The organism is uncultured Chloroflexus sp. (assembly GCF_937129525.1).
GTDB lineage: Bacteria > Chloroflexota > Chloroflexia > Chloroflexales > Chloroflexaceae > Chloroflexus.
The window spans coordinates 1-52,486 of sequence record NZ_CAKZNK010000023.1 but is presented as its reverse complement, the minus strand read 5'-3'; the positions used below and the strand labels follow the sequence as shown (position 1 = coordinate 52,486).

At 60.1% G+C, this 52,486-nt stretch carries 41 protein-coding genes, 1 pseudogene and 1 riboswitch; of the genes and pseudogenes, 24 read left to right on the top strand and 18 right to left on the bottom strand.

What is annotated here, in order from left to right:
- Window positions 1–49: 49 nt before the first annotated feature.
- The 16 genes from bchL to bchM form a co-directional block, all read right to left on the bottom strand.
- Complete coding sequence (gene bchL, locus Q0650_RS02255) at window positions 50–871, bottom strand: ferredoxin:protochlorophyllide reductase (ATP-dependent) iron-sulfur ATP-binding protein (RefSeq protein WP_298815478.1); 822 nt, start codon at window positions 869–871, stop codon at window positions 50–52.
- Window positions 872–944: 73 nt separating this feature from the next.
- The gene (locus Q0650_RS02250; RefSeq protein ID WP_298815476.1) at window positions 945–2,252 is read right to left on the bottom strand and encodes a Coenzyme F420 hydrogenase/dehydrogenase, beta subunit C-terminal domain; all 1,308 of its coding nucleotides are present in this window, start codon (window positions 2,250–2,252) and stop codon (window positions 945–947) included.
- Window positions 2,249–3,886: a ferredoxin:protochlorophyllide reductase (ATP-dependent) subunit B gene (locus Q0650_RS02245; RefSeq protein ID WP_298815474.1), complete on the bottom strand. Its 1,638-nt coding sequence runs from the start codon at window positions 3,884–3,886 to the stop codon at window positions 2,249–2,251. Before Q0650_RS02245 ends, Q0650_RS02250 begins: the two co-directional genes overlap by 4 nt.
- A gap of 144 nt (window positions 3,887–4,030) precedes the next feature.
- Entirely contained in the window at window positions 4,031–5,308 is a 1,278-nt protein-coding gene (gene bchN / locus Q0650_RS02240) for a ferredoxin:protochlorophyllide reductase (ATP-dependent) subunit N (protein WP_298815472.1), read from the bottom strand.
- A 202-nt stretch (window positions 5,309–5,510) separates the two neighbouring features.
- Window positions 5,511–6,419 carry an oxygen-dependent coproporphyrinogen oxidase gene (gene hemF / locus Q0650_RS02235; RefSeq protein WP_298815470.1) on the bottom strand — a complete coding sequence of 303 codons (909 nt, stop codon included), beginning with the start codon at window positions 6,417–6,419 and terminating at the stop codon, window positions 5,511–5,513.
- Window positions 6,420–6,448: 29 nt separating this feature from the next.
- On the bottom strand, window positions 6,449–7,765 hold the full coding sequence (hemL, locus tag Q0650_RS02230) for a glutamate-1-semialdehyde 2,1-aminomutase (RefSeq protein ID WP_298815468.1): 1,317 nt from the start codon (window positions 7,763–7,765) through the stop codon (window positions 6,449–6,451).
- Window positions 7,762–8,832 carry a uroporphyrinogen decarboxylase gene (gene hemE / locus Q0650_RS02225; protein ID WP_298815466.1) on the bottom strand — a complete coding sequence of 357 codons (1,071 nt, stop codon included), beginning with the start codon at window positions 8,830–8,832 and terminating at the stop codon, window positions 7,762–7,764. The genes hemL and hemE overlap by 4 nt, the downstream gene beginning before the upstream one ends.
- A 40-nt stretch (window positions 8,833–8,872) precedes the next feature.
- Window positions 8,873–9,931 carry a porphobilinogen synthase gene (hemB, locus tag Q0650_RS02220; protein ID WP_298815464.1) on the bottom strand — a complete coding sequence of 353 codons (1,059 nt, stop codon included), beginning with the start codon at window positions 9,929–9,931 and terminating at the stop codon, window positions 8,873–8,875.
- A 55-nt stretch (window positions 9,932–9,986) separates the two neighbouring features.
- Window positions 9,987–10,742 (bottom strand): uroporphyrinogen-III synthase, encoded by a 756-nt coding sequence (locus Q0650_RS02215; RefSeq protein ID WP_298815459.1) that lies wholly within the window; start codon window positions 10,740–10,742, stop codon window positions 9,987–9,989.
- On the bottom strand, window positions 10,739–11,713 hold the full coding sequence (gene hemC, locus Q0650_RS02210; protein ID WP_298815457.1) for a hydroxymethylbilane synthase: 975 nt from the start codon (window positions 11,711–11,713) through the stop codon (window positions 10,739–10,741). Before hemC ends, Q0650_RS02215 begins: the two co-directional genes overlap by 4 nt.
- A 188-nt stretch (window positions 11,714–11,901) precedes the next feature.
- A complete protein-coding gene (gene hemA / locus Q0650_RS02205) occupies window positions 11,902–13,254 on the bottom strand; it encodes a glutamyl-tRNA reductase (RefSeq protein ID WP_298815456.1) in 1,353 nt (450 codons plus the stop codon).
- 177 nt (window positions 13,255–13,431) lie between these two features.
- Entirely contained in the window at window positions 13,432–14,730 is a 1,299-nt protein-coding gene (locus Q0650_RS02200; RefSeq protein WP_298815454.1) for a BCD family MFS transporter, read from the bottom strand.
- Window positions 14,727–18,464, bottom strand: coding sequence for a magnesium chelatase subunit H (locus tag Q0650_RS02195; RefSeq protein WP_298815453.1), 3,738 nt, complete (start codon window positions 18,462–18,464; stop codon window positions 14,727–14,729). The genes Q0650_RS02200 and Q0650_RS02195 overlap by 4 nt, the downstream gene beginning before the upstream one ends.
- Window positions 18,465–18,683: 219 nt before the next feature.
- On the bottom strand, window positions 18,684–19,811 hold the full coding sequence (gene acsF / locus Q0650_RS02190; RefSeq protein ID WP_298815451.1) for a magnesium-protoporphyrin IX monomethyl ester (oxidative) cyclase: 1,128 nt from the start codon (window positions 19,809–19,811) through the stop codon (window positions 18,684–18,686).
- A 69-nt stretch (window positions 19,812–19,880) separates the two neighbouring features.
- The gene (locus Q0650_RS02185) at window positions 19,881–20,216 is read right to left on the bottom strand and encodes a hypothetical protein (RefSeq protein ID WP_298815449.1); all 336 of its coding nucleotides are present in this window, start codon (window positions 20,214–20,216) and stop codon (window positions 19,881–19,883) included.
- A 45-nt stretch (window positions 20,217–20,261) separates the two neighbouring features.
- The gene (gene bchM, locus Q0650_RS02180) at window positions 20,262–20,942 is read right to left on the bottom strand and encodes a magnesium protoporphyrin IX methyltransferase (RefSeq protein WP_298815447.1); all 681 of its coding nucleotides are present in this window, start codon (window positions 20,940–20,942) and stop codon (window positions 20,262–20,264) included.
- A 715-nt stretch (window positions 20,943–21,657) separates the two neighbouring features.
- Here bchM and ltaE point away from each other — a divergent pair.
- The 24 genes from ltaE (at window position 21,658) to Q0650_RS02060 (ending at window position 50,873) form a co-directional block, all read left to right on the top strand.
- Window positions 21,658–22,731 carry a low-specificity L-threonine aldolase gene (gene ltaE, locus Q0650_RS02175; RefSeq protein WP_298815445.1) on the top strand — a complete coding sequence of 358 codons (1,074 nt, stop codon included), beginning with the start codon at window positions 21,658–21,660 and terminating at the stop codon, window positions 22,729–22,731.
- Between the two features lie 32 nt (window positions 22,732–22,763).
- Window positions 22,764–24,536, top strand: coding sequence for a diguanylate cyclase (locus Q0650_RS02170; protein ID WP_298815443.1), 1,773 nt, complete (start codon window positions 22,764–22,766; stop codon window positions 24,534–24,536).
- Window positions 24,523–26,040, top strand: a complete 1,518-nt coding sequence (ilvA, locus tag Q0650_RS02165) for a threonine ammonia-lyase, biosynthetic (protein WP_298815441.1) — start codon at window positions 24,523–24,525, stop codon at window positions 26,038–26,040. Before Q0650_RS02170 ends, ilvA begins: the two co-directional genes overlap by 14 nt.
- 219 nt (window positions 26,041–26,259) lie before the next feature.
- A riboswitch (cobalamin riboswitch) is annotated at window positions 26,260–26,405 on the top strand.
- A gap of 130 nt (window positions 26,406–26,535) precedes the next feature.
- Window positions 26,536–27,144 (top strand): cob(I)yrinic acid a,c-diamide adenosyltransferase, encoded by a 609-nt coding sequence (gene cobO / locus Q0650_RS02160; RefSeq protein ID WP_298815439.1) that lies wholly within the window; start codon window positions 26,536–26,538, stop codon window positions 27,142–27,144.
- A gap of 34 nt (window positions 27,145–27,178) precedes the next feature.
- Window positions 27,179–31,417, top strand: coding sequence for a cobaltochelatase subunit CobN (cobN, locus tag Q0650_RS02155; protein WP_298815437.1), 4,239 nt, complete (start codon window positions 27,179–27,181; stop codon window positions 31,415–31,417).
- 49 nt (window positions 31,418–31,466) lie between these two features.
- On the top strand, window positions 31,467–32,528 hold the full coding sequence (gene cobT, locus Q0650_RS02150; RefSeq protein WP_298815435.1) for a nicotinate-nucleotide--dimethylbenzimidazole phosphoribosyltransferase: 1,062 nt from the start codon (window positions 31,467–31,469) through the stop codon (window positions 32,526–32,528).
- A 58-nt stretch (window positions 32,529–32,586) separates the two neighbouring features.
- Window positions 32,587–33,327, top strand: a complete 741-nt coding sequence (locus Q0650_RS02145; protein ID WP_298815432.1) for an energy-coupling factor ABC transporter permease — start codon at window positions 32,587–32,589, stop codon at window positions 33,325–33,327.
- A complete protein-coding gene (locus Q0650_RS02140) occupies window positions 33,324–33,623 on the top strand; it encodes an energy-coupling factor ABC transporter substrate-binding protein (RefSeq protein WP_298815430.1) in 300 nt (99 codons plus the stop codon). Before Q0650_RS02145 ends, Q0650_RS02140 begins: the two co-directional genes overlap by 4 nt.
- 3 nt (window positions 33,624–33,626) lie before the next feature.
- Window positions 33,627–34,400, top strand: coding sequence for a cobalt ECF transporter T component CbiQ (cbiQ, locus tag Q0650_RS02135; protein ID WP_298815428.1), 774 nt, complete (start codon window positions 33,627–33,629; stop codon window positions 34,398–34,400).
- Window positions 34,397–35,137 carry an energy-coupling factor ABC transporter ATP-binding protein gene (locus Q0650_RS02130; RefSeq protein WP_298815426.1) on the top strand — a complete coding sequence of 247 codons (741 nt, stop codon included), beginning with the start codon at window positions 34,397–34,399 and terminating at the stop codon, window positions 35,135–35,137. The genes cbiQ and Q0650_RS02130 overlap by 4 nt, the downstream gene beginning before the upstream one ends.
- A 45-nt stretch (window positions 35,138–35,182) precedes the next feature.
- Window positions 35,183–36,136 carry an adenosylcobinamide-phosphate synthase CbiB gene (gene cbiB, locus Q0650_RS02125; RefSeq protein ID WP_298815424.1) on the top strand — a complete coding sequence of 318 codons (954 nt, stop codon included), beginning with the start codon at window positions 35,183–35,185 and terminating at the stop codon, window positions 36,134–36,136.
- The gene (locus Q0650_RS02120) at window positions 36,133–37,530 is read left to right on the top strand and encodes a sirohydrochlorin chelatase (RefSeq protein ID WP_298815422.1); all 1,398 of its coding nucleotides are present in this window, start codon (window positions 36,133–36,135) and stop codon (window positions 37,528–37,530) included. Before cbiB ends, Q0650_RS02120 begins: the two co-directional genes overlap by 4 nt.
- The gene (locus tag Q0650_RS02115; protein ID WP_298815420.1) at window positions 37,527–38,051 is read left to right on the top strand and encodes an NAD(P)H-dependent oxidoreductase; all 525 of its coding nucleotides are present in this window, start codon (window positions 37,527–37,529) and stop codon (window positions 38,049–38,051) included. The genes Q0650_RS02120 and Q0650_RS02115 overlap by 4 nt, the downstream gene beginning before the upstream one ends.
- The gene (locus Q0650_RS02110) at window positions 38,048–38,713 is read left to right on the top strand and encodes a precorrin-8X methylmutase (protein ID WP_298815418.1); all 666 of its coding nucleotides are present in this window, start codon (window positions 38,048–38,050) and stop codon (window positions 38,711–38,713) included. Before Q0650_RS02115 ends, Q0650_RS02110 begins: the two co-directional genes overlap by 4 nt.
- A gap of 58 nt (window positions 38,714–38,771) precedes the next feature.
- Window positions 38,772–40,007 (top strand): cobalt-precorrin-5B (C(1))-methyltransferase, encoded by a 1,236-nt coding sequence (locus Q0650_RS02105; protein WP_298815416.1) that lies wholly within the window; start codon window positions 38,772–38,774, stop codon window positions 40,005–40,007.
- Complete coding sequence (gene cbiE / locus Q0650_RS02100; RefSeq protein ID WP_298815414.1) at window positions 40,004–41,233, top strand: precorrin-6y C5,15-methyltransferase (decarboxylating) subunit CbiE; 1,230 nt, start codon at window positions 40,004–40,006, stop codon at window positions 41,231–41,233. The genes Q0650_RS02105 and cbiE overlap by 4 nt, the downstream gene beginning before the upstream one ends.
- Before the next feature lie 30 nt (window positions 41,234–41,263).
- Window positions 41,264–41,986, top strand: coding sequence for a precorrin-2 C(20)-methyltransferase (cobI, locus tag Q0650_RS02095; protein WP_298815413.1), 723 nt, complete (start codon window positions 41,264–41,266; stop codon window positions 41,984–41,986).
- A complete protein-coding gene (cobM, locus tag Q0650_RS02090) occupies window positions 41,983–42,792 on the top strand; it encodes a precorrin-4 C(11)-methyltransferase (protein WP_298815411.1) in 810 nt (269 codons plus the stop codon). The genes cobI and cobM overlap by 4 nt, the downstream gene beginning before the upstream one ends.
- A 58-nt stretch (window positions 42,793–42,850) precedes the next feature.
- Complete coding sequence (gene cobJ, locus Q0650_RS02085) at window positions 42,851–45,265, top strand: precorrin-3B C(17)-methyltransferase (protein WP_298815409.1); 2,415 nt, start codon at window positions 42,851–42,853, stop codon at window positions 45,263–45,265.
- Window positions 45,266–45,412: 147 nt separating this feature from the next.
- Window positions 45,413–46,195: a uroporphyrinogen-III C-methyltransferase gene (cobA, locus tag Q0650_RS02080; RefSeq protein WP_298815407.1), complete on the top strand. Its 783-nt coding sequence runs from the start codon at window positions 45,413–45,415 to the stop codon at window positions 46,193–46,195.
- A gap of 76 nt (window positions 46,196–46,271) precedes the next feature.
- Complete coding sequence (locus tag Q0650_RS02075) at window positions 46,272–47,675, top strand: cobyrinate a,c-diamide synthase (protein ID WP_298815405.1); 1,404 nt, start codon at window positions 46,272–46,274, stop codon at window positions 47,673–47,675.
- Between the two features lie 38 nt (window positions 47,676–47,713).
- A complete protein-coding gene (gene cobU / locus Q0650_RS02070; protein ID WP_298815403.1) occupies window positions 47,714–48,268 on the top strand; it encodes a bifunctional adenosylcobinamide kinase/adenosylcobinamide-phosphate guanylyltransferase in 555 nt (184 codons plus the stop codon).
- Window positions 48,247–49,329, top strand: coding sequence for a histidinol-phosphate transaminase (locus Q0650_RS02065; protein ID WP_298815402.1), 1,083 nt, complete (start codon window positions 48,247–48,249; stop codon window positions 49,327–49,329). Before cobU ends, Q0650_RS02065 begins: the two co-directional genes overlap by 22 nt.
- A gap of 68 nt (window positions 49,330–49,397) precedes the next feature.
- Entirely contained in the window at window positions 49,398–50,873 is a 1,476-nt protein-coding gene (locus Q0650_RS02060) for a cobyric acid synthase (protein ID WP_298815400.1), read from the top strand.
- Window positions 50,874–50,919: 46 nt separating this feature from the next.
- On the opposite strand, the gene Q0650_RS02055 is transcribed toward Q0650_RS02060, so the two are convergent.
- Window positions 50,920–51,981: a M48 family metallopeptidase gene (locus tag Q0650_RS02055; RefSeq protein ID WP_298815398.1), complete on the bottom strand. Its 1,062-nt coding sequence runs from the start codon at window positions 51,979–51,981 to the stop codon at window positions 50,920–50,922.
- A 15-nt stretch (window positions 51,982–51,996) separates the two neighbouring features.
- Window positions 51,997–52,486, bottom strand: a pseudogene (locus Q0650_RS02050) (hypothetical protein); the annotation flags it as partial.

The window sequence follows — 52,486 nt, the reverse complement described above, 5'->3', positions numbered from 1 at the left end:
CTATTGCCTATTGCTTATCGCCTATCGGCTATCGGCTATCGCCTATCGCCTATCGCCAGCCACCAATCGCCTCGAAGATAGCCCGGTCGTGATAGGGATTCGGTACCGTCGCCTGCGGTTGGGCCAGCAGGTACTCGGCCATCTCCTCGAAGGGGCGGGTGCATTCCTCTTTGCCAGGCCCTTCCATCTCAAACAGCGTCTTGCCGGCGAGCCGTGATCGGCGGATGAGATCGTGGTACGGCACCCGACCAATAATCTTTGTGCCCACCTTCTCGGCAAACTGGTCAAGCAGGTTGGTGCCGCCACCATATTCGTAATCGACCCGATTGGCGATAATCCCGGCCAGCTTGACTTTGTGGCGCTGCGATTTCTGCGCAATCGCCAGACATAGCCGGTTGGCCGCGAAGATGCTGTCGAAATCGTTGCAGGCGATGATCAGACCGTAGTCGGCATAGTTGAGCGGCGCGGAAAAACCGCCACACACCACGTCACCGAGCACGTCGAACACTATCACATCGTATTTGTCATAAAGACCAAACTCTTTCAGCAGTTTAACCGTCTCGCCAACCACATAACCACCGCAGCCACTACCGGCTGGCGGGCCGCCTGACTCGAGCGTATCGACGCCGGCAAAGCCGGTGTGGATCACATCTTCTTTGCTCACATCTTCCAGATGGAAATTGACGCTATCCAGCACGTCAATGACGGTCGGCTGCAAATGACCGGTGAGCGGAAAGGTGCTGTCGTGCTTCGGATCGCAGCCGATCTGGAGCACTTTGGCGCCTTTGAGCGCCATTGCTGCTGAGAGGTTGGCTGAGGTGGTCGATTTGCCGATCCCACCCTTGCCATAGATCGCGAGGATGATGGACATGGACAACTCCTTCTCGTAGGCCGGCATTGCCAGCATCTGTTGACTGCGCAGTCTTGATCCGGGCAAATTCCGATCAGTCTGTTCCTTGAGCGACCTGTACCGCCGGTTCCAGCTCGCAGCCAAACTCGCGTCGGTAGACATCGGCGTAGCGCGCGAGTGCGCGATAGACGTACCCCGGTACGATGCGGCGTTCGAGCCTGCCATGCCGTTGGCGCACAAACGTCAGGTTACGCAGAAGTTTCATCTCGATCACCGAACGGGCAAATTCGAGACCCTTCGGCCCGCTGCGGCGTTGAATGAAGGCAACCAGTTGACGGATCAGCCACGGCGCGCGCCGCGGTGGTTTGCGCAGCATCTGAATGTAGGCCGGCATGCCACGGGTGCGGTCACCGCCACTGATCGGCTCGCGTTCCTCGACGTAGGGGCGTAGCAGATCATACAGCTCGGCTCCGCGCTCAGTGCGGATGAGCGTCCATTGCCAGCGTTCGGTTGGCGGCAGTGGCGCGCCCATGTAGCCGATCGTCAGATCTGACAACCCGTTCTGATAGTCGAAACAGCTCAGGCAGGCCGGCGGGAATACGCCTATCTCGCCACCCAGTTTCGATACGTCCAGATCGACGAAGTTGACCTTCTCGATAGTACCATCTTCATGCTTGAGCCAGATACGGAAATCTTGCATGAACTCGTGGTGAACAACCGTCTCTGGCGAGCGTGAGACCACTTGCAAGAAACGTTGCAGATCGGGGTACGTTGTATTATCGGTGCAGGGTATCCCGATCACATACAGTCGTTCGAGGCCGAGTTGATCTTCGATGGCGCGCAGCGCATGCACCTGGCAGCCCGTGCCGATGTAGGCGATGCGGCGGAGTCCGGTCTGCCGCACTTGCGTGAGCACATCGAGGGTTGGCGCAAGACACGGCTTGTTGCCGCGGGTAGCCCGTACCTCTTCGGGGGTGCGGGCCAGAATCGGCATCGGCGCGAAGCGGGTGCCGGGCACGGCGGCAGTCGTAATCACCCCTTCGACCAGTCCCCGTTCGAGCAATAGTGCGCCGAGACTGGTAACGGCGCCACTCCATTGGGCATCGGGAACCGGCGGCTTCATGCGAAAGACGCGCAGCTCGCGGTAGATGCCGAAGAGGAGTTCGTCACCGTCACGTCGGTTGCGACCGTGCAAACGTCGTTCAATCTCTTCGGCGCGATTATTAACAAAGACGCAGCTCTGCGCCATCAGCGGGCGCAACTCGCCAGTGCAAATACCGCAGTCACTACACAGCTTGGGCCGACCGGCCAACCGTTCTTCGCGCGCCAGCAACCCGATTTCAGTCAATGGGCGCGGCGGTTGGGAACGGCGCGGCATTTTGGGTGACATGGCTGTGTTCATGCGCCCAGCTCCTCTTTGGCCGCCAGCAGCACCTGAGCCGTGATCACTGCGTGACCGCGCTGGCGCGCATATTTCTCAACATTTCCCCGCACCCGACCGCGCACGAAGAAGGGCACTTTCTTGAGCATCGCTTCGGCATCAGCGGCCCATACCGGATCGACCGGAGTGGCCGGCGCAGCCGACGCTGCTGGCGCAGGAGCAGTGACTGACGGCGCTGCCACGGCAACGACCGGTTCATCGACCGGTTTGGGCGTCTCGATCGCTACAGCCGTCGGCGCCGGTTCTGGCAACGAAGTTGCATCTGCTTCTTTCGCCTGTTCGGGCAAGTCAAGACCGGCATCGCCGAACAGATCGATCAAGTGCTTCTCCATACCGAGGGTGCAGGTCGTATACACCTCGTCGGCAATCACGTCAGCTCCATCGAAACCGAGGAAAGGCCGATAGGCCAGCAGATGGTTCTCGATATGGGTTGGCGGCGAAATCACCATACAGTTCAGGTCGTAGCGTCGAGACGTATGGCGCTCCATCTGAGTGCCACAGACCAGTTCGGGGCGGAGTTCGGCAATGCGCGCAGCCACCTTCTGGAATTCATCGGTCACCAGCAGTTCATCGACATAATCGGCCAGTTGCTCGCGCACCCAATCGGCCTGATGCTTGACATAGGTGCCGGCGCCGGCGATTGGCATGCCCAGCTCGTCGCGCAAAAAGCGCGTGATACCAACCACGTGGGTGGCATCGCCGAAGACGAAGGCCGGTTTCCCTGAGAAGCTATCCATGTCGGCAGTGCGGGCCAGCCACGGCACAGCCGAAGGAGCTGACATGCCATCGAGCGAAAAGGCGGTCAACGGCGGCATCGGAATCTCGGCGCCAGCCTGGGCCAGCAGCTCGCGCAGACGTTCGATCCAGCGCAGAGTTGGTTGCACCCCAATCGGCGCATCGAGCAGCGCCGGCACGCCAAACTGCTCTTCGAGGTACAGAGCCGCGCGCAGTCCCAGTTCACGGTACGGCGCAATTGTCAGCCACGCCGCCGGCAGGCGTTTCAAATCGGCGATGGTCGCGCCCCACGGCGCAACCACGTTCACCTCAACGCCAAGGGTTTTCAGCATGCGGCGCAGGCTGATCAGATCGTGGCGGGCATGAAAGCCGAGCGAGGCCGGCCCTAAAATATTGACCGTTGGTCGTTCGGTGCGTGACTGCGGTTTGGCAAAACGCTTCACCAGATCGGTGAAAAGACTTTCGGCGGCGACAATCTCTTGCATGCGGTAGGGATTGGCGTCGTACACCATCACCTCGCACTGAAGACCGGCATGCTGAGCCGCGATCTCCAGATTCTCTTGCAGCAAGATCGTCGAGCACGAAGCGACGACGACGATCAGATCGGGATGGACACGCTCTTCTACCTGCCGCAACGTTTCCGGTAGCCGGATAGTGCCGCGGGCCAGATCGGTGCCGCTGACCACGCTGGTTGTCATCGCCGGAAAGTTGGGGGTGCGGTCGAGCATGGCGAAGATCGCATTGACATAATCGTCACCCTGCGGGGCATGAAAGACGGCGTGAACATTGCGCATGCTGTTGGCAATGCGACCAACGCCATGGTGAGCGGTACCCTCGTACATCCAGTAAGCCAGACGCATAGTATCGGCTCCTCTATCGAGTTCCTGCGGCCTGTTGCAGTGGTCGCCGGTAGACTATTCCAGGTTGTGGTGGTGCTGACAACATCGAGCCAGCCGCACAACAGCGTTTAACTCCTCTCCATGGCTTGCCTGCATCTTGCTGCCCTACGACTGTAACGAGATAACGCCACCGGGTGAACTGGGCATCATGCCGGTCAGCCAGATCGGGTCGGAACCGAGCGGGTCGAGTTTGGCATGCCGTTCGAGCGCGCGGGTAAACGATGTGACCAGCGCGTTGACTCCGGCCCAGCCGTGGATGGGCAAAAAGCAGTATTCGGTGCCCCATTTGGCGACCACACCCTGACCGACGAGCGGGTTGGTGGTGATGATGTTGGAGATAATCAGATCGGGTTTGGTTTCAGCGATTGTGCGCAACTGGCGGTGAAAATTGGCCTGCTCGACCAGTCGCACCCCTTCGAGCGCCGCCAGTTCAGCCGCGTGGAAGCGCCGGTTGATGTAGGGTGTCGAGCACTCAACCACCTCAGCGCCACAGGCCTTGAGGAAGCGCGCCAATGGCAGCTCCATCAGCGTATCGCTGGCAAAAAAGATCTTCTTGCCGCGCAGCAGGTCGGTATGGCGTTTGATCCGCTCCCAGGCTGCGGCTTCCCGCTCGCTCAGATCAATCTTCATGCCAAATTGCGCGGCCAGATCTTCCCAGAAACGGCGCGTACCGTCCGGCCCAAAGGGGAAGAGCGATGAGAGCACGGTGCAGTCGCGCTCATTGCGCAGTTGTGTCGCGGTCTTGTGCAGGTAGGGTTGCAGCGGCGCGACAACAGTGCCTGGCCCGATTGGCGGTAGCTCGCTAAAGTGGCTGGCAGGCAAGAAACCGGCCACCGGAATGCCGAGGCGAGCCGCTTCAAGCGAAAAATCGTCGGCAATCGCATCGTTCACCGAACCGAGGAAGACAACGCGCTTGTCTTCGGGTGGAGCCGGCGGGCAGAAGGGGATCAGGGCCTGCAAGACCGAGTCTTCGCTCTGCGAGAAGGTGTAATCGAGGCCAGAAGCAGGCACAAACAGTACCGGCACTTCGGGAGTGCTGACTGATGCGGCCAGTCCTTCAAACTCCACCTTCATCACTTCCGGCGTACACGACGAGAGCAGGAAGATAACCGAGGGATGGTGCTCGCGCTTGATCTCTTCGATCTGGGCCGAAATATCGGGTTGCGACGAGCTGAGATCTGCTTCCTCCAGCAACGAGACGGCAAAGCGTGGCCGGGCGAAGATCATTACGCCGAGCGTGTTTTGCAGCAGGTGAGCGCAGGTGTGGGTGCCAAGGATGAGGAAGAAGCTGTCTTTGATCTTCTGGTAGAGCCAGCCGACGCTGACGAGGCCGCAGAACGAGTGGTAGAGGCCATCCTCGCGGATGGTGCTTGCTTTGTGCATAGCGCCTCCTCGCAGTGTAGTGCCGATTTGGAACTACTGAGTTTAATAATATTGTAGCATAAAAAGCAAGAAGGTGAAGTATAAACAAATCCGGTGCAAAATCAGTGCATAAAATGTAACAACAGTTGGCGCGCCGTATCTGTGGTGGTTTCTCCGGAGGGCTGCTTGATTGCGTAGCCCTCCGGCAGTGGTGGCGGGCATTTTACGCTGCTGCCCAATCGCGCGGGCGCAAAAATTCGGCCATCGCCGCTTCGGGGGATCCGGGTTCCGGCTGATAGTTGAATTCCCAGCGCGCCAACGGTGGTAACGACATCAAAATCGCTTCGATATTGCCGCCGGTTTGCAACCCAAACAGAGTGCCGCGATCATAGATCAGATTGAATTCGACGTAGCGACCGCGCCGGTAGAGCTGCCACGACCGTTCGCGTTCGCCGTAGGGGGTGTGCATGCGGCGGTGAACGATTGGCAGGTAGGCATTGAGGATGGTGGTAATGCCATCGCTGACAAAGGCGAACGCGCGCTCAAAGCCATCTGTCCCCGCTGGATTGAGATCGTCAAAGAAGATACCGCCAATCCCGCGCATTTCGTTGCGGTGTTTGAGAAAGAAGTAGCGGTCGCAGGTCTCTTTCATGGTCTGATAGTCGGCTATCGGGTGGCGCGCGCAGTAGTCGCGCAGGGTGACGTGGAAGTGGCGGGCATCTTCCTCAAACCCATAGCTCGGTGTCAGATCCATGCCGCCGCCAAACCACCAGTCTTCGCCGGCCTCAAAGTAGCGAAAATTGGCGTGAAAGGCGGGTACGTAAGGATTGCGCGGGTGCAAGACCATCGAAATTCCGGTAGCAAAGTAGGGTTGGCCGCGGGTCGAGGGGCGGTGTTGCCAGATACTCGGCGGAACCTCTTCGCCGTAGACTGCCGAGACGTTGACGCCGGCGCGCTCAAAGACGGCGCCATCAGTCATTATACGGGCAGTTCCGCCACCTCCGCCGGGTCGTTCCCAACTGTAAGCGATAAAGTGTTGCTGACCGTCGGTCGCTTCAAAAGCGGCGCAGAGTTGTTGTTGGCCGGCGCGCATCAGCTCGTAGACGGTCGCGCGCGTGTCGGTAACGGTCATCACTGCCTCCTTTGCCTGGTAGCGCTTGCTCACAATTGCGCGAAGGCTTCTTCCGCCGCCGACAGGGTCTGGTCGATGTCAGCAGCGGTATGCGCAGTGCTGACAAAACCGGCTTCAAACTGTGATGGAGCCAGGTAAACACCCCGTTCAGCCATCGCCCAGAAGAAACGGGCGTAGCGTTGCGGATCGGCATTGGCCTTCGCTTCTGCGTAGTTGGTGATCTGAGTGTCAGGATGGCGCAGGAAGTAGCAGCCAAACATCGTGCCCACGTTGCCAACCTGCAACGGAATACGGTAGCGCTCGCCCAATTCGCGCAGACCGTTAGCCAGGTTGGTGGTGAGCGCAATCGCCTGCCGGAACGCTACGCCATCACCGGCAAATGCCGCGCGCAGCGTGGTCAGTCCGGCAATCATTGCCAGCGGATTGCCGCTCAGAGTGCCGGCCTGATACATTGGCCCGGCTGGAGCGACTAGTTGCATATATTGCCGTTTGCCGGCGTAGGCGCCAACCGGCAGGCCGCCGCCGATGACCTTCCCCAGACAGGTCAGGTCGGGGTCGAGGCCCCACAGCGCCTGTGCCCCGCCGGGAGCAACGCGAAAGCCGGTCATCACTTCGTCGAGAATGAAGATGGCGCCGTGGCGCTGAGTGAGTTCGCGCAATCCGCTGAGAAAGCCGGGTTTGGGTAGCACGAAACCCATATTGGCGGCAATCGGCTCGACAATGACTGCCGCGATCTCTTGCCCTCGGTTGGCGAAGAGTGAGGCTGCCGCATCGAGATCGTTGTATTCGATGGTGATGGTTTCGGCGGCCACCGAGGGTGGTACGCCGGGACTATCAGGCAGGCCGAGCGTGGCGACTCCGCTCCCGGCCTGTACCAGCAGCATATCGGCGTGACCGTGGTAGCAACCGTTGAATTTGACAATCAGGCGTCGTCCGGTAGCGGCGCGGGCCAGGCGTAGCGCGCTCATTGTCGCTTCGGTGCCGCTATTGACGAAGCGAATCTGTTCAATTGATGGCACCAGCTCGATGACCAGCCGGGCCAGCTCGGTCTCGAGTTCGGTTGGCGCGCCGAAACTGGTACCGCGCTGCGCCTGTTCGGCTATTGCGCTGACTACCGTGGGGTGAGCATGGCCGAGCAGTAACGGCCCCCACGAGAGCACGTAATCGATGTAGCGGTTCCCGTCAACATCCCAGAGATAAGCGCCTTGCCCGCGTTCGAAGAAGATTGGGGTGCCGCCGACGCCACGGAAGGCGCGTACCGGCGAGTTGACGCCACCGGGAATCACCGCTTGCGCGGCGGCGAAGTTGGCCTGGGAACGAGCGTAGCGCTCGGTTGCAACACTCATTGCATAACCTCCTGCAAAACCGACGTCGTAGTCGGCAACGGGAAGGATTGAACAAATTCTACTAAGTAGCGCACGTGATCAACCGGGGTTTCGGTCAGAATGCCGTGTCCAAGGTTGAAGATGTGACCGGGTCGTCCGCCAGCGCGTTCCAGAATCTCGCGGGCGCGGGTAGCGATGAGTTCTGGTGGAGCAAAGAGCGTCATCGGATCGAGGTTGCCCTGCACTGCGTGCTCGTAACCGTATTGCGCCCAGGCTTTATCGAGATCGATGCGCCAGTCAACGCCCAGTACGTCTGCGCCGAGCTGGCGCAATTCCCCGGCCAGTCCGGCCATGTCGGTGCCGAAGTAGATAATTGGCGGCGCGGCGTCACCTAGACGCGCGCGGACGGTCGTCATCACCTGTTGCGTGTGTCGCAACACGTAATCGCGATAATCGGCAGGCGCGAGCGCGCCGGCCCAGCTATCGAAGATCTGTACCGCATCAGCGCCTGCTTCCACCTGCGCGATCAGGTATTCGGCTACCAGGTTGCTGAGCCGCTCCATCAGCGTGTGCCAGGCCGCCGGCTGCTCGTACATGAATCGTTTGGTCAGGCGGTACTCTTTCGAACCGCCGCCTTCAATGGCGTAGCTGGCCAGCGTGAAGGGAGCGCCGCTAAAGCCAATCAGCGGCAAACCGTTGAGTTCACGTTTCACCAGCCGCAACGCTTCGAGCGTGTATGCCACCGTCTCGCGTGGATCGCATACCTGCAATCCTGCCACATCACCGGCCTGACGAACCGGGTTGTGGATAACCGGCCCTTCCCCCTTTTCGTAGGTGAGCCGGAAGCCTAACCCCTCTAGCGGTGGCAAAATATCGGCAAAAATGATCGCTGCATCCACCCCAAATGCCTGTATCGGTTGCAGTGTTACTTCGGCGGCTACTTCGGGGGTTTTGACCATTTGCAAAAAGCCGTATCGCTCGCGCACGGCGCGGTATTCAGGCATGTAACGACCGGCTTGCCGCATCAGCCAGATCGGGGTGCGGTCAACTGGCTGGCGGCGGCAGGCGCGGAGAAAACGATCGCGCATAGTGTCTCCTCGCGTGTTATTACAAATCCGAGCGCGCCGTTTATCCCAGCCACTCGGCAGCTTCTTTCGCCCAATACGTAATGATCATGTCAGCGCCGGCGCGGCGAATCGCAGTGAGCATTTCGAGCGCAATCCGCTGCTCGTCAAGCCAGCCCTGCATCGCCGCCGCCTTAACCATGCTGTACTCACCGCTGACCTGATAGGCGGCAAGCGGTAAGGTGTGGCGGTCGCGCACCTGGCGAATGATGTCAAGATAAGCCAGCGCCGGTTTGACCATCAGGATGTCGGCGCCTTCCGCCACATCGAGATCGACTTCGCGCAGCGCCTCGCGCGCATTAGCCGGATCCATCTGATACTGGCTGCGATCGCCGAATTGGGGAGGGCTTTCGGCGGCGTCACGGAAGGGGCCGTAGAATCCGCTGGCATATTTGGCAGCGTAACTCATAATTGAGGTGTGGCTGAAACCGGCAGCGTCGAGCGCGGCACGGATGGTTGCCACCATGCCATCGATCATGCCAGAGGGGGCAATGATGTCGGCGCCGGCGCGGGCATGCACGACCGATGCTTCCGCGAGCAGAGCGAGCGTCGGATCGTTGAGCAGATAACCTTCGCCGAGTTGAGGCTGAAAATCGCTTCGGTCAGGCGTATTGAGCACGCCGCAATGGCCGTGGTCGGTATACTCGCAGAAACACATATCGCTGATAACGACCATGCCTGGCACGGCTGCTTTGATAGCGCGGATAGCCTGGGGCACAATCCCATCCGGATCGGCGTTCTCGCTCCCGCAAGAGTCTTTGTGGGCCGGAATGCCGAAGAGTAAGACGGCGCGAATGCCACGTTCAGCCAGTGCAATTGCCTCCTGCGCGGCCTGATCGGGCGACATCTGAAACTGGCCGGGCATCGAGCGGATGGCTATTCGGAGGTCGTGCCCGTGACGCACAAAGATTGGCGCAATCAGTTGGGCGGGTGTCAGCCGGGTTTCGCGCACCAGATCGCGCAGCGCAGGACTGACACGCAGCCGTCGCGGACGGTGTAGCGGAGTGGGTAGATGGCCGGTAATGCCATTGGTGGCCGGTATCCGGTCAGAGAGCGTTTCCATAGTCATTTACTCCATCCATCGTTCAGTACGCCTTGAGTGCCTGACTCTCTTTGGGTCAATCTTGTTGCGCATGGTGAGCAATAAACACCTGTTCCAGCGCGGCGATCAGCGCGTCGTCGTTTGGTCGCGCGGCAATGGCCGCTACCGGCAATCCCAATTCATCGCACGCAGCCGCAGTGCTGGGGCCGATGCAGACCAGCGCTGGCAGTTGCGCAGACGGTGGCATGAGCGAACGCAACTGGCGCGCCGCCGAACCACTGGCAAGCACAATGGCATCAACTGCGCCGGCTTGCAATGCAGCCGCGAGATCAGCCGCGCCTGGGCCGGCAATCGTGCAATAGGCCGTCACCCGATCTACGATTGCGCCGGCGGCGCGCAGGTTTGTCGCCAGCGTCGGCGGAGCAATATCTGCGCAGGGCAGCAACACGCGCTTGCCGGTGAGCAACCCCATTGCCTGTGGTAACGCTGCCCCTACCTCTTCGTCGGGCACGCTGGTCGGGGCGCGTCCCCAAATATGCCGGCAATCAGCAGCAGTTCCTTTGCCAACGGCAGCAATGGCGGTGGTGTCCGGCACTGTCACCCCGGCCAGCGCCTGCACCGCCTGCCGGCTGGTCACAACCAGCCAGTCGTATTCGCCGGCAGCAAGGCGACCAATTGCCTGTTGCAAGGGAGCCGGATCGGCTGGTGGCGCATAAGCAATCAGAGGGGTAAGCAGCGGAATTGCTCCCAACGCGCGCAATCGTTCGGCGAGCGTATCGCCGCGCCCTGCCGGACGTGTGATCGCAATCCGACGACCGGCCAGACCACTCATTGCCGCGCCTCCAGTTGGCTACGGATCGAAGCCAGAATGGCGTCTCCTCCCTGCGCGAGCAAGGTTTCAGCGACGGCAACGCCCAACGCCTCTGCCTGATCAACTGCGCCGCTTTGTTCCGCAAACACCAGCGCGCTGCCATCGAGTGCGCCGATCATGCCACGGAGATGAATGCCTGATGGAGTCACTGCTGCATGCGCTGCCACCGGCACCTGACAACCGCCTTCAAGCCGGCGCAGCAGGGCGCGTTCGGCCAGCGCAGCGGCCCGCGCCGCCGGATCATCGAGGGTGGCTACCACAGCGCGGGTCGTGGCATCATCGGCGCGGGTCTCAATTGCTAAAATGCCCTGTGACACTGCCGGTAGCATCACCTGTGGATCGAGCGGGAAGACAACCGCTTCACCAATTGTTGCGCCGGGTGTGCCATCCCACAACCCCAACCGGCGCAGGCCGGCAGCGGCCAGAATCAGTGCATCGTACTGACCTTCGGCAAGCTTGCGTAGTCGGGTGTCAACATTGCCGCGCACATCGGCCAGTTGCAGATCGGGCCGATGGTGGCGCAACTGGCTGGCGCGACGCAGGCTAGAGGTGCCCACCCGCGCCCCGCGCGGCAGGCTGGTCAGATCGTGACCCAGACCGTTCTGCCGCAAGACCAGCGCGTCACGCGGATCTTCTCGCGCCGGAAAAGCGGACAGAGTCAGGCCGGTCGGCGTTTCAGTGGGCATATCTTTGGCGCTATGCACGCAGAGATCAACCTCCCCTGCCAGCAATGCCTGTTCCAGCTCTTTGACGAACAACCCCTTGTCACCGACTGCCGATAGCGCCACATCAAGCACGCGATCGCCGGTGGTTGTAATCACCCGCAGTTCAACGGAGAGATCGGGCAAAGCGGCGCGTAACGCGCTGGCGACCCATTCTGACTGCGCGCGGGCCAGGGCCGAACCGCGGGTGCCGAGGAGTAAGCGAGTCATAGTTCCTCTCATCAATGCAACATAACGCAAAGGTGTGATAGTGTTGGTCGCGCATAGCGCTAATCGATCTCATCTGCCCTGGCTCAGGGTGCGGATAGTTCCCTGGGGCCAGGGCTACGCAGGCGGAACCGCTGCGCGGCAACGGCAAATCAATCGCGTGACCGACGCTGACCAAATCCCTGTTCCGCTTACCCAACCGGCTCTGTATTGCCTATCACGCTTACCGTTCGCTCAGTGCCGTGTTCCAGATTAAACAGCTCGGCCAGCATAGTCGCGTAGCGTTTGCCCTGACCGTGAGCGGCAGCCTCGCGTAAGCAGCGGGTCGGTGGATGAAGCAGTTTATTCACGATACTGCGTGACAATCCTTCGATCACGGCCCGTTGTTCGGGCGAGAGATTGTTCAGGCGGCGCAGCGCGCGCTCCAACTCCTCGTTGCGCACCTCTTCAGCTCGTTGACGGAGCATGGTCAACACCGGTAATGCTTCCTGTGTGCGCCACCAGTCGATGAACTCGCGCACCTGCTCTTCCACAATCTGCTGCGCAATCTCGATCACGGCGCTGCGCAGCTCAATCGTATGACTCACCACTTCGCGTAAATCGTCAACGGTGAAGAGATGAACGCCGGGCAATTGAGCAACATCAGCAGCAATATCGCGCGGCACTGCCAGATCGATCAGCAGCATTGCCGGCGGATCGCAATCGCCGCAGGCGCGAGCGCGCTGTTTATGCTCCAGCGCATCGGCAACGTGGTGGCGGTAGATGATCGGTACCGGGGCAGCGGTTGAACTGATGACAATATCGGCGCGAGCCAGGGCTTCGGGCAATGCGCTAAAATCAAGCATCTCAGCGCCGTAACGCTCGGCCAACGCGGCGGCGCGCGCCGATGTCCGGTTCACAATCGTCAGCCGATCGGCGCCGTTGGCAATCAGATTCTGCGCCGCCAGTTCACTCACTTCGCCGCCACCGATCAGCAACACCTCGCGTCCACGCAGATCGCCGAGACGGCGTCTGGCCAGCTCTACCCCGGCCTGCGAGACGCTGGCCGCGCCGCGACCGATCGTTGTCTCGTGACGCACCCGTTTGCCGGCTACCAGCGCAATCTGGAAGAGGCGATGTAGCGTCGAACCGACGCTGCCAATGCGTTGCGCTGCTTCATACGCCGAGCGCACCTGCCCCTGAATCTGAGCCTCTCCTAATACGAGCGAACGCAAGCCGGCTGCAGTGGCGCATAGGTGACGGACGACGGCTTCACCCTGGTAAAAGTAGAGGGTATGGACGAAGCTGTTGATAGGTCGATGATGAAAGCTGGCGAGAAAATCAACCACGTGTTGCGCGGTTGTCCCGGCATTGGCAACCCCGTAGATCTCAACTCGATTGCATGTTGATAGAATGACGGCCTCGGCAAACAGCGGCGTTGCGCCGTTTTCGGCCTGAGTCAGTTGCATCAGCGCTGATGGTAAATCGGTCTGACTGAAAGCAAGTTGTTCGCGAATTTCAACCGGCGCAGTAGTGTGATCGAGACCGGCAAGGAGCAGATTCATACCCCTGATCCTTTGCTCTGCAAAGCTTCTACGATAACGAATGCGACCTTCCCCTCCATCCAGCCGGGTATTGGCAGCAACAACCCGGTATGCCTGCGCCAGCGCGCCGTTGCTCTGGCGCAGGCCTCTGTATTATACTGCCGATCAGTTTAAAAATCTGCGTATTTCTATACTTTCCTATGCATCTCCCATGACCGCAACCAGTTGACCCAGCTCGCGGCGCTGACTGCGGAATGCGCTGACATCGATAGCGCGCAGCATAACCAGCGCGACACCGAGGATCAGCGCCTCGATCAGGAATACGGTAGCGTAAGAGCCGGTTGGGCCGGCAACCAGCGCAGTGAGGTCGCGGATCATCCCGGCCAGCAGGTTGCCCAGACCGCGCGCGGCAGCGTCAGCGACACCCCATGCGCCAATGAACAGACCGACTTGTTGCGGTGTTGTCATGTCGAGCATCAATGCCAGATTTGTGGCAGTGGCGATACCGGTGCCGAAACCGAGAATTGCGACTGCCGGCACAAACAGTGGTTGCAGGCGCAGGATCCCGCTCAGCGCGATCAGTGTGAGACCGGTTGCAGCAATAGCGCCACCCAGCATTGCGCCGCGCTTATTGCTCAGCCAGCGGCTAAACAAGATGCCGTGCAGCAACAGCGCAAGCAGCGTTGCGCTACCCCATGTTGCCGTCAACTGGGTGGTTTCACGCACACTCATGCCAAAAGCTGCTGCGCCATAGGGTTCAAGCAGCACATCCTGACCGAGGATCGCCGAGAGCATGAGCATCAGATAGATGAAAAACCGGCGGGCGAGCGGATCGGCGACCACAGTGCGCACCGAGTCAACGGCGCTGTGGCGCTCTTCGTGGCTAACCGGTGTAGCGTTGCGCGGCTCAAGTCCGATCAGTCCCAACGTGGCAATAGTCAGAGCAACGCTGGCGCAGATCGCGAAGACTTCGATCAGACGCTCAGGCGTGTAGTGCTCAAGCGCGCGTCCCGCTCCGATCGCAGTGCCGATCACGGCGGTAATCATCATAAACCACATCACCGCGATGGTTCGCGAGCGCAGATGCGCGGGTGACATATCGCTCGCCAGCGAGAGATACGAGACGACCGCCGTGTTGAAACCGACGCCCCACATGCCAAAGATGAGCAGTGCCAGCGCCAGCCCCGGCCAGAAGCTGGCATCCATGGCAAAGGCGGCAAATGGCGTCAACGCCGCGCCGATGACGCAGAGCAAGATGCCGAGGGCAATATACGGCGTGCGCCGATAGCCGCCGATCGGATGGCGATCGGAGAACTGGCCGATGAAGACCTGGATCGGCGAGAAGAGATGCGGCAGGATGATGAGCGCCGCGACTACACTGGCCATGATGCCCAGTTCGTGAATCATGATCCGGTTAAGAACGCCGGTGATTGGCACTAAACTGATGGCAACAGCGACATGGAGCATGCCAAGACGAATCATCTTAAACCAGCTCATCCTACACTCCTCTCTTCTGTAATGCCTTCGAGCCGATCTTCGAGATCGTGATATATCTCTTGCAGGCGATTGAGCGTCGCTTCATCGGCGGCCCAGAAGCCGCGTCCGGCAGCTTCGAGCAAGCGGCGCACGACCCCGGCGGCGGCGGCTGGATTGAGCGCGGCCATGCGTTCACGCATTGCGTCATCAAGCGCGTAGGTTGCCGCAATCTCGTCGTAAATCCAGCCTTCCACGGCATTGGCAGTCGCGCTCCAGCCATACGTATGGTTGACGCGAGCTTCGATCTCGCGCACCCCGGCGAAGCCATGCGCCAGCATGGCCTCGTGCCACTTCGGATTCAGCAGCTTGGCGCGCGTCTCAAGCCGTAGCATCGTCTCAATCGAGGCGATCCGACTGGCGCCAGGCGCGCTAATCGCGTCAGCGACCAGCACCGGCGGCGCTTCACCACGCAGTCGCTCCACACTCTTGGCGACACCGCCGAGATTTTCGTAGTAGTTGTCGATGTCGGTCAGACCAACCTCAAAACTGTCAATGTTTTGGAATGTCGCCTGCACGTGCCGCAATGCCCCTTCAAGCAGACCGCGCGCCTCGCGCCACTGACCACTGGCGGTTCGCGCGAAACTCTTGCGGGACAGGAAAGCATCGCTCAACTGATCTTCACTCTCCCAGGTTCCACTTTCGACCAGGAAGTTCACATTTGCGCCGTAGCTGCCGGGCGCGTTGGCAAAGACGCGGATCGCCGCTTCTTCAAGCGTTATACCCGTCTCAGCCATCTGTGCCAGCGCGTGGGATCGCACAAAATTCCACTCTGGCGGCTCATCGGCGACAGCCGCCAGATACGCCGCCCGATCGATCAGCCGCATCTGGTTGCCGAGCAGATCGCGGAAGATGCCGCTCACTGTGACGACGACATCGATGCGCGGTCGGCCCAGTTCGGACAATGGCCGCAGTGTCACATCGGCTACATTTCCCAGCTCGTCGATGACCGGACGGGCGCCCATCAGGGCCAGCACCTGAGCGACACCTTCACAATCGCTCTTGAGATTATCAGTGCCCCACAACACAATTGCGATGCTTTCTGGCCACCGCCCTTGTTCGGCGCGCAGGCGGGAAGCCAGTTCATGCGCCAGCGCTTCGCCCCGCTGCATCGCGGCTGGGGTTGGCACCCGGTACGGATCGAGAGCAAATAGATTGCGTCCAGTTGGGAGCACTGCCGGATTGCGCACCGCGTCGTTACTGGGTGAGGGTGGGATAAAACCGCCGCGCAAACCGTGCAGCAGGTTGCGCAGCTCGTGATTGGTGAGCAAGCCGTTACGTAGCTCGGCCAGTTTCGGCCAGAGTGGGCGCAAGGCCGTTTCAGGGGTCAGATCGGCCAGTTGAGCTGCGGCGGCACGCGCGCCAGCGGCAGCGTCAGGCGCTTCGGCATAGGCCAGCATTGCCGCGCGGCCACGGGCTTCGATTGCGCGAAGCTGGTTTTGCGCCGTCAGGTCATTGCTCAAGCGGGCACAGAGCTGCTGATAGTCAATTCCCATCCCGCGCGCAATCAGCGCCGGCAGGCCACCATCGGGCTGCAGGCTGGCATAGAGGAACAAGAAGTCGGCCAGCTCGGCGGGAGCCGGCGGTTGACCAAGCACGTGCAGGCCGAGCGGGATCATGCGCTGCTCGATCCGGAGCAGCTCGTGAGCCAGACCGGCTACATCGGCGCGCTCGTCGCCGCTATTCTCCATCGGGATCCCGAGTTGGGCAGCCCGATCGCGCAGATCGGCTGCCAGTGCCGGGTCGGGATTGCGCTCATACTGCTCGATGGCATCACGAAGGGCGCGCAATCCTTTGTAGAGGCCGGCCTGTTGCACTGGCGGCACCAGATAGCTGACCAGCGTTGCCGCGCCGCGCCGTTTGGCAATCGCTGCCTCGCTAGGGTTATTCACACTGTAGACATAGAAGTTAGGTAGTGGCCCGATCAGGCGCAGCGGCCAGCAGCGCGCGCTCAGCCCCACCTGCTTGCCCGGCATAAATTCCATTGCGCCGTGCGTGCCCAGATGGATTACCGCATCGGCGCGGAATTTGTGCGTGATCCAGGTATAAAAGGCGGCGAAGGCGTGATTTGGCGCCGCATCTTTGGCCAGTAACAGGCGCATCGGATCGCGCTCATAGCCGAAACTGGGTTGCACACCGATAAAGATATTCCCGAAGTGACGGCCAAGGATGCGAATGCCACGCGAATCGCGCAGCAATTCACCTGGCGCCGGTCCCCAATAGGGTTCAATCTCGGTGTAGTGCGGGAACAACCGACGATACTCATCGGCGCTCAGCCAATCAGCAATATGAGCATCGGCGCCATGCGCCGGGCCATCGGCCAGCAACAGACGACGCAATTCATCAACATTGTGTGGCACTTCAACCCGGTAGCCATCGGCAGCCAGCGCCTGCAACAGGTTGTACAGGCTGGCAAAGACATCGAGATACGCCGCCGTGCCGACCGTCCCTAATGACGGTGGAAAGTTATAAATCACCACTGCCAGCCGTTTTTGGGCGTTCGGCGTCTGCCGCAGCGCCACCCGGCGGGCAATTCGCTCGGCAATCTGATCGATCTCAGCCTGTGCCGGCGCAAAGCGCTGACCATCAGCCGCCGGACCGCCAAAGATCATCGGCTCAGCAGCGCCTTCGAGTTCGGGAATCGCCACGCTCAATGCCTGTTGCACCGGCGCCAGACCATTGTCATCGGCGTGCCAATCATCGAGCCGCTGAAAAGCCAGCGGCACCAATCCCAGATAGGGGCGATCGAAGCGGATGAGCGCCTCAGCAGCCTGCTGGGGTTGACTCTCAGCCGGGCCACCGACCAGCGCAAATCCGGTAGCATTCACCAGCAGATCGACATCAGCCAGCTCCTTTTCCAGCAAAGGCCGCATATCGAGGCCGGCGGCATAGGCAATACGCGCCTCGAGGCCGCGCGCCTCGATGGCGCGCGCCAGCGCTTCGAGATGTGACGTATTGCCGCTCAACACCACCGTGCGCAGGGTCAGAATCCCGACCTTCCCGCCGCCGGGAATCCGCTTGCCGCGCCAGCGCCGGTAATCTTGTAACGAAGCGAATAGCTCAGGCGCATCGGGGTGATAGATGGCGGTATCAGGATAGGATAGCGGATCGAGCTGTGGCAATTTGGGCCGTGGTTGCGGACCATAACGACTGATCAAGACGCAAAGCAGGCGGTAAAGGTTTTCAGGCGAAGCATTCAGCCAGTACTGATGACTGGTGATATACGTATAAAGATCGCGCGAGGTGCCGGGAATAACCTTTAGCACCTTACTGAGGTTACGCAAAATCGCCAGTTGGCGGCGAGCTTCACCGGCCCCACCCTGTGGACGAAGTTTCTGAACCCAGCGTCGCAGTGGGCCCGGCTCAGTCTCACTCTCGCGGCGCAGCGAAAAGCCACCGATCCGCGTGCAACGGATCAAAGCCGGGTTGGAGGTGATGATCAGCGTAGGTTGTTCGCAACGAGCCAGCCGGCCGATGAGCGGTCGCACCAGATCCTCGCTGAACAGACGCGCGCCAAAGATAAAATCGGCTTTGGCTAAATCGCGATCGAGCTGTGCCCATCCCGCTGCATCGCGCAACATCGTTGCGTCGTACACCGCCAGACTCAGCGTAACCTTGTGCTCGCGCCGCAGGCGATCTGCAGCCGCCAGTAATGCCGGACGATGATTGCCGTCGATGGTTAGCACCACGAAATGCATTGGCGTTCCTCACCACTCGTGCTGGGCTAAACCGTTTCTCAGTGAACGCGAACCCAAGGCGGCAGGAACTGCTCCTGCCGCCGGAGCCAATCGGGTTAGAATTGTCATGCTGGAGTTGCTTTCATCGCGTGAGATCGCTCACGCGCGCAGCAATTACCCCAAATACAGCGATAGCTACCGGTTCATTGGATTGCCGCAAACATCTCTGCGCCGTTGCTACTAGTCGGCTGCGGCGACCCGCGGTGTCCGGTTAGGACCGGGGTAGTTGGGGAAGCCAGGCAACCCCTTCCAGCGGATCGCTTCGGTTGTCTTGCGGGTTGGCAGACGGTAGATAGCCAGCAGCCGCAGCGCAATCGCCGCTTTCAGGCGAGCTGACTGAGCCAGTGCCACAGGATCATTGCGCCCCTCTAATTCTCGCAGCTTGCGGTCGTATTCGACCAGCTTATCCATGTAACCAAAGAAGCGTGGGTCGTCGAGGTTCATCGTTTCAGGGTAGACCTGGGTAGAAATATCGTTGCAGAGTCGGATAACCTTCTGATCGTAATCGCGCCAGTGCAGCCCGAGAGCGGCGTAGAAATTGGCCCGACGCGCGTCGTTCAGGTACATCGTCGCGTACACCGCGAGCAGGAAGAACCGGATCCAGCGCAAATTCGCGCCGCGCAGCATTTCGGGTTGCGAGCGCATCAACAAAGCGAAGAATTCACCGTGGCGGTACTCGTCATTGCACCACTGCTCAAACCACTTAAAGATCGGGTGAATGCAGTACTGCGGATTCTGTTCAAGATGACGATAAATGTGGATGTAGCGCGAGTAACCGATCTTCTCAGAGAGATAAACCGAGTAGAAGATAAACTTGGGCTGGAAATAGGTATATTTCTTGCGCTTCTGCAAGACGGTCAGATCGAGCGCGACATTCAAGTCGGCCATCGTGCGATTGAGGAAGCCGGCGTGGCGTCCCTCATCGCGGCTCATATACTTGAAAATCGCCTTCATGGTCGGATCGTGCAGATGCTTAACCATTTCGGCATAGAGCAGACAACCGCTAAATTCAGCCGTGCATGAGCGCTCGAGAAAATCGATGAACGCATCGCGCTCAGGCATATCATCGAAATTCTGCAAGAACTCATCGGTTCGCCGGAAGTGGGTGCGGTTGTAGTCGTAAGCGAACTCGTCGCGGATCCAGTCAAACTCGTCGCGCAGACCGTTGCGATCGATCTCGAGCTTATCGATAGCCTTGAAATCGGTGGTGTAGAAGCGAGGCGAGAGAATGGCCTCCTTGAGCGCATGGCGAGTGGTGCGGCTAAACTCGCCGGGCATTTCCATCATCAACGGGCTGATCCAGAACATCGTTACGCTCCTTTGCGATTTGGAAATTCCAGTCTGAATACCGGATTCACGCCTGCTCATCAGCCTCTGTTACGGATGTTCCACCAGCTCGTTGATCTCTACGAGACTGCTCTTCTTGGTCAGGAAACGGCGCAACCAGCTCGCTTTGTACAGCCGGATGGGGCTGCGGTAGCAGATCTCGCCATTCGTGCGACCGTCTTCGGTCGGTGGCAGGTGCATGATCTCAAGCGTATCGCCGGGCTGAATCTCCATACCGGGGGGCAAATCAACGTGGAAGTGGAAATGCTCATGTTCGCTCTGCAAGCGAACAAACCCCTCACCCTCCAGCAAAACCTCGCGGTTGTACCACTTGTGCAGCGCGAAGAAGGCTGCGCCAAGGGCCATTACAGCTAACAATCGTCGCATGCCTCGCTCCTTGTAGTCTCGTTTCTGAACTACGACCTTATCAAATCAGGCCCGTCGGGCCTCGATCAGCGTAACGTGATAAAACCTGCTACGGATCGGCTGGCTTCGTTGCACTCGCAAACCGGCGCGAGCCAGTATTTCCGCCACTTCCTGGTCGCGAATCATCTGAATTTCGGTGCGCCGTTGACTGTGGGGAAACCAGCCACCGATCCGGTGCAAAGCGGCGAGCAATGTGCTGTATGGCGCGTATGTCATGAGCAAGGTGTGGCCGGTCAGAGCCGCGAGATGGGTGCAAAGCTGGCCAAATGCCGGCTGCGGGTAGTGGATCAGCACATCAAAGCAGGCCACCACCTGCGCCGGTTCGCGCAGCGATTCAATATCGGCCTCGATGCACTCGATCCGGTCGGCCAGGCCGGCCTCAGCGGCAGCACGCTGGGTGGCTGCCACCATTTGTGGCGCGATGTCGGCGGCGCGCACTCGATAGCCACGGCGGGCCAGCATCAGACTGAACAGACCGACCCCACAGCCGACATCGAGCGCAGTAGTTGGCGGTGGTTGATCATCCAGCCATGCATCGGCGACTGCTAACATGCGGTTGTGGCCTTCGCGAATGCTTTGACGAACAAGCGACAACGGGGCGTTGCCGTAGATGGCTGACCAGCGCTCAAAGCCCAAACCGTTGAAATACTCGCGCAGTTGAGCTTTGTGCTGCGAGATCTCAAGCACGTCGTTCTCCTCTAGCTACGATGTAGTCCAAACTTGGAACTACGTTCACAAAGAATGAGTGCTTGCCAGGAGGTTATTGCCACACTTGATTGAGCCGGAATGTGTAGTGCTGAATCAAAACTACGAACGTTCAAACAAATTGTAGCATGAGAGTCAACAAAATGGAATATAGACAATGTTTGTGCAAAATCTTTGCGTTTGGTAAAGATCGGGCGAATAGCTGGTTAGAAAGGGTTTTTCCTGGCCTTGATTCCTGCAAATCGGGTTTTCAAAGGTGGGCAGTTTTTTGCATGAGTTGCGGGATAACCATTCTGTTAATGGTTTTCAGGTAATCAATTGCCGATAAGGTATCGATGCGCGCTCTATCATCGTGTCTCCTCTGTGTCCATGCGCGAGTGTGCAGTAACCGCAGTTGCCAGAGCGTGGGCGGTTACCGCTTTTCGCACTGAAAAAGGCGAGCGGGCACGCCATACGCTTCGGCGGTTCATCAGCAGTCTGCGCCGACAAAAGAGAGCGAGAGTGTTGCCTGAGAAGGATATAGAGACGCAGCGCGCAGCCTGTGATGTCGTTGGTGATTCTGCGCTCGCGCTGACACCAGAAACGCCAGGTCGCGCTAGCGCTCGCTTGCTGATGTGCTATGCAACGTCAGTTATGGCAAGCGTGCTATAATGGCTCAACGTAACTGAACTGCGGGCAATGGAGGAATGTTTCCACTATGCAAGGCTATGTTTTGCCGGTCACCGATACGCTGGATGATCGGATCGATCTGCGCAGTGATACGGTGACTCTGCCTTCGCCGACGATGCGCGCTGCAATGGCTCACGCTGCGCTGGGTGATGATGTGTACGGCGAAGATCCGACGGTCAATGCGCTCGAGCGCCTCGCTGCCGAACGGGTCGGCAAAGAAGCAGCGGTGCTGGTGCCCAGTGGCACGATGGGCAATCTGTCCGCGCTGCTTACCCATTGTCAGCGCGGTCAGCGCGTGATCCTCGGCAATGAGAGCCACATCTACAATTACGAAGCTGGCGGCGCCAGTGCGCTCGGTGGCTTGATCTACCACCCGCTGCCGACGGCTGCCGATGGTCGGATCGATCTCGATCTGCTGGCAGACGCAGCAACGCGCATTGATGATAGCCATTTTGCTCCTCCCGGCGTCATCTGCCTCGAGAACACCCATAATCGTTGTGGTGGGGTCGTCTTGAGTCCTGACTATCTGGCTCAAGTGCGCGAGCTGGCGCAGTCCCATGGCTTGCCGCTGCATCTCGATGGCGCGCGCATCTTTAATGCCGCCATTGCGCTCGGCGTGCCGGTTACCGCCTTGACCGCCCACGTCGATACAGTGATGTTCTGCCTCTCAAAAGGTCTCTCTGCGCCGATCGGTTCGCTGGTCGCCGGGCCGGCAGATGTGATTGCCCGCGTGCGCCGGGTTCGGAAGCAGCTCGGTGGCGGGATGCGGCAGGCCGGCGTGATTGCTGCCGCTGGTATCGTTGCGCTCAACGAAATGGTTGATAGGCTGGCTGAAGACCACGTGCATGCCCGACGCCTGGCTGCCGGGTTGGCCGAATTGCCCGGTATACAGATCGATCTCAATCGCGTGCAGACGAATATCGTTCGTTTTGATCTGGCGCATCCGCGCCTGAGCGTATCTGAATTTCTGGCAGCCTTGCGCACCCATGGCATTCTTATGGGAAGTATGAGTAGTACCAGCATTCGCGCTGTCACTCACTATGGGATCGAGGCGACGCATATTGAGCGGGTGATTAGCGTCGCTGCCGAAATCTTGGCGTAACCCGTAGCTACACCGCCTGACCGGTGGTTGGTATGATTGGCGATCTGTCGCATTCACCCGTCCTTTCGCTGCTGGTTTCGCTCGATACGAACGTATTGGCGGTAAGCCATACCAGCCATCCGTTGCTGCCATCGGTGAAACCGCTGCTGGCCGATCTGGTTCACGCAACCGAAGTCTCTGAGGTCTTTCTTAACGGGCAACGGTACGTGGTACAACGTGAACTGCTCTGGCATCAGGCGGGTGAACTGCTAGGAATGCTCCTGGTTTTTTGGCAACCAACTGAGTTGCTGTCTGATCGACGACTCGGCGAGATGGCACTGGCCATTGCGAGTAAGCTTGAGATCGAGCATGTGCTGGAACAGGTTGTGCGGTTCGCAATGGATCTGCTTGATGCTGATGCCGGCGCTCTGCCGATCTACGATCCTGATCGCGACCGGCTCTTGCCCGGCCATCTGGTGAATTTGCCGGTTGATCTGATCTCGCCGGTGACCGGTGAGCGGAAAGGGCTGATGTGGCAGATCATCAATCAGAATCGATCGCTGCTGATTGCCGACTATGCCGCTCAGTCGCATGTCTTGCCTGAACTGGTGCGAGCTGGCGTGCGTTCGTTGCTGGCAACGCCGATCAAGCATGGCAACACACCGTTAGGTATTCTGGCCCTCTATCGCATGCGCGATGAACCGTTTCAGGAACGGGATCGCGATCTCTTGCAGGCAATTGCGCGCCAGACCGCGATTGCTTTGCAGAGCGCCCGCATGTATCAGCGCGCTATCCGCAATGCTGATCAGCGTTACGCACTCTACCGGGCCAGCGTTGAGATTGGCGCTACCCTCGATCTTGCCCAACTCTATCAGGCCATTCATCGCGCCGTCAGCAAGCTGGTCGATCACGTCAGATTTGCTATTGCGCTACCGGTTGACCATCAGACGTTCGAGTATGTTTATCTGATTGCCCCAGCAGGTCAACATCCGACGCGACGAGAGTCGATTGCCAAAGGGGTTGCCGGGTATGTTTTGCGGGTAGGGGTCTCGTTGCGGTTGTCTGGCGCGCAGTCGTTGCCCGAACCGACAGCGTTGCCGGATCCTGAAATCGATGGCGATCTGACGCGGGGATCGTTGCTGGCTACGCCGCTCATTGTGGCCGATCGGATCATTGGTGCGCTGGTGGTGGCAAGCGACCGGCGTGATGCCTACACGACGAATGATTTAAGCGCGCTGGAAATGCTTGCCTCTACCGTGGCGGTGGCCCTGCACAATGCGCTGCGCTTCGCTCACCTGCAATCGCTGGCCATTACCGATACGCTCACCGAATTGGTCAACCGGCGCCAGTTTCTCCATTTGCTGCACCAGGAGATGGAACGCACGCGCCGTTATCAGCACCCGTTGAGCGTCGCTATTATTGACCTTGACCACTTTAAACTGGTGAATGATACCCACGGCCATCTGGTGGGAGATTGGGTCTTGCGCGAAATAGCGCAATGCTGTCGCCGACATCTGCGTGACATCGATACGCTGGCTCGCTATGGCGGTGAAGAGTTTAGTCTGATTTTGCCGGAAACTGATTACGAAGCCGCTTTACAGGTCGCCGATCGCCTTCGTCTCCTCATTGCCACCACACCGATGGCAATTGATGGACGATTGCTCAGCCTGACGTTGAGCATTGGCGTGGCAACCTTTCAATCGCAATTGCATACCGATCCGGCGCGGCTCATTGCCGACGCTGACCAGGCCCTCTATCTGGCGAAACGCCGAGGGCGCAATCTTGTTTGTGGCGCAAAGGAGCTTTCAACGTATGCCGAATCCTGATTTTACGTATGTGCAACGCATTCTGACCAGTCGGGTTTATGATGTGGTACAAGAGACGCCGTTGCAGCCGGCGCCATTGCTCAGCGCCCGGCTAGGGTTGCCGATCTTTTTTAAGCGCGAAGATTTGTTGCCGATCTTCTCGTTTAAGCTGCGCGGCGCCTACAACCGCATGGCGCATCTTAGTCCGGCTGAAAAGGAACGCGGCGTGATTACCGCTTCTGCCGGCAATCACGCTCAGGGTGTGGCCTATTCCGGCCAGCAGTTGGGTATCCGTACTACCATTGTGATGCCGGTGACCACACCCGAGATCAAGGTGGCTGCCTGCCGTCGGCGCAATGCCGAAGTGGTGCTCTACGGCGACAGCTATAGCGATGCCGAGGCGCATGCGTATCGGTTGCAACAAGAGCTGGGTTTGACGTTTATTCATCCTTACGACGATCCCCTGGTGATTGCCGGACAAGGCACGATTGGCCTGGAGATTTCCCAACAGATGCGCGCCGAACGCTATCGGGTCTTTGTCCCGGTTGGCGGTGGCGGTTTGATTGCCGGGATTGCGATCTTTCTCAAGAGTATCAATCCCAATATCGAAATCATTGCCGTTGAGCCAGATGACTCTGACGCCATGTATCAGAGTGTCCGCGCCGGCTATCGGGTGACGCTCGATCAGGTCGGTATCTTTGTCGATGGCGTGGCGGTGCGGCGCGTTGGCGAACACACCTTTGCCATCGTGCAACGGTACGTTGATGACTTCGTGCGCGTTACTACCGATGAGGTGTGCGCGGCCATCAAAGATGTGTTTGAAGATACCCGCGCGATTATGGAGCCGGCAGGGGCGCTGGCGGTGGCCGGATTGAAGCGCTACATTGCCGAGCGTGGCGCCGATCTGCCCGCAGTCGCGTTGACGTGTGGCGCAAACATGAATTTTGATCGCCTGCGTCACGTTGCCGAACGGGCCGAGATCGGCGAGCGGCGCGAGGCGCTCTTTGCAGTGACAATTCCCGAACAGCCCGGTTCGTTCAAGCAATTTTGCCGCGTGATCGGGCCGCACAATATCACCGAATTCAATTATCGCTACGCGCCGCGTCCTGACGCCAATGTCTTTGTTGGCGTGCAACTGACCGATGCCCGTCAGCGCCACGAGCTGGCCGAGCGGATGCGCAACGCCGGTTATACTGTGGTCGATCTTACCAATGACGAACTGGCGATTATCCATCTGCGCCATATGGTTGGTGGACGGGCGCCCGAAGCTGTCGATGAACGTCTCTTCTCCTTCGAGTTTCCTGAACGGCCAGGCGCATTGCTTCAATTTCTCGAGTCGCTCGATGCGTCGTGGAATATCAGCCTGTTCCACTACCGCAATCACGGTAGCGCTCACGGGCGTGTGCTGGCCGGGATTCAAGTGCCAGATGCCGATCTCGATCGGTTCTATGCTTCGTTGAGCCGCCTGGGTTATCCGTATCGCGAGCAGAGCGATAATCCGGCTTACCACCTGTTCTTGAAATAGATTGCTTGCGGCTGTGCGGTCATGTCTCAAACCTATGGCGAGACATGACCAGCCGTTTCCGTTTCTCCGGCAGAGAGAAGTATCGTCTCTTTCCCTTACGGGAGTGAGCAGCGAGGGCTAGACGCGAGCACATTCCGCGCTAACGCACCGCTTCACGCCGGTAACGAATCGACAGTTGTCTCAACATTGTGCTATAATACGTCACGTTCTGCACATTGCCAGTATATGAACCATCGCGGTGACCCGCAGGCCCGGATGCCAGGGCGTAAAGGTGGAAGCTGGTGTAAGTCCAGCGCTGTGCCGCAACTGTAACCGGTCATTTGTGACCGGAAGCCAGGACGCCTGCCGCGATGTGATGTTCGTTCAGCCCTTCTCGAGCCAAGGAGGATGAACGGGGCGCGCCAGCATTGCTTGCTACTGCGTCATCGTTACATAACCCCGACCGGCAACAGAAGGTCGGGGTTTTTGTTTATATGTCAGCGGAAGGAGTTAGCTGTGTCTGATGAAGCTACCACGCCAGGCGGGCCAGGATCGTCGCCGGAAGCCGAAGCCCGTCGGCAGGCTGTGCGGGCCAGCCATCGACCAAAGGGGTTGGTGATTGTCAATACCGGAAATGGCAAGGGCAAAACGACGGCTGCCCTTGGCATTCTGTTGCGAGCCTGGGGGCGCAATATGCGCGTGGGTGGCGTGCAGTTCATCAAGCACGAACAGGCAAAATTCGGCGAATTGCGCGCGCTCGAACGGATGGGGATCACACTTACGCCGCTTGGCGATGGCTTTACCTGGACGAGTCGCAACCTCGATGAGACGCAGGCGCGGGCGCTGCACGGCTGGGAGGTGGCAAAAGAGCGCATTGTCAGCGGTGATTACGATGTCTTCTTGCTCGATGAGTTTACCTATGTGATGCATTATGGGTGGGTTTCTACCGCTGAGGTGGTGGCCTGGTTGAAGGCCCACAAGCCGCCAATGCTGCATCTGATTATCACCGGTCGCTATGCGCCGCCTGAGTTGATTGCATATGCCGATCTGGTCACCGAGATGCGCGAAGTCAAACACCCGTTTAACGATCAGGGCATTCGCGCCCAGCCGGGGATCGAATATTGAGAGCCGCAGCCTGAATGCAGTGAGGTGAGGCGCAATGGCAGAATCGCTCAAGCGCAATATGGTGCAGCGTCTCGATGGCCGTATGGTCAATGCCGGCGCCCGGCGCGGGATGCTGATTGTCTGTGCCACTGGCTGTTGTTGCGGCCACACCGAACGCGGATTTGCGCCGGTTCCAACCGATCTGTACCATACTGAATGGGGACGGCGTCGGCTCCGTAACCGTGTTCACCTGAGCCAGGGTGGGTGTCTGGGGCCATGTCCGCTCGCCAATGTCGCCCTCCTCTTGATGGATGGCCGACCCTACTGGTTCCACTCACTCAACGATCCGGCCCTCATTCCAATTCTGTACGATTTTATCGAAGCGCTGCTCGCTACCGACCGGCCACTGGCGCCGCCGCCGCCGCTCATTCCCCATCTGTTCAACGGGTTTGCCTGGGATGGGAGCGGCGCGCTGGCGGAAGGAACGAAGGCCATCCCTGCCGTTGTCGGCAATGGGTTCCTGGTCTTGAGTCAGGCGGATACCGATCTGCTGGCGCTCGAGCAGGCTGTCACGCTGTTGCCAGAGGGTTTTGCGCCGGTGCGAATGGCTCATGTAGGGCGGGTCACTGAACCGGCGGCGATTGATCGTTTGCTCGAGGTGTACTTGCCCGATGCCGCTGTTGTCGTCGCGCGGTTGCATAGTCCGGCAGCGTTTGCATACGGACTGGAGCGGTTACAACAGTGGGCTGCGGCAACCGGTGGTTTTCTGCTCTGCCTGCCGGCAGTTGAGCAGGTTGATCCGGAACTGATGGCGCGTTCGACGGTGGGGGTGCCGCTGGCAATGCTGGCTAGCGCCTACTTTCGGGCCGGCGGCGCGGTCAATCTTGCCAACGGCCTGCAATGTCTCAGCGATCACCTGCTGGTCAGCGGTTGGGGCTACGATCCGCCGGTTGAGTTGCCACTCCACGGCCTCTACGTTCCGCCACGTCCGCGGCGCAGGCGACAGGCAGCGCAAGAGAACCCCGAGGTTGCCGCAGGTGCGGCGTCAACGGTTGGCGTGCTCTTCTACCGCGCTCATTTGCTTGGCGGTAATACCGCCTTCATTGATGCATTGATCAACGGGTTGCAGGCCCGTGGTCTACAGGCGCGCGCTGTCTACACCCATTCGCTCAAAGAAACCGATGCCGAAGGCGTGCCGGTCGCGCTCAACCTGATCAATCAGGCCGGGCCGGTCGATGTGGTGATCTCGACACTCAGTTTTGCAATCGGTGACGGTGATCCACACCCATTCAGCCGGTTCAATGCGCCGGTCGTTCAGGCACTGGTCAGCAGTACCGATCGAGAATCATGGCAGCGTGATGGTCGGGGCTTAGGGCCACTCGACACAGCAATGAACGTTGCTCTGCCTGAACTTGATGGTCGCATCATCGGCGTGCCGGTGGCATTCAAGGAACAGGCGGGCGATAGCGCAGCGCGCTCGTTGCCCGATCCAGAACGGATCGAACGCCTGGCCGGTCTGGTCTGGCGTCTCGCGCAGTTGCGACGTAAGCCAAATTCCGATAAACGCATTGCTGTGATCCTGACTAATAGTAGCGCCAAAGCGCAACGGATCGGCAACGCAGTTGGTCTCGACGCGCCGGCCTCGCTGCTACGCTTGTTGGCTGCCTTGCGCGAAGCCGGTTACACGATTGGCGAAGTGCCGGAAACCGGTGAACAATTAATTGCCGATCTTGTGGCTCGCTGTTCGTATGATGAGACGTGGTTGACCAGCGAGCAATTGGCTCAGGCGTATCGTGTCTCCGTTGCCACCTACCGGCGCTGGTTTGCCGGGTTGCCATCAGCCCTGCAAGAAGCGATGATCCGCCAGTGGGGGCCGCCTCCGGGGAGCGCATACGTTCATCAAGATACCCTGGCGCTGGCCGGACTTGAGTTCGGTAACGTCTTTGTTGCGCTGCAACCACCCCGTGGCTACGACATGGATCCCAATGCAATCTACCATCGGCCCGATCTGCCGCCGCCGCACAACTACTATGCCCTGTACCGCTGGTTGCGCGATGAATGGCAGGCCGACGCCATTATCCATCTGGGCAAGCACGGCACGCTCGAATGGCTACCCGGCAAAGGCGTTGGACTGAGCGCGATCTGCTTTCCTGATCCCTTCCTGGGCGATCTCCCGCTCATCTATCCCTTCATCATCAACGATCCCGGCGAGGGCACACAGGCGAAACGTCGCGCCCATGCAGTGATCGTTGATCACCTTACTCCGCCGATGACCAGCGCCGGTGCGTATGGTGACCTGGCCGAGCTGGCCCAACTGGTTGACGAATATTATCGGATGGAGCGGCTTGATCCGGGCAAGCTGCCACTGTTGCAGCGCCAGATTTGGGAGGTGTTACAGCGCAGTAAGTTGGCCGATGATCTGCGCTACATCTTGCAGGCCGATCACGGAGACCATCGCCACGAGTGGGATGGCAGTGTGCTCGAAGATGGTACGCCTACAGTGCTGGCTGAGCTAGAAGGGCGCGAGGTTGCTCACTTGCTCGAAGACATTGAAGGTTATTTGTGCGAATTGACCGGCGCGCAGATTCGTGATGGCCTGCATATTTTGGGAACTTTACCGTCAGGAACGCAACTGGTCGATCTGGTCTACCATCTCTTGCGGTTGCCCAATTTGGCCGCGCCGTCTTTGCCGGCGGCAGTGGCGACAGCGTTGGGGGAAGACTGGCGCGCCCTCCAGGAACAGCCGGGACGACGACGACTCGGCGATACCCGTTTCCTGACCAATGCCGATCTCATCGAGCATGTAGAAAATCTTTGCCGGCAACTATTGAGCCGGCTTAACGATGCTGACTGGTCTGTCGATGCTGTGGCAGCGATTATCTCGCATCATCTGCCGGCGGCTCACCATACAGAGCCAGTCGCCACTGCGTTACAGTTCGCCTGTGACTGGATTGTGCCGAAGCTACGCCAGAGCGCCACGGCTGAAATCGCGCATCTGCTGGCTGCGCTGGCCGGCCAGTTTGTGCCGCCGGGGCCGAGTGGCGCGCCAACCCGCGGTATGGCGCACGTGTTGCCGACCGGTCGCAACTTCTACAGCCTCGATCCACGCAGCATACCGAGCATCGCTGCCTGGGAGACCGGTCAGGGGTTGGCGCGCGATCTGATCCAGCGTTATCGCCGTGAGTACGGTACCTTCCCCGAAAGCGTTGGTATCAGCATCTGGGGTACCAGCCTCATTCGCACTGCCGGTGATGATGTGGCCCAGGTGATGGCTTTACTGGGTGTTCGCCCGCGCTGGCAACGGGAGAACCGGCGAGTCATCGGCTTTGAGATCATCCCTCTCGCCGAACTTGGTCGTCCCCGGATCGATGTGGTATGCCGGATTAGCGGTTTCTTCCGCGATGCTTTCCCCCATTTGATCGAGTTAATCGATCAGGCGGTACAGGCAGTGATTGCGCTCGACGAGCCACTCACGCACAACTTCCCCCGCAAGCATGCGCTGACGACCGCTCAGTCACTGGTTGCGAGCGGGCTGGATGACGAAACTGCCCAACGTGAAGCGGCGTACCGCATCTTCGGCAGCCCGCCGGGGAGTTACGGCGCCGGGATGTTGCCACTGATCGATGGCCAAAACTGGACAGGTGATGCCGATCTGGCCCGGGTCTACCTGAAATGGGGTGGTTACGCTTACACCGCTACCGAACAGGGTGTGCCGGCAGAACAGGCTTTTGCTGCGGCGTTATCGACGGTGCAGGTAGCGACCAAAAATCAAGACAACCGCGAGCACGACATCTTCGATAGTGATGACTACTTCCAGTTTCACGGCGGCATGATTGCCGCCATTCGCGCCCTGAGCGGGCGCAATCCTGCGCGCTACTTTGGCGACAGCAGCGATCCTGCCCGCCCACGCACCCGTGATCTGCGTGAAGAGGCGCGGCGAGTGTTTCGCGCTCGCGTGGTCAATCCGAAGTGGATTGCCAGTATGCGTCGGCACGGTTACAAAGGCGGCCTTGAACTGGCGGCCACCGTCGATTACCTCTTCGGCTACGATGCCACCGCTCAGGTGCTGGCCGACTGGATGTACGAACAGGTCACCGAGCGTTACCTGCGCGATCCTGAAGTGCAGCAATGGCTGCAAGAGGTCAACCCCTGGGCCTTGCAGGCGATCGCTGAACGCTTAAACGAGGCGATCGGACGCGGGATGTGGCGCGAACCCTCGGCTGAAGCTCAGGCCGCTATCGATGCAGTGCTGGCCTGGGGGGAAGAACAGCGGGAAGGATTGTATTCTCAATAGCATTCATCCAATCCGTTATCGCGGTAGCGTGATGAGAAAGGAGCAACCAATGACGTTACTCAAACAGACGATCGATCAGATCGGACCGCTCGTCGATCAGTCAGCAGCGGCAGCGCGTCGTCGCCAGGATACGCTGACCAAACCTGCCGGTTCGCTCGGACGGTTGGAAGAACTCTCGATTCGCATTGCCGGCATCACCGGGCGTGAGCGACCGCGCCTGACAAATCCGGCGGTGATTGTGATGGCTGCTGATCACGGCGTGGCCCGTCAGGGTGTGAGCGCCTTTCCCGCTGAAGTAACGCCGCAAATGGTTTTGAACTTTCTGCGCGGTGGCGCAGCAATCAACGTGCTCGCCCGCCATGTCGGCGCTCGGGTGATTGTGGTTGACATCGGCGTGGCTGCCGATCTGCCGTCACATCCCGAACTGGTCAGCCGCAAGCTGGCCTATGGTACTGCCGATTTTAGCCAGGAGCCGGCAATGAGCCGGGAACTGGCCCAGCAGGCAATTGAAGTTGGTATTGCCTGCGCCAACGAAGCCATCGATAGCGGCGCCGATCTTCTGGCTACCGGTGAGATGGGTATTGCCAACACGACAGCGGCGAGCGCAGTAGTGGCAGCCATTACCGGGCGACCGGCGTCGGAAGTGACCGGTCGCGGTACCGGTATCGATGATACCGGCCTGGCTCGCAAAATTACCGTGATCGAGCAGGCCCTGGCGTTACACCAACCAAACCCGCGCGATGGCATTGACGTGCTGGCAAAAGTGGGTGGGTTAGAGATTGGTGGTCTGGCCGGTGTGATTCTGGGCGCGGCTGCCCGACGAGTACCGATCGTGATCGATGGATTTATCGCCGGCTCCGCAGCGCTAATTGCGGCAACTCTGGCGCCGGCAGCGATACCCTACATGATCGCCGGTCATCGCTCGGTTGAGCGCGGCCACGCTGCGGTCTTCAGTCACCTCGATCTGCAACCGCTGCTCGATCTCAACATGCGACTCGGGGAAGGCACGGGCGCAGTGCTGGCGATGTCGATCTGCCAGGCCGCCTGCAAGGTGTTAGATGAGATGGCAACCTTCGCCGAGGCAGGTGTGTCTGAGAAGCACAGTGAGTAACGACAGGTTGGGCAATCGCAATGTCTGGCCGTAGTGCAGTTGATGACATGAGGTGATTATGAAACGGCGCTGGCTTATTGTCATCCTTGGCGCGATACTCCTGATCACATTCGAGGCGCGGCCCGCTTATGCCATGCACATCATGGAAGGGTTCCTGCCACCGCTATGGGCGCTCTTCTGGTTTGCCGTCACTATTCCCTTCTGGATCGTGGGTTTTCGCCAGATTCAACGGATTGCGCGCGAGAAGCCGGAAGCGCGGCTATTGCTTGGCTTTGCCGCTGCCTTCACCTTCGTGTTGAGCGCGCTGAAACTGCCCAGCGTCACCGGTTCGAGCAGTCACCCAACCGGCACCGGTCTGGGCGCGATCCTGTTTGGGCCATGGGTGATGAGCGTGCTTGGTTCAATCGTCCTGCTCTTTCAGGCCCTGCTCATCGCCCACGGCGGCCTGACCACGTTGGGAGCGAATGCGTTCAGCATGGCGGTGGTCGGCCCCTTTGTAGCCTGGTTGATCTGGCGGGGTCTGGTTGGACGCGCGTCGTTCTGGCTGACCGTCTTTCTGGCTGCGGCGCTGGCCGATCTGGCTACCTACGTTATGACTTCCCTCCAGTTAGCGCTGGCTCATCCCGATCCGGTGGGAGGGATTGCTGCTTCGTTCGTCAAGTTTGGCGCCATCTTTGCTGTGACGCAAATTCCGCTGGCGATCAGCGAAGGAATTTTGACCGTATTGGTGATGAACGCGCTGCAAACCAGCGCTGCCGCTGAGCTGCAAGCGCTTGAGATCAAGGGTGTGCGATCATGAATGCAAAACCGTTACGCTGGCCGCTGATTGTCACGCTCTGGCTGGTCGTGATTGGATTGGCGATAGCGCCGATCATGCTCATCCGGGATACTGAGTTTGGTGGCGCCGACGTTGCAGCCGAAGAGGCTGTTCTCGAGATTGCTCCCGATTATGAGCCATGGTTTGCGCCGTTGTTTGAACCGCCAGGCGGCGAAACCGAAAGCCTGTTGTTTGCGTTGCAAGCTGGCCTGGGGGCGGGTTTTATCGGCTACTTTTTCGGCTGGCAACACGGTCGCCGACAGCGGCGCGATCGGTGAACCATGCTGCGCGTGATTGATCGTTACGCCTTTGCCAATCGATTGCGCGCGGTCGATCCAGCGCAAAAGGGCGGGATTGCTCTCGGCGTGATTCTGCTCTGTGTCGCGCTTGATCGACCAATTGTCGGACTGATGGCACTGCTCTGGATGGTTGGAATGACTGTTGGTTATGGGCGCATACCGATGCGCATTGTCGTGACAGTTTTGGGGGCTGAGAGTGTCTTTCTGGCGCTCTCAGTCATCGGTCTTGTGGTGAGTATTGGCTTTGAGTATCCCGATCAGGCGCAATTAGCATTATCGCTAGGGCCGATCTGGGTTAGCGTAAGCAATGAGTCGTTGCAGACGGCGTTGCATGTGCTGAGCCGAACGCTGGGCGCTGCGTCTGCCTTGAACTTTCTCATCTTGACCACGCCGCTGGTCGATCTGATCGAACTGTTGCGCCGGTTACGCATGCCGGCATTGGTGATCGAATTGATGATGTTAACGTATCGCGCCATCTTCATCTTGCTCGAAACCCTTGAACAGATGACCGTCGCGCAAACCGCTCGTTTGGGCTATGCTTCGTGGCGGGCGACGATGCGCAGTTCGGCGCTGCTGGGCAGTCAGTTGTTTATCGCTGCGTTCCGGCGTAGCCAGGCGCTCGAACTGGCTCTGACCGCGCGCGGATTTAGCGGTGATTTGCGGGTCTTGCCCTTAACCTACGTCGCTGATCGACGTTTGTGGTGGATTGCCGGCCTGATCGTGATGAGCCTGACGCTGGCCGGGTGGTTGGTATGACAGCCGTGTTGACCCTGGAAGAGGTTTCGTACCGATTCCCCGACAGTCCGTCGCCGGCGTTGCGAGACGTGTCGCTACATATTGAGCGCGGTCAACGTATCGTTCTGCTGGGGCGCAATGGCGCCGGTAAAAGCACCCTCTTGTTGATTGCTGCCGGTATCCTGCGCCCGCAGCGTGGTTCGATCCGCCTTGATGGCGCGCCGGTCGTCTATTCGCGTCAGGGTTTGCGTCGCTTGCGCCAGTGCGTTGGCCTGGTGATGCAATCACCCGATGACCAGCTCTTTAGCGCCAGCGTTCGCCAGGACATTAGCTTCGGTCCGCTGAATCTAGGTCTGAGCGCCGAAGAAGCGCATCATGCGGTGATCGAGGCCGCTGCGCTCTGCGATGTGACCGATTTGCTCGACCGGCCAACACATGCCCTCAGTGGTGGTCAGAAGGCGCGGGTGGCGCTGGCCGGCGTGCTGGCGATGCGTCCGCGCTGCCTCCTGGTCGATGAAGCAACGTCGGGCCTGGATCTGTGGGCGCGGCACCACGTATTGCAGGTGTTCAATCGTCTGGTCGAGCAGGAGACAACCATTTTGCTGGCGACCCACGATCTGGCCCTGGCTCGATGTTGGGCCGATCTGGTGGTTGTGCTGCGGGAAGGTCAGATTGCTGCGGTAGCGCCGCCGGCGCAGGTGTGGGCCGATCCGTCGTTGCGCGCGCTGATCGCGCCGCCAGAGATATGGCTAGAGTAATTGTTCGTTGTATCGCAGGTGAACTCCATGCACGGAGCGCCGTCATTGTCACAACCTGGACGCCGGTTCGTCGCCCTCCTCGCGCGACGAGCGGGAATTGCGCTTGTCGCGCTGGCTATCGATACCGTGTTGGGTGATCCCCCCAGCCAATTGCATCCGGTTGGGTTCATGGGCCGCTGGTTGCAGTTTGGCGAACGGCTAGCGCCATCGCAACCGGGCGCTCGCCTGATCTGGGGCGCAGGCTGGCTGGCGAGTGGCTGGTTGTTGAGCGGGGTTGTAAACTTGCTGCCGCATCATCCACTGGCTCAAGGGGCGCTCGCTTCCCTGTTGCTGGCCTATCGCGGCCTCGATCGCGCAGTGGCCGGGGTGGAAACGGCGTTGAACGCTGGCGATCTCGCTACGGCGCGGCGCTTGCTGGCCTGGCATTTGGTGAGCCGGCCAACTGACGATCTGAGCGCTGCTGAAGTGGCCGGAGCGGCAATCGAGTCGCTGGCCGAAAATTTGAGCGATAGTGTCGTGGCGCCATTGCTGGCATTGCTGGCAGGAGGTTTGCCGGCTATGTATCTCTATCGCTTCACCAATACCGCTGATGCGATGTGGGGCTATCGCACCGAGCGTTTCGAACATTTGGGCAAAGCTGCTGCGCGCTGCGACGATGCCTTCAATCTGTTCCCGGCTCGCCTGACTGCCATCCTGATTGCGCTCGCGGCGCACCTGATGTATCGGCGTGGAAGTCAAGCGCTGACGGTGATGTGGCGCGATGCCGGTCGTACCGCTTCCCCCAATGCCGGTTGGCCAATGGCGGCGATGGCCGGCGCGCTGGATACCACACTAACCAAACGCGATCATTATATCCTCGGTGATGGTCGTCGTATCCCTGACGCTGCCATGATCGGCGAAGCGCGCCGGTTGGGTCGGCTCGTCATCGCCATACTGGTGTTCGGATTGATTTGCCTGTTTGGATTGGCCCGTTTAACCGAATCGAGGTCTGCATCATGACCGCAACTGCGCTCTTGCTGATCGGTCACGGCACCGATGATGCTGCTGGATTAGCCGAATACCACCAACTGGCCACCATGGTTCAGCAAAGACTGGATTGCTTCGTGCAACCCTGCTTTCTCGAACTGGCCGATCCGCCGATTGGTCAGGCTATCGATCAATGCGCGCGCGCCGGCTATCAGCGGATCGTGGCGTTACCGTTGTTGCTGGGCGCGGCTGGCCACCAGAAAAACGATATTCCGGTGGCGCTGCGTCAGGCCCGCCTCCGCTGGCCAGACCTCACCATTCAGTACAGCGCGCCGTTGGGCGTGCAATATCCCCTGCTCAAAGCCCTGTCGGATCGACTGGCCGCCGTCGAAGCTGCTGCGCCTCCATTTCCGCGCGCCGAGACAGCGTTAGCGGTGATCGGACGCGGAAGCAGCGATCCTGATAGCAACGCTGATGTGGCCCGAATGGCTCGCCTGTTGTGGGAAGGCCGCGGCTATGCGCGGGTGCTATACGGCTTCTACAGCGTGACGACGCCGCGAGTACCTGAAACTATCGACGCCTGTATCGCGCTCGGCGCGCGACGGGTGATTGTGATCCCCTACCTGCTCTTCACCGGACGGATTTTGCAGCGGATCCGCGGCCAGGTGGAGACTGCTCGCCAACGCTATCCCGACCGTGAATTGTTGTTGACCGATCATCTCGGTCTGCACGAAGGTGTCCTGGCCGCTATCGAGCAACGCTTTCACGAAGCCGTTGCCGGACAGGTTGCGGTCAACTGTGATGTCTGTAAATACCGTCGTCTCTTTCCCGGTTTTACCGCCGACTTTGGTCGTCCGCAGAGCAGCGATCACGAACACGGCTTGCGTGGCGAAGCGTCGCCGTCGCCGCTTGCTACTCTACTGCCGCCTCGTTATCGTGGTGGACAACCGGTCAGCGCGGCTCCTATGACCGCCGCGCCGCTGGTGTTTGACGAACATGGTCAGGTAGCCTGGGATCGGGTCTGGGGTGGCGATGATCCCAATAATCCCTTCTGCGAGCTGGCCCTGGCCGGTGGACCACCACACCGTGGCACGCTCCTGGAACCGGTCGATCCGGCGACCATTCGGGCCGATCCCGACGGCTATCAGCGCGTAATTGCCGAACTCACTCGCGCGCTGACGATGGTAACAGACTTGCCGGTCAAAACTGATGTCGCGCCGGGATGGATCGGGCTGGTGTGCGATAGCGAAGAGATGGCAATCTGGCTGTTGCGCGCAATTATCGTCGAAAATGTCAGCGCGCGACGCGAAGATCGCCTCTTGCTGCTACCAGCCGGGCCACAATTCCGGCTTGAAGCTGAGATCAAAAATGTGGTGACTGCGGTTGCCAAGACCTATCACTACTGGAAGGAGCACATCCGCCAATGACTGAAAACCCCTGTCGGATCTTCATCTTGCACGACACTGGCGATCAAGTTGCCCAACTAGCTCAGGCCATCGCTACTGGCGCGGCGACAGTTCCCGGCGTCGTGGTCAAAGTGCGTCTGCCCCGGCAGGCAACCAAAGCCGATCTGCTTGAGGCGGATGGGATCATTATTGGCACGCCAAACTGGACCGGCATCAAAGGGACGCTCAAGCGGTGGCTCGATACTACCGGTGACCTCTGGGAAGAGGGTTCTTTGGCCGGTAAAGTTGGCGCAGCCTTCACCAGTAGCGCCGGTCGCCATTCCGGTACCGAGTTTACCCTGCTCTCGGTGCTGCACTGGATGCTCGGCGGCGGCATGATCATTGTCGGTCTACCGTGGACGCCACTCATGGAGCAGGCCGGTTCATACTACGGCGCCACTGCGGTCGGTACCATCACCGAAGCCGATCTGATCCAGGCCCAGGCATTGGGTCGGCGTGTGGCGCAGATCGCGTCTCAATTGCGCCGGGGGTTAAACCTATGAGCGAACGATCACCTGTATTTACAGCCGGGAGCGAGATTGCGGCCCAGTCCTTCACGATCATCCGCGCCGAGCTGGCCGAACGCGGAATGATGTTACCGCAACCGCTGGCTGCTATCGTGGAACGCATCATTCACACCACGGCTGATTTCGAGTTTGCCGCTATTACCCGCGTCAGTCCCGGCGCCATTGAAGCCGGCAGAGCAGCCTTGCAACGTGGTTGTTCCGTCATTACTGATGTGCAGATGGCGCGCGCTGGCATCGATCAGGCGCGGCTTCAGCGTCTCGGAGGCAGCGTTCATTGTTTCAATGACCGACCGGAGGTCAGTCAACTGGCTGCCGCAACCGGCCTTACCCGGAGCGCGGCAGCGTTGCGATGGGCCAGCGCGCAAGCTCTCTTGACCGGCGCGATTGTGGCGATTGGCAACGCGCCAACCGCTCTGTTCGAGTTACTGCACCTGCTCGACAGTGGCGCGCAACCGGCGCTGATCATCGGCGTGCCGGTTGGCTTTGTCAATACGGTTGAAAGTAAAGCCGCGCTCATGGAGCGCACTGATGTACCCTGGATCGTTACTGCCGGTCGCAAGGGCGGTTCGCCGGTAGCGGCAGCGATTGTCAATGCCCTGTTGCGCCTGGCAGCCGGCGAGGATAATCGCGCCGTGTGATACCGCCAGCAACCAGACCGGCAATCTGTGCCTGTCAATGCAAGAACGGAGCAGCCAGATGGCTGATATGGTTCCACCTCGCAACAAACGCGGTTCGCGCACCGGTTACACCACCGGCAGCAATGCTGCTGCTGCGGCCAAAGCCGCTACCATCGCGTTGTTCAGCGGTGAATGGCCCGAACAGGTAACCATCACCTTGCCCATTGGCGAAACCGCCACTATGACGCCGGTCGTGAAACGCCTGGACGCAACCGGCGCCTATTGCTGCATGCGCAAAGACGCTGGTGATGATCCCGATGTGACTCACGGCGCGCTGATTTGTGCCACGGTGCGCATCGTTGAAACGCCAGGTATTCATCTCGAAGGCGGCGAGGGCGTAGGACGGGTGACCCTGCCCGGTCTGGGCTTACCGGTTGGCGGCCCGGCCATCAACCCGGTTCCGCGCCAGCAGATCACCGCCAACGTGACCGATGCCGCGCGTGAATACGCGCCCGGTGGCGAAGCGTTTCTCAGCCAGGCTGGTCTGGAAGTGATTATCAGCGTGCCCAATGGCGCGCAAATCGCGCAAAAGACTCTTAATCCTCGTCTTGGCATCATCGGCGGGATCAGCATTCTCGGTACGACCGGGAAGGTCTTTCCCTACAGCACAGCAGCCTGGCGAGCCAGCGTCATCCAGGCTGTTGAAATGGCGGCGCGCAACGGTGTGCCGAAAATTGTTCTCTGTACCGGGGGGCGCTCCGAAAAATTTGCCATGCACATATTTCCCGAATTGCCGGAGATTGCCTTTGTCGAGTTGAGTGTCTTTACCGGCGATGCGCTCAAAACCTGCGTTGCCCACGGCGTTCCCGCAGTCGTGTTTGTCGGCATGATCGGCAAGATGATCAAAACCGCTCAGGGACATATGCAAACCCACGTTGCCGGCAATCAGGTCGATGTTGCCTTTGTGGCCCAGGTCTGTCGCGATACAGGCGCGCCGGACGAATTGGTGCAGGCAGTGGCTCAGGCCAATACCGGTCGCCACGTGCTTGAGTTGTGTCAGGCCGCCGGTCAACGCGCCCCATTGCAGCGGATTGTCGAACTGGCGCTTGAGCAGTGTGTGCGTTTCATCACTGCCCAGGGTGGGGCAATGGATGTAGAGGTGATTTTGGTCGATTTTGACGGCACTGTGCTGGCGCGCGCTGCAACCAAAAGCGCCGGTCGTGTCGCCCCATCCACGCCGCCGCCGCCGCTGATCGAACGAATTGTGACCGACCCGCTACCCGAAACTGACGCAATCGCGGAGGAGGAAGGATGACGCGGGCTTCCATTCTTGTGCTTGGCCTGACCGATGCCGGGCGAGATAGTTTGCCGGCTCACCTTTATGAGCGGATCGCTCACGCCGATCTTCTGGTTGGCGGGAAGCGCCATCTGGCTGCCTTCCCTGAGTTTACCGGCGAACGGCTGGTGATCGAGTCCAGTGTCGAACCGGCGCTGGTTCGTCTGCAACAGGTCTGGGAAAGCGGCGCCACTGCGGTCGTGCTGGCTTCTGGCGATCCGCTCTGGTACGGTATTGGTGTCAGTTTACGGCGGGTTTTCCCTCCTGATGCTCTCGAAATTCTACCCGCGCCAACGTCGGCCCAGCTCGCCTTTGCCGCATTGGCCGAGCCGTGGCACGATGCAGTGCTGCTCAGCGCTCATGGTCGTCCAGTAGCTGCAATCATTCCAACTGTGCTTACCGCCACCAAAGCAGCCATTCTCACCGACCGCATCCAAACCCCAGCCGTGATTGCCCGCGCGCTCATCGAAGCGGGACTGGCGCCAAACAGTCGTTGCGCTGTGTGCGAACAGCTCGGTGGGCCGCGCCAGCGCGTGATAGCAGCAACTCTCGCCGACATCCTCGCGACTGAGTTCGATCCGCTCAATGTACTGGTAGTCTGGAACGAGCATCCGCTGCGGCCTGTTCCTCCTGGTCTCCCTGATGAAGTATTCAGCACTGAGGCCGGCCAGATTACCAAGCGCGAAGTGCGTCTGCTCAGTCTGGCCGAACTGGCACTCCAGCCCGGTGAAGTGCTCTGGGACATCGGCGCCGGCAGTGGTTCGGTGGCAATCGAAGCGGCGCGCGCCTGTCCAACCGCGCGCGTCTACGCCGTCGAGCGACGGGCGAACTTTATTGAGCACATTCGCGTCAATCTGAGTCGCTTTCCGGCTCCAAATCTGCATCTGACGCATGGTGAAGCGCCCGAAGCCTGCTCTGACTGGCCCGATCCGGCAGCGATCTTTGTCGGCGGTAGCGGTGGCCGGTTGCGTGAGATCATTGCCCTGGCCCGGCAGCGGCTCCGTCCGCGAGGACGGCTGGTGCTCAATCTCGTGCTCACCGGTCATCTGACCGAGGCGCTGGCGCTCTTGCCGACAGCGCGAGTCATGCAGGTGCAGATCAACCGGGCTGTACCGATCCAGACCGATCTGCGCCTGGTTGCGCTCAATCCGGTTTTTGTGGTGACGTGGATGAAAGATGACGCGCCTCCGAACCCGTCCGGGTAAGGAAAGCGTCGTTAGCGTAACGGATCAGCTATGAATGCAGAATTGACCGTCATCGGTCTCGGCCCCGGTGACCCCGAATTGATTACGCTTAAAGGTCTGCGCGCTTTGCAAGCTGCTGACATCATCTTTGCCCCGCAGAATCGCGACGGCGACAGCAGCATTGCGCTACGCATTGCCGACCTGTGGATCGATCACGACCGTCAGCGCATCGTCACCCTGCCGCTGCCGATGACGCGCGACTCTGGTCAATTGCGCCCGGCGTGGCAGGCAGCCGCTGCGGTCATGACCGCCGGGCTACGCGAACGACCGCGCGGTGTTTACCTCTTGCTCGGCGATCCGCTGCTCTACGGCACCTTCGTCTACCTCTGGCGCGAATTGCGGACGCTTGCGCCCGATCTCCCGGTCAAGATCATTCCCGGCGTCACCTCATTTGCCGCCGCTGCTGCTGCCGGTGGTCTGCCACTCGCTCTGGCCGATGAACGGCTAATTGTGTTGCCGGCCAGCTACGAGACTGATGCCGCCGCCTTGCAACGTCTGCTCGCCGAGTTTGCGACGGTAGTGTTGATGAAGGCCGGTTCGGTCTTGCCGTCCATCGTGACTGCGCTTGAACAGGCCGGTCTGCTCGACCACGCCCTCTATGCTGAGAGAGTGGGACTGGAGGGCGAGTTTATCACCCGCGATCTGCGCGCACTCGATCCGCAGCATCGCCCTTACCTGTCACTGGTGATTGTCCGTCGTGGAGAGATGTTATGACCTATCTTGCTGTTCCTGGAACCGTCTACTTTGTTGGCGCCGGCCCCGGCGCGCCTGATCTGATCACGGTGCGCGGGCGCGATCTACTCGCGCAGGCCGATCTGATCCTCTACGCCGATAGCCTGGTCGATGCGGCCTTGCCGGCGGCTTATGCTCGCGCCGATGCGCGTATTCTCGGCACAGTCACCATGCATCTCGACCAGATCGTCAATCTGATGGTAGAAGCAGCCCGGGCCGGTCAGGTGACGGTGCGCTTGCACAGCGGCGATCCCGCTCTCTACGGCGCAATCCACGAACAGATGGCCGCGCTGGAGGCAGCCGGCGTTCCTTACGAAGTGGTGCCGGGAGTAACTGCTGCCTTTGCGCTCGCTGCCCGCCTTGGCGTCGAGCTGACCGTACCGGAACTGGTGCAGACCATCATCTTCACTCGCCCCGCCGGACGCACCCCTCTGCCCGAGCGCGAGCAACTGGCGCAACTGGCTACTCACGGCGCGTCGCTGGCAATCTATCTCGGTATCACGCGCATTCAGCAAGTGGTGGCTGAGCTGTTGGCCGGTGGCGTCTACACTGCCGACACGCCGGTGGTGGTTGCGTATCGTGTCACGTGGCCTGACGAAGTGATCATTCACGGCACTTTGGGCGACATTGCTGCTCGAGTCAAGGCGGCTGGCTTTACCCGTCAGGCCTTGATTCTGGTTGGTGAAGCGCTGAATCCGGCGCACAAACGCGCAGATCGCCCGACCAGTCGCCTCTACGATCCGACCTACAGCCACCGTCTGCGTCGGCGCGCAGGCGGTGACGATTGATGCGCGGAGGTTTCAGCATGTTGCTTGCTCCTCCATAGATGCCGTGCTGAGGTGTTGTATGTCCGAACTTGCTATCATTGCAATCACGCGCGCCGGCGTTACACTGGCCGAGCATCTCGCGCGCGAGTTGACGGCCACCGTGTGGGTGCCGGCCCGTTTTGCGACCGCCGCGCCTGCGGCCCGTCCATACACCGTGCTGGCCGAGGCGGTACGGATGATCTGGATAACTGCGCGGGCCATCATCTTCATTGGCGCAACCGGCATCGCTGTGCGTATGATTGCGCCATTGCTGCGCGACAAGACCACCGATCCAGCGGTGGTCTGCCTGGCCGAAGATGGTCGCTTCGCGATCCCGCTGGCCGGTGGTCATCGCGCCGGCGCCAACGATTTGGCTCGTCGCCTGGCAATGCTTACCGGCGGCCAGGCAGTAATCACCACTTCTAGCGATACGCAGGGCTTGCCAGCGCTCGATTTGATCGGGCGCGCGCAGGGCTGGCGGCTGGCAGCCGACTCGGCGACGACTCACGTGATGGCATGCCTTGTCAACGGTGATCGGCTCGGAGTGTGGGTCGATCCGGCGCTGCTGGAGGCGCGTGACCTGCTGGCTAGCGAACTCTCAGCAGCGCCTGCGGTGGAATGGGTTAATCAACCAACTGCGTTGACCGACGAACGCTTTGCCGCCGTAATCTTCGTTTCCCACCGTCGGTTAAACGGTCTGTGGGCCGAGCTGCGCCACAAAGGGTTGCGCTACCTGCTGCCGGCTCTGGTCGTCGGCGTTGGTTGTCGGCGCGACACACCGGTTGCCGAATTAGCTGATGCCGTGGCGAGCGTGCTGGCGGCAGCCGATCTCTGCCCGGAATATGTGGCAACTGTGGCCACCGTCGAACTCAAAGCTGCCGAGCCGGGACTCGTTGCGCTGGCCGCGCAGATGAATGTTCCGCTGACGGTCATCACTGCCGAACAGTTGCGCAAGCTCGACCCGGAAGCGTTTAGCCCTAGCGCGGCTGCTCGCTTCGATTTACCGGGTGTGGCCGAACCGTGTGCCGCGCTGGTTGCCGGGGGGCCGCTGCTCGTGCCCAAGCGCGCCTTTGCTCGCTGCACCGTTGCGGTTGCGTTGCGACGCGATCTGTCGGCGCTCTCACCTCAGCCGCAGCCGCCCAACAAGCTCGTAGCCGTCCAATCAACTGCCGGTAACCTCCACCGCACCACTCCCGCCTCAGGTCAGCTCACCCTGGTGAGCATTGGTCCTGGTGATCTGGCGCATCTGACTGAAGCGGCGCGATTGGCGCTCTCGCAGGCCGAGGTCGTAACCGGCTATGGCCGTTACATCGACCTTATCCGGCCACTGCTACGACCCGATCAGGAGCTGATCGTCACGCCGGCGATGGGCGATGAGCTGGGGCGGGCGCGCGCAGCTATCGAACTGGCGCGAGCTGGTCGGCGAGTGGCGCTGGTGAGTAGCGGCGACATCGGCATCTATGCGATGGCCGCGCCGGTTTTCGAAACACTCCAGGCCGAAGGTTGGGATGGTAGCCATCCAGCAGTTGAAGTCATTCCCGGTGTGAGTGCATTTCAGGCATTGGCGGCCTGTCTTGGGGCGCCGGTCAATCACGATCTCTGTTTGATCAGTCTCAGCGATCTGCTCACGCCATGGCCGTTGATCGAACGCCGTCTACGCGCCGCTGCGCAGGCCGATTTCGTGGTCGCGCTCTACAATCCGCGTTCGCAGGGGCGAAACTGGCAACTGGCTGCCGCTCTCGCCATTATGCGCGAATATCGTCCCTCATCTACGCCGGTTGCATTCGGTCGCCAGGTATCCCGCGCCGATGAGCAGATTACGCTGGTAACCCTGGCCGAAGCCGATCCTGCCCAGGCTGATATGCTCACTGTGGTCTTGATCGGCAATAGCCAGAGCTTCACCCTGGCCGGGCGGATGGTGACGCCACGCGGCTATACAACGCCAAGGCACTCGACGGCTACGCCGGTCGAGTCATCCGATCCGCCACGGACGTATCCAATCGTGTTGACCAAACCATCTCATCTACCGACAGTCGTCATCGGCGGCGGCACTGTTGGCGAGCGCAAAGTGCAGGGTCTCCTCAATGCCGGCTTTCCGGTGCGATTGATCAGCCCTACGGTGACTCCAACCCTGGCAGCGTGGGCGGCTGAAGGCCGTTTGATCTGGGAACAGCGTGACTATCAGGCTGGCGATCTGTCCGGGGCGCGGCTCGTCTTCGCTGCGACCGATGATCGCGCAGTCAATGCGCGCATTGCGGCGGCTGCCAGCGCCACCGGTGCGCTCTGCAATGTCGTTGATGATCCTGCCGCCGGCGATTTTCATGTGCCTGCCGTTCACCGCAGCGGCGGCCTGACCATTGCCGTGAGCAGTAGTGGCGCAGCGCCGGCCCGCGTCAGCGCCATGCGTGATGCCATTGCGCAGTGGTTGCAGATGAAGATTGATCAGGGGGCGTAATGTGTTACCCTTCTCGCCGCTCTACATGGCATGCAATTCACCGGCTCTTTGTCTGCCGATGGTCAGACCTTCACCAGTACAGCAAACAGGAACGTGAGACTCTGTGCGTTTTGGTTCGACCGCGTGTTTTCATCACCGGAGTGCATTATGACCGGTAAAGCGTATCTTGTCGGCGCCGGCCCTGGTCGTGCCGACCTCATTACTGTTCGCGGATTGACCGTTTTGCGGCAAGCCGATGCCGTCATCTACGACCGTCTGATTGCAGCCAGCCTGCTCGATGAAGCGCCGCCCCACGCCGAGCGGATTTTTGTTGGCAAACGACCCGGCTGTCACACTTTCCGTCAGGATGGCATCACCGAGACGCTGGTGCGACTGGTGCGGGCCGGCTTGCAGGTTGTGCGGTTGAAGGGTGGCGATCCCGGAGTCTTTGCCCATCTGGTCGAAGAAGCAACGGCGCTGGCGGCTGCCGGTTTGCCATTCGAGATCGTGCCCGGTGTCTCGTCGGCGCTGGCCGTGCCACTGCACGCCGGCATTCCCCTTACGTGGCGGGGTGTCGCTTCAGCATTCACGGTAGTGTCCGGCCACGAAGTGACTCCTGACGGCTGTAGTGGCGTCAGTTGGGCGTTGCTGGCTGCCTCGCCGACGCTGGTAGTATTGATGGCTCTTGGCCGGTTAGAGCAGGTTTGTGCCCATCTCATCGCAGCCGGACGCGATCCGGCGACGCCGGCTGCCCTGATCAGTCGCGGGGCCAGTTGCGATCAGCGCCTGCTCCTGGCCACGCTGGCCGCGTTGCCTGCTTATCAGCAGAATGCGCAACTGCCGCCGCCGGCGGTGCTGGTGGTTGGTGAAGTGGCAAAGCTGGCCAGTGCGCTGGCGTGGTTCGATCCAATGAGCGTTGCTACCGAACCGATGCTATGGGAAGAAAGATAGCTTACCGGTGCGGTCTACGTAACCTTTGCGAGGCGCTGCGCTCGCGCCAGCGCAACTTACATGTGGAGCGTCTGCTATGCGTTTGCCTCGTCTCTTACTCGCTGCGCCAATGAGCGGTAGCGGTAAAACGACCATCACTGCCGGTTTGATCGCAGCCCTGCGCCGGCGTGGTCTGCGTATCGCACCGTTTAAGTGCGGGCCTGACTATATCGATCCCGGTTACCACAGCCTGGCTGCCGGGCATCCCTGCTTCAATCTCGACTCGTGGTTAATCCCATCGGCGCAGATAGCCGGCGTTCTCGTCCGCCGCAGTGTCAATGCCGATCTTGCCCTGATCGAAGGGGTGATGGGCTTGTTCGACGGCTATGCCGGTGATGACGATACCGGCAGCAGCGCCCATATTGCGCGCCTGACCGCTACGCCGGTGCTGATCGTGCTTGATGCGCGGGCAATGGCTCGCACTGCCGCTGCTCTGATCGCCGGTTTGCGCGATTTTGACCGGCGGCTTCAGATCGGCGGTGTCATTCTCAATCGGGTTGGCAGTCCGCGTCACGCGGCAATGATCACGACTGCTATCGAACAGACCGTTGGCGTGCCGGTGCTTGGCTATCTGCCGCGAACCGAAACCTTCACCCTCCCCGAACGCCATCTCGGCCTGGTTCCTGTTGCCGAGCCGGGACGCTGGCAGGAATGGCTCGATGCGGTAGCAGACCAGGTAGCGGCAACGATTGATCTCGATCGGCTGCTGGCAATTGCAGAGACAGCGCCATCTTTGGAGACGTCCGATCAATTACCGGTCAGGCCGGTGTCAGGTACTCGCCCTCTAATTGCTGTCGCTCGCGATGAAGCTTTCAATTTTATCTATCCAGATAATCTTGATCTGTTGCGCGCCGCCGGCGCCGAGCTGGCCTTCTTTAGCCCACTGCGCGACACTGCATTGCCGGCAGGAGTAGCGGCAATCTACCTGGGCGGCGGCTTTCCCGAACTCTACGCCGCTCAATTGAGCGCAAATCAATCGATGCTGAACGCTATCCGCGCCGCGGCCAGCGCCGATATGCCGGTGTACGCCGAGTGTGGTGGCCTGATGTATCTCACCGAGACCTTAATCGATCAGCACGGTCAGGCGTTTCCAATGGTTGGCCTCTTGCCTGGTCGCTCGCGGATGACTGGCCGTCTGACGCTAGGCTACCGCACCGTTGTGGCGCAGATCGATACGTGGCTCTGGCGGGCTGGCGAGACGCTGCGCGGGCACGAATTTCACTATTCGGTTTGGGAAGATCGCCCGCTTATCCTGCCAACACTGTACACCTGTCTCCCAGATGCGATGCGCTCGCAGGTGGTGAATGAGGGAGTTGTGATCGGGCAGACCCTGGCTTCATACATTCACCTGCACTTCTTGAGTTGTCCGCATGCCGCTGAGCGCTTCGTTATCGCCGCGCAGCAATATGCTGGCGCGCAAACAGAATCAGGTTCACCATAGCGAATATCGGTAATCCGCAAGCCTGGAGGTAACCAGCGGTGAGCGCGATCATCCTCTTTACCGGCGGCGCGCGGAGCGGCAAAAGCCGGTGCGCCGAACGTTACGCCGCTCAGTTGAGCGAACAGGTTGTCTATCTCGCCACAGCCACTGCCGGTGATGACGAGATGCGCGACCGAATTACCCGTCATCGCGCCCGGCGTCCGCTGACGTGGCGCACAATCGAAGCGTCCCTCAATGTCGCCGCTCCTCTCGCCGATCTACCGGCGGGGACGGTTGTCTTGCTCGATTGTCTGTCACTGTTGCTAAGCAATCTTTTGCTGGCTTATGAATCAGATCCTGAGCCGGCTATTAATCGAGAACTCGATCATTTGCTGGCTATTGTTTCTCAGCGCGATCTGACGCTGATTGTCGTCACCAACGAGGTTGGTATGGGCATCGTGCCCGCGTATCCTCTTGGCCGTCAATACCGCGATCTGCTAGGGTTGGCCAATCAGCGAGTGGCTGCTGCGGCAACGGCGGTCTATCTGGTTGTCTGCGGTATTCCGGTCGAACTACGCGCACTGGAGGCAGCATGGAATCGGGTGGCACAGTAGTGCATGGCGCGCTTGACGAGGCCGAGCTGGCGGCGCTCGGTGTGTCCGTCGAATCGCTCATCGACTTTAGCAGCAATATCAACCCCTTCGGCCCACCTGCGGCGGTGCTAAATGCATTGCAGAACCTCAATCCCGCACCGTATCCGGATCGCAGTTGCCTGCGCCTGCGCCGGCAACTGGCTGCTCGTCACCAATGTCACATCGACTCGGTACTGGTCGGCAACGGCGCCAACGAACTCATCCATCTGACGGCGCGCGCGCTCGGTGAAGCCGGCGCAATTGCGCTCATCGTGACTCCGGTCTACGGTGAGTATGCGCACGCCTGCCGACTGGTCGCAATGCCGGTAGTAGAGGTGCAAAGCGCTGCCCATGAGCAATTTCAACTCGATCTGAACGCGCTCCTGGCGACCATCGCACAGGTGCGTCCGCGACTGGTGTGGCTCTGTTCGCCCAACAATCCAGTGGGAACCAGCCTGGCAATCGGATCGATCATTGCGCTGGCGCATGCCTGCGCCGATATTAATGGCTGGCTCGTCCTTGATCGGGCTTACTTCGGGTTAGGTCGGGATGATACCGGTCACGATCCACTTGATCAGGAGACGCCAGCGCGCCTGATCCGAATCTATTCGCTCACCAAGAGCTATGCCGTTGCCGGTTTGCGTATCGGGTATCTGATCGCCGATCCCGCCATCGTTGCTGCCATCGCGCGCTACCAGCCGGCCTGGAGTGTCAGCAGTGCGGCGCAGACGGCGGCGCTCGCCATGCTTGCCGATACCACGTTTTTGCCGACGACTCTGTCTCAATGGTGGGCAGTCAGTGACGATCTCATGCGCGGTTTGCGCCAGCTTGGTTTGACCGTCTGGCGCGCCCATTTGCCTTTCATGCTAGCGCAATGCGCTAATGGTGCGCTCACGCGCCGCCGGTTGCTCGCTCGTGGTTGTGTGGTGCGTGACTGTACATCGTTTGGCTTACCGGAATGGGTGCGGGTTGCGCCGCGTCGTCCGGCAGAGAATGCTCGCTTGCTGGCAGCATGGCAGGAACTCCTCGAACTGGAGCAGTAGATCGCGCGCGTTGCGCAGGAACATTTGATCAATTTGGAATGAGCATTCGTATCTACGGGGGAATTTCTATGCCTGCGCCCGTCTTAATGGTTGTCGGCACGGCCTCGTCAGTTGGCAAGAGTGTGCTGGTCGCGGCCCTCTGCCGGCTGGCGGCCCGGCGTGGTCTCCGGGTCGCGCCATTCAAAGCCCAAAACATGAGCAACAATGCCGCTGTCACTGCCGATGGTGGCGAGATCGCGCGCAGTACCGCTATGCAGGCTGCCGCTGCCGGTATTGCGCCCACTGTCGCCATGAATCCGATCTTGATCAAACCAGAAGGATCGCGCCGAAGTCAGATCATCGTCGAAGGCAAACCATGGCATACCCTCGATGCTGCCGATTTCTGGCAACGCAAGGCAGCCTTGTGGTCGGTTGTCACGCGCAACCTCGCTGCGCTACGCGCCGAATACGATCTGGTGATTGTGGAAGGAGCCGGCAGTCCGGTCGAACTCAACCTCAAGGCGGGTGATATTGTCAATATGCGGGTAGCCGTCTATGCCCAGGCCCGCGTACTCTTGGTGGGAGACATCGATCGTGGCGGGATTTTTGCTCAATTGCTCGGCACCCTGATGCTGCTTGAACCGCAAGAGCGCAGACTGGTTGAAGGCCTGATTGTCAATCGCTTTCGTGGCGACCCAGCGCTCTTTATCGATGGTGTGCGGATTCTGGAAGAGCGGAGCGGCTTGCCGGTGTTAGGCGTCATACCATGGTTGACCGATCTCGCTCTGCCCGAAGAGGATGCAGTGGCGCTTGATCAGACTGCCGCTTTCGGATCAGGTAGTCTGACGATTGCCGTCATCCGCTTGCCGGCCATCGCCAACTTCGACGACTTCGATCCGCTGGCCCATGAACCAGGCGTTACCGTGCGCTACATCGACCATCCAGCAGAATTAACCGGCGCGGCAGCGGTGATCTTACCCGGCACCAAACACACCCTTGCTGCCCGGCGCTGGCTGCGCGAGCAAGGGTTTGATGCGGCTCTGCGCTGTTTCCCCGGGGCGATAGTCGGGATTTGTGGCGGCTACCAGCTTCTCGGTGAACGGATCAGCGATCCGCTTGCCGTAGAGGGTGACGGTGGCGAGGACGCAGGCCTGGGTCTGTTGCCGGTCGAGACCGTCTTTGCCGCCGAAAAACAGACAACGCAAACCGAGGCGCATGCGCTCGTAACCTGGGCTGGCGCCGGGCCTCTGCGCGGATACGAGATTCACATGGGACGCAGTCGTCGCCTCGGCGCGGCGCAACCGTTGCTGCGTCTCGTTCGGCGCGGCCACGAACCAATCGCAGAGGACGATGGCTGTCTCAGCCCCGATGGTCGGGTGTGGGGTTGCTACCTGCACGGACTGTTTGCCAATGATGAGTTTCGGCGCGGCTGGCTCCGTCAGCTCGGCTGGCAACCACCAGCCGAGCTGACGCCATCGGTCGATCCATTCGATCGATGGGCTGATCACGTTGCGGCGGCGTTGGGATCAACTGCACTTGAGCGGTTATTTCCTATTTCGACATAACGCATATCAACAAGCTACCGATGTGAGGAAGGGTAACACCGGTAGTTCACCGCAGTGTCCATCCTTCGCCGCCTACCCACAGGCGCACCGGCGCGCGATGCGTTGGCACATCAAATAACAGCGGAACGCTGCGCAAGCCACTCTGCGCCGTAAACACATCTTCGAGCGCCAGATCGCCGTACAACCCGCGCCCGAACTGTTCGAGGTACCGACTCGACGCTTCGCTGAGAGGGTAGTATCGCTGCCCGGCATCATCTTCGAGCATGAAGAGATTGGCGGGCAGCCTGCGATCGGTCATCGCTTCATTACTCACCGCAATCAGGACAATCAATAAACGGCCTGCCGGTTGAATCATCCCCAGCTCGCCGTCGATAATCACAATATCTTCCGGTCGCAACAGGCCAATCTGCCAGTTATCGTGATCTATCAACTGCCCTACCGGGCGCATATTCGGCTCAGGCGAACTGGTTGGGACCGGTGAAGGTGTTGGTGGTAGTGGCGATGGTGATGGGATCACCTGAGTGATCACAACGATACCGGTCGCCAGCGGAGTCGGCAAAGGGCCGATTGCGGCGAGTGAGGGGGGGAGATTGGGCGATGATGATGATATGGTAGGGTCAGAACGAAACCATGATCCGAACCCAAGTAACCCGATGGCGAGCGCAATCAACGTTGCAAGTAACCATCGGTATGCGCTGCGTCGGGATCGAACCGGTTGGTCGCGGGGGGGAACAGGCGCAAGCGGTGGTGGTAACGTTGTCTCGGCGACCGTAGCTGAGACTGGCAATGCCGGTAGTTGTGCGCTGTCGGCGCTATGGTCAGGCTTGCGTAACGCTGATGCTTGTGTGCTGTCACTGCTGTGGTCAGACGGGTGTAACGGTGGCGGCAACGGTTCGGCAACTATCGTGGCGACGTGGTGTAACGCCTCTTCGCGCTCGGCGCTACTTTCCGCAACTCGCGCCAACCCGATCCATACGCGCCGGTCGGAGGGGGCGATCCGGGCCAGCGCGCGAAAGATCCGGCGCGCGCTGACAAGATCGCCGCGGCGCGCTGCCCACGCGCCGCGGCGCAACCACTGCTCAAGATCGATGGATGTCTCTTCCCCCACCCGGCCTCCGCGTCATTACACCCGGCTCAGCACCAGCCAACCCTGATTGGGATTGCTACGGGCGAAGAAGACCAGATCGGTCGCGTCAGGCGCCACGTCAAACAGGATTGCCACACTGCGCACAAAACTATCGGCAGGCACCGGCTCGCTGTGACTCAAATCGGCATTCACCCCGCGAATCACATACGCATCCGAAGCGTCGAGGCGCGGCGTCCACACGCGACCCTGCGCGTCTTTCAGCACGAAGAAATCGAGCGGCACCGGTTGATCCTGACCGGTAGTATTGCGCACGAAAGCCAGCACCACCACGAAGCGCCCATTGTTCGGCGTCACGCCATTGAGTGGCCCGATAATCGGCGCAGCATAGGTAGGCTGATTAAAATCGTAGCCCCACCCATTGCTGGTCAGCTCAGTGCCGGGGCTAACCAGAGCAGGATTGGCCTGGGCCGGATCGATCACTGGTGGTACCGGCGTTGGTTCTGGTGTTGGTTCTGGCGTTGGTTCT

Excerpts from the sequence above, each read along its gene's own strand:
- bchL (WP_298815478.1), bottom strand. The coding sequence starts at position 871 with ATGTCCATCATCCTCGCGATCTATGGCAAGGGTGGGATCGGCAAATCG.
- Q0650_RS02250 (WP_298815476.1), bottom strand. The coding sequence starts at position 2,252 with ATGAACACAGCCATGTCACCCAAAATGCCGCGCCGTTCCCAACCGCCG.
- Q0650_RS02245 (WP_298815474.1), bottom strand. The coding sequence starts at position 3,886 with ATGCGTCTGGCTTACTGGATGTACGAGGGTACCGCTCACCATGGCGTT.
- bchN (WP_298815472.1), bottom strand. The coding sequence starts at position 5,308 with ATGCACAAAGCAAGCACCATCCGCGAGGATGGCCTCTACCACTCGTTC.
- hemF (WP_298815470.1), bottom strand. The coding sequence starts at position 6,419 with ATGACCGTTACCGACACGCGCGCGACCGTCTACGAGCTGATGCGCGCC.
- hemL (WP_298815468.1), bottom strand. The coding sequence starts at position 7,765 with ATGAGTGTTGCAACCGAGCGCTACGCTCGTTCCCAGGCCAACTTCGCC.
- hemE (WP_298815466.1), bottom strand. The coding sequence starts at position 8,832 with ATGCGCGATCGTTTTCTCCGCGCCTGCCGCCGCCAGCCAGTTGACCGC.
- hemB (WP_298815464.1), bottom strand. The coding sequence starts at position 9,931 with ATGGAAACGCTCTCTGACCGGATACCGGCCACCAATGGCATTACCGGC.
- Q0650_RS02215 (WP_298815459.1), bottom strand. The coding sequence starts at position 10,742 with ATGAGTGGTCTGGCCGGTCGTCGGATTGCGATCACACGTCCGGCAGGG.
- hemC (WP_298815457.1), bottom strand. The coding sequence starts at position 11,713 with ATGACTCGCTTACTCCTCGGCACCCGCGGTTCGGCCCTGGCCCGCGCG.
- hemA (WP_298815456.1), bottom strand. The coding sequence starts at position 13,254 with ATGAATCTGCTCCTTGCCGGTCTCGATCACACTACTGCGCCGGTTGAA.
- Q0650_RS02200 (WP_298815454.1), bottom strand. The coding sequence starts at position 14,730 with ATGAGCTGGTTTAAGATGATTCGTCTTGGCATGCTCCATGTCGCTGTT.
- Q0650_RS02195 (WP_298815453.1), bottom strand. The coding sequence starts at position 18,464 with ATGCATTTCGTGGTGCTAACCATCGACGGCAATCATCGTCCGGCATTA.
- acsF (WP_298815451.1), bottom strand. The coding sequence starts at position 19,811 with ATGTTCTGGATCAGCCCGTTGATGATGGAAATGCCCGGCGAGTTTAGC.
- Q0650_RS02185 (WP_298815449.1), bottom strand. The coding sequence starts at position 20,216 with ATGCGACGATTGTTAGCTGTAATGGCCCTTGGCGCAGCCTTCTTCGCG.
- ltaE (WP_298815445.1), top strand. The coding sequence starts at position 21,658 with ATGCAAGGCTATGTTTTGCCGGTCACCGATACGCTGGATGATCGGATC.
- Q0650_RS02170 (WP_298815443.1), top strand. The coding sequence starts at position 22,764 with ATGATTGGCGATCTGTCGCATTCACCCGTCCTTTCGCTGCTGGTTTCG.
- ilvA (WP_298815441.1), top strand. The coding sequence starts at position 24,523 with ATGCCGAATCCTGATTTTACGTATGTGCAACGCATTCTGACCAGTCGG.
- cobN (WP_298815437.1), top strand. The coding sequence starts at position 27,179 with ATGGCAGAATCGCTCAAGCGCAATATGGTGCAGCGTCTCGATGGCCGT.
- cobT (WP_298815435.1), top strand. The coding sequence starts at position 31,467 with ATGACGTTACTCAAACAGACGATCGATCAGATCGGACCGCTCGTCGAT.
- Q0650_RS02145 (WP_298815432.1), top strand. The coding sequence starts at position 32,587 with ATGAAACGGCGCTGGCTTATTGTCATCCTTGGCGCGATACTCCTGATC.
- Q0650_RS02140 (WP_298815430.1), top strand. The coding sequence starts at position 33,324 with ATGAATGCAAAACCGTTACGCTGGCCGCTGATTGTCACGCTCTGGCTG.
- cbiQ (WP_298815428.1), top strand. The coding sequence starts at position 33,627 with ATGCTGCGCGTGATTGATCGTTACGCCTTTGCCAATCGATTGCGCGCG.
- Q0650_RS02130 (WP_298815426.1), top strand. The coding sequence starts at position 34,397 with ATGACAGCCGTGTTGACCCTGGAAGAGGTTTCGTACCGATTCCCCGAC.
- Q0650_RS02120 (WP_298815422.1), top strand. The coding sequence starts at position 36,133 with ATGACCGCAACTGCGCTCTTGCTGATCGGTCACGGCACCGATGATGCT.
- Q0650_RS02115 (WP_298815420.1), top strand. The coding sequence starts at position 37,527 with ATGACTGAAAACCCCTGTCGGATCTTCATCTTGCACGACACTGGCGAT.
- Q0650_RS02110 (WP_298815418.1), top strand. The coding sequence starts at position 38,048 with ATGAGCGAACGATCACCTGTATTTACAGCCGGGAGCGAGATTGCGGCC.
- Q0650_RS02105 (WP_298815416.1), top strand. The coding sequence starts at position 38,772 with ATGGCTGATATGGTTCCACCTCGCAACAAACGCGGTTCGCGCACCGGT.
- cbiE (WP_298815414.1), top strand. The coding sequence starts at position 40,004 with ATGACGCGGGCTTCCATTCTTGTGCTTGGCCTGACCGATGCCGGGCGA.
- cobI (WP_298815413.1), top strand. The coding sequence starts at position 41,264 with ATGAATGCAGAATTGACCGTCATCGGTCTCGGCCCCGGTGACCCCGAA.
- cobM (WP_298815411.1), top strand. The coding sequence starts at position 41,983 with ATGACCTATCTTGCTGTTCCTGGAACCGTCTACTTTGTTGGCGCCGGC.
- cobJ (WP_298815409.1), top strand. The coding sequence starts at position 42,851 with ATGTCCGAACTTGCTATCATTGCAATCACGCGCGCCGGCGTTACACTG.
- cobA (WP_298815407.1), top strand. The coding sequence starts at position 45,413 with ATGACCGGTAAAGCGTATCTTGTCGGCGCCGGCCCTGGTCGTGCCGAC.
- Q0650_RS02075 (WP_298815405.1), top strand. The coding sequence starts at position 46,272 with ATGCGTTTGCCTCGTCTCTTACTCGCTGCGCCAATGAGCGGTAGCGGT.
- Q0650_RS02065 (WP_298815402.1), top strand. The coding sequence starts at position 48,247 with ATGGAATCGGGTGGCACAGTAGTGCATGGCGCGCTTGACGAGGCCGAG.
- Q0650_RS02060 (WP_298815400.1), top strand. The coding sequence starts at position 49,398 with ATGCCTGCGCCCGTCTTAATGGTTGTCGGCACGGCCTCGTCAGTTGGC.